Source organism: Sphingobacterium olei, from assembly GCF_005048855.1.
GTDB lineage: Bacteria > Bacteroidota > Bacteroidia > Sphingobacteriales > Sphingobacteriaceae > Sphingobacterium > Sphingobacterium olei.
In genome coordinates this window covers 748,462-804,960 of record NZ_SUME01000001.1, presented here as the reverse complement: position 1 = coordinate 804,960, position 56,499 = coordinate 748,462, and the positions used below count along the sequence as shown (strand labels likewise).

Here is a 56,499-nt window from a genome sequence, read left to right as displayed (position 1 = left end):
GTGTAATTCATATATTATTTCAAAAAAATGTGTCTTATCGCGGGTTCTTTTAACTACTAAAAGAACAGCAAAGCTAATCTACAAAAAAACATAATACCAACCGCACAAACAATGTTTAAGATCATCCGTTTTATTTATAACAGAAAAGAATCATCATGACTACACGAAAAACCAGTAAGATTCAACACGCGGCGCGTATTCTCCTCGGATCATTTATGGTATTCGCTGGCGCTGCACATTTATCATTTTCGCGGTTCGAGTTTCAGGCGCAAGTGCCGAATTGGGTACCTTTAGAAAAGGATCTGGTGGTTATTTTATCGGGAGTAATCGAGCTTGCGTTCGGTTTTGCAGTTATCATTCTAGGTCATAAAAAGAAGTGGGTGCCGTGGTTGCTTGCCTTATTTTTTGTGGCTGTATTCCCTGGGAACTGGGCTCAATACATCAATCAGGTTGATGCTTTTGGGTTAGATACAGACCAAGCCCGCTTGGGGAGGCTTTTTTTTCAGCCCGTCTTGATTGTATGGGCATTATGGAGTATGGGAGCAATATCGACTCGAGGTTTTAACCCTGAGTCAATATGACTGCGGTTATTACTTCGCAAACTTCTTTGTACATGCCACACAACCGATTACGGCAACTGTGACAGCCAACATGCCAAAGCTCACTTTCTCGTGGAGCAGTGAACTCGCAACCGCCAAACCCAAAAATGGCTGTAACAGCTGTAATTGACCTACCGTTGCGATACCTCCCTGCGCCAGGCCCCGGTACCAAAAAATAAAGGCAATAAACATACTGAACAGCGAAACATATCCCAGGCCAAGCCAAGCCCCTGTGCTGATATCTTCAAAGGATGGCGGCATATAGATCAATGTAAGCGGCAACATTACCGGCAGGGAAAGGATCAGTGCCCAGGAGATCACCTGCCAACCGCCCAATGTTCGGGTAAGTTTAGCCCCTTCCGCATAACCCAGTCCGCAAAAAACGATTGCCGCAAGCATTAATATGTCGCCGATAGGTGAAGCCGCAAAGCCCTGTGCAACAGCATAACCCATTACCAACAAGCTGCCAATAACAGAGAAAAGCCAAAAGACAGGCCGTGGGCGTTCACCTCCGCGAACGACGCCAAAGACTGCCGTTGCAACAGGTAGCATGCCCAAAAAGACAATAGAATGTGCCGAAGTAACATATTGTAACGCCAGGGCACTTAATAGTGGAAAGCCTACTACCACACCAAGCGCAACGATAGCTAGTGGTAAAAGCTGTTTTGGGGCAGGGCGTTTTTCCTTAAAAACCAATACCGCTATCAGGGCCAGTATCCCCGCGATTGACGCCCGCGCGGCAGTCAGGAATATGGGGTCTAGTTCCAAAACGGCAACCCGTGTCGCAGGTAGCGAACCACTAAATAGCACCACCCCCATAATGCCGTTTAGCCAACCTTGCGTAGTATCCTCTTTTACTTTGTTTATACTTATTTCTGTCATTAGCTACTATTTTGGTGTAAAATTCGGCAAATGAAAAGAACAAACACAGTCACAGTTTTTGTTATTTGAATAGACACAGTTAAATTTGTAGAGTGAAGAAAAACTTTATATACCATGAGATAGCTGGTAATATTGCCAACAAAATCAAAACAGGTGTGTTGAAAGAGGGCGAACGTCTGCCGTCGGTACGCATGTTGAGCAAAGAACACGGAATAAGTGTAAATACAGCCAAGCGGGTATTTCTTGAGCTGGAAGCGCAATCGCTCGCACAGTCCAAACCCCAGTCGGGGTATTTTGTCAGCCCGTTAAGTTATCTAAAACTTCCGCTGCCCGAAGCCAGTAAGCCCCTACCTATAACCAACAACAAGGAGCCGAATGATTTGATCAATGGTGTTTATTCCACGATGGGCCGTCATGACTTAACGTTATTTTCTATCGGTGTGCCCTCGGGTAATATTTTACCATTGGCAAAGCTGAAAAAAGAAATTGTGCTAGCTACGAGATCGTTAAAAGAAGGCGGTACGGAATACGAACCCTTACAAGGGAATATAAAGCTGCGAAGAATGGTGGCTGTTCGTTCGTTGGCCTGGGAAGGATGGTTAAAAGAAGACGATGTAATCACGACGAATGGCTGTATGAATGCGTTGGCGCTATGCCTTATCGCCGTAACCAAGCCCGGCGATACCATCGCATTGGAGAGCCCCTGTTATCCCGGTATTTTGCAGCTCGCGGTCAGTATGGGGCTGCATGTACTTGAAGTTGCAACACACCCCGTGAGCGGGATAGACATTGATGCACTCAAAAAATTGCTCCCTAAAATAAACGTCTGTCTTTTAGTACCCAACTTCAATACACCATTAGGGTATTGTATGCCAGATAAGAATAAAAAAGAAATCGTATCCCTTTTAGCCGAGTATGATATTCCACTCATTGAAGATGATACCTATGGGGATATCCATTTTGATCCTGAGCGTCCAAAATGCTGTAAATCTTTTGATACAGATGGAAATGTTCTGTGGTGCGGTTCGGTATCAAAAACACTTGCGCCGGGTTACCGTGTGGGTTGGATCGCCCCCGGCAAATACAAAGAACAAATATTAAAATTAAAACTGATCCACGCGATATCATCTACCTCCATTATCCACGAAGCTGTTGGAAATTTCCTGATGAGCGGTAGATACGACAATCACCTCCGTCATTTTCGGAAAACACTTCAGGAAAATTATCAACGCTATGCGCTTGCCATATCGTTGTATTTTCCTGAAGGCACTAAAATAAGCCGGCCGCAGGGCGGGCTTGCATTATGGGTTGAGTTTCCGAAACACATTGACACGGCAGAGTTGTACAATTATGCTTTAAAAAAACAAATAAGTATCGCCCCCGGCAGGATGTTTACCCTACAAAATCAATTTCAGCATTGCATGCGCCTTTGTATTGGCCTACCCTGGACAGAGGATCTGGGATTAAAACTAAAACAGCTTGGAACGCTGGCAAAAATGCTGGGGTAAATGTGAATATAAAATATATATCTAATTTTCGAGTGAGTTTAGGAATGCATTCAATTGATTTTTGCCAAATGGCAAATGCCCAACAAACGACAATCTCTAACTTTGCAAAATGGATAAATTTTATTGTAGAATCATAGGCGAACGTTATCCTACGCAAATACGGGACATAGCAGATCGAAAATAAAAGATATTTGCCTGAAACTAAGCTTCAAATAACATAAAACATACCGCTATTTAGATTTAATTTAAATAACTCTTATATTTGTGGCCTAGATCGTCAAGAATGAATAAAATTTTATTAACCCTAGCCGTCTTGTGGACGCTATCATTACCGAGTCTTTCATATGTTAAAGCAAACCAAAATTTCCAGCAATTATCACAACAAGGTCAAATCCGTGGAAACGTTCAAAATGCTAAAAAACCGGTAGTAGGGGCCACAATTACGTTGCTCGAACTACAGCTTGTAACCACAAGCGATAGCGATGGTCAGTTTACGTTTGAAAAACTACCACCGGGAACCTACACGTTAAAAATCTCCTATACGGGTATGCAATCCACTGAAGTAAAAGCAGAAGTTGGTCAACGTACCACTGTCGAGTTAAAAGAAAATTCGATCGCCATTGCAGATGTGCAGGTCGTGGGACAGGTATCCAATGTAAAAGGAGCTACTTCCACCTTTATCTCCAGACAAGCTATCGAACATCTACAGGCCACCAATCTTGGTGAAGTACTGCAACTATTGCCCGGGCAACTTATTTCCAATCCCTCCTTTTCAGAAGTCAATGCGCCCAGTATACGTCAATTAAGTGATTCTCAAACAAAGAACACGGCATCACTCGGTACTTCGATCATTATTAACGGAGCTCAATTGTCAAATAATGCCAATATGCAAGCGTCTAATACCGCAAGCGCGGGTGTACTATCCTCTTTCTCTACGTCCGCAGGTATGGGTACAGATTTACGTCAAATTTCTGCAGACAATATTGAATCCGTGGAAGTCATCCGTGGAATCCCCTCCGTTGCATATGGCGACTTGACCTCAGGTGTTATCGATGTCAAGACAAAAGCATCCGTAGAACCCCTGCAGACAAAATTCAGGCTCAATCCTACGCTAAAACAAGTATGGGCGGGAAAAGGGTTCGATATGGGCGCACATAAAGGGGCACTATTCGTCGATGCAGATTATACTTATGCCGCCAATAAGCCAATACAGACGAGCGAATCCTACCAACGTTTTAACACCTCCTTACAATATACCAATACATTTGGCAATAGGAACCAATTGTATACCAACAGCACACTTGCAGTTGGAGGTTACTACGACGACAGTAAGACAGACCCCGATCTCGCCGTTAATCAAACCATCAATCAAGCCGAGAATTACGACTTACGTTTCTCTACCAACGGACGATGGAACGTTAACAGGCGATTTGCCAGAAACATACAGTATGTTTTTGCTGCGCAGCTCGGTTTCCAAAACGGGATGCAGCAGCGTTTGAATACCGGCGATGTGAGCGCTGTGTCAAATGCACTTACCGATATAACCCAGGAAGTGGGTTATTTACCATCAAACTATTTGCAACGCATCCGCATAGAAGGCAAGCCACTGAGCCTACAGGCCAAACTATCGGACAACTTTTATTTTTCGACCGGACGCGTGCAACACGGTATTTTGGCCGGAGTGCAGTATGCTTTCGACAAAAACTACGGTGCGGGAAAATATTTCGATCAAACCTTACCCCCGAAAGCTACCAGTGGACTTGGCTTCAGGGGTAGGTCATTCGACGATATACCCGGTCTACACCAACTATCGGGATTTATCGAAGATCAAATTTCGGCCCGGATAGCAGATCGGGAATTAAGTATAGTAGCCGGGCTACGTTACGACCACATCCAACCTTTCCAAGACGATAACAAGTTCGCCTTTTCGCCACGGATAAACGCTTCCTATACCGTGTGGGACAATCTAAAAATACGTGCGGGATACGGTTTAAGTGCGAAACTTCCCACCCTTATATATCTATATCCCGAAAATGCCTACGCCGATATATTCAGTTTAAACTATTATAAAGAAAACCCCAACGAAAGTTTAGCCCTGATGACCACCCGAGTTTTTAACACGGTGAATAAAAAATTAGAAATTGCAACCTCTAAGAAAGCGGAAATAGGTCTGGATTATAAATGGAACAACAATAAACGACTTTCGCTAACCTATTATCAAGACAATACCGCGAATGCGTACGATATGACACAATATTACAACTTTACTACCGTGCCGCGATATACGGTAGTATCACAAGAAGCTAACGAAAAGCCTGTACTGAGTGATGTTGTAAAAGACTCTTTATTTGTGGTAGATTACAATACACCAACGAATAATGTACATGTTAGAAACAAAGGTTTTGAATTTGAGCTAGACCTGGGGCGGTTTGCATCGATCCGGACTGCTTTTACACTCACTGGTGCTTACAGCTATACTAAACGAGAAGGCAACCTACCCTATGTGTATGGACATCAAGTGGCTAACCAACCTTTTGATAAGCTTGGCGTATTTAATGCCCGTGGACAAGAGCATGAACTATTTATTTCTACTTTACGCGGCATCCATCATATCCCTGAGATCCGTCTCATCATAAGCCTTACCGCCCAGACTATTTGGATAGACAAAAACCGTTACTTTAACTACACAAGTCGTCCTTATGCCATAATTAATATTACGAAAAATGGAAATAGGGAGGTTATTCCATTATCAGAGGCCGAGATCGCTGCTATTCCGGAGACTTCAGGCCTTTATATCAGCGTAGCCGATACATATCACCGAGAGGAATCCTGGAAACCGCTGTGGTTGTTTAATATGAAAGTGACCAAAGAGTTTGGGAAAAATTACGGTTTCTCTTTTTATGTCAATAATATCACCAACAACAGGCCTTTACAAGCGAGCACAAGATCTCCGACAGAATACGAAAAGCGAAATATACCCATCTTCTTCGGTAGTGAGTTAACTTTTAAGTTTTAAACCCTATACATAAAGCTATTTGCTATTACAGAATGAACAATTATATCAATATGAAATATATCAAGGCGGTACTCCTTATCTGCTCGATCAGCCTTTTGGCTAGCTGTCGAAAAGATTTCACCGAAATAGAATCGGTTGCGGTCGTATTCCAATTACGTTTTCCAGACAATTTCAGCGAAGGATCTATTCCTCACGATATCGGCATACAGATCCGTAACAATATTACGGGCGAATTAAAAATGGTTTCGTCCGATCAAGAAGGGAAGATAGCCCTAGATCTTATACCCGGCACATATTCCTTCACCGCGTCCCATACCTATACCGCGGAAGAATCTGACAACCTCATTGGGCATGCTGAAGAATCATTTGTCAACGCAAGTCTGACACCTATCGTCATTACAGAAGCCACCCAAATCGAAGTCAAACTAAATGGAAGTCGAGCAGGCGGTTTGGTGATCCGCGAATTTTATTATTCCGGTGTGCCTACCTCCTATTTCTACGACTGTTTCGTCGAAATCTACAATAATTCGAATGCAACAATCTATATGGATAGCCTCTATATGGGCAATACCAAGTCAGCAAGTTCAGCCGCATATGGTTTTATAAACGAGGTCGATTCGGTATATTTAGCCCAAGTATGGATGATTCCCGGATCAGGCCAGGAGCGATCGTTAGCTCCGGGTCAATCCCTTATTATTGCCATGGACGGTATCAACCACAAAACCGATCCAAATGGAAATCCAAATTCACCCGTAAATCTGGGGCCGGGTATTGCCGATTTTGAAACGTATTGGCCATATACCAATCGAGATACCGATGCACCAGATGTACCGAATCTAATCCATGCCTACGCCAGTACAACCGCCGGATTCGACTGGTTGCCAGGTGTTGGAGGAACAGGACTGGTACTATTTAAATTGAATGGTTTTGATGACCTCCCTGTAAGTAAGGAGCCCGGCACCAGTTCAACTACCCAATATAAAGCAGTGCCCACTTCGGCCGTGATAGACGCCTTAGATGTCGTTTCCAATAGCAATATTACTGCAGACAAAAAGCGGCTCCCGGTTACGGTCGATGCCGGTATGACTACCGTTGGCGCTTCTTATAGTGGAAAATCCGTCCGCCGTAAAATTAAGAATGTGATCAATGGGCAGACTATCTTCCAAGACACCAACAATTCATCCGCAGACTTTGAAATCAACGATACTCCCTCACCCCGAAAATGGAATTAACCATGCATACTAAAATTTTATATACCGTCGCCCTGCTGGCTATCTCTTCCATTTCCAGCGCGCAGCATATTCAACAAGATCTCGAAAAGTTCAGACAGCAAGAGGTTGTGCTGAACAGCGATAATGCAGCATTTCTGCAACAAACCAAATTCAGCAATATCGGAAATACATCCCTAAAATACGATCTCACCAAAGGTGATTTCAAACATCCACTTATGGCCCAGGAGCAACAGTACGTTGGGTTTGCATCCGAGCGGTACCAACAGCTAGAAGACTGGAAGTTTTATGGTAAGTTCAATCTCGACGTAGGAAATGAAAAAGAAGTCGCCTACACTACACAACTTAATCCCCTTCGAATTAACCCCTATACCGTGGTCGATTCGTTGGGTGGCAATTGGAATAAGCAACGTTACGGTTTACAGGCAAAAATAGCATCTCCACTTGTCAACGACAGAATAGGATTTGGGCTGGGGCTCCAATACAAGGTCAGTACCGGTGCACGACAACGCGATCCAAGACCCGAAAACACCAACAATTATTTGGAATTAACACCGTCTTTAACATATGTTCTCGATCCTAAAAGCACGCTTGGCATCAACGGTAACTACAGCTATTTTGTAGAAGATCTTGCCGTATCCAACATCAATACACAGACCGTGCATAATATGTACAAATTGATCGGCCTGGGCGAATATGTTGGAAGTAGCCCGCTGTTTATTTCATCCAGTCCGATTACGCGGAAGTATACCGGAAATAAATTTGGAGGAAGCCTACAGTATCTCTATCAATCCGAAAACATTAAATTACTTGTAGATGGCTTCCTAAACACCTATTCTGAACATGCTACCGATGGTGTGGTATTTCCGCAGCAGGCAGGTAAACATCAATATCTCCAGTACGGTACCCATATCGTATCGAATATAATCCGTGAATCGGCCTTGCATACATTCCGTATTAACTGGGATCAAAAAGACGTCGACAATACCGAATATCATCAGTACCAAGATCCAACGACACGCGAATACATCACCTTATTTTCAGATGTCTTTAACACCAATCTCGTCACTGAGGCTTCTATAGGCTATCAGATGGGTAGCCTGAAGGACAATATCCTACAATGGCAAACGGGTATTTCGGTAACATACGATGGTTTGGACAACCGCTACGCCAGCAACCAGAGCCAACAAACCGTAGATCGACTAACCTACCGGGCCGACTTTAAACGGTACTTTGTTTCTGAAGATGCATCGGGTATACATGTCCAGGTAGGATTTATCTATAGCGATGCCGTGAACGCGGATTTCGCCTATGATGAAAAATCGTATAGTACGAATTTTATCGCCCATCATATCCTCTACCCTGCCAATCAGTTTTTATCCATCAACTATTGGGGAGCCGACGCAGCTTTACAATATAACTTTAAAAGAACCGAAAATAGAAATAACCAGTTTTACGTCAGGTTATCCGGCAACTACCTGCAGCCTACCTCAAACGAGACCTATTTCAACAAAGATATGTCAAGAATCCAGGGGCAGCTAAGTATTGGATTATATTCTTTGTAATATTGCACATCATCGCTAAAAACGTATACTTTATGTTAAAAAATAAAATCATTGCCTGCTTGCTTGCCTTATCCAGCTTCGGTCTGGCACATGGACAGCAGATCGAAAAACCTGGGATTAAATCCAGTACGACCTTTGCTATCGTCATCGATAGCGAAACTTACCGGGTTGCTCGAGAGGAGGTCATCGCCTATAAAAATACCATCGAGCAAGACGGTCTAGGCACCTATATTCTGGTAGACGAATGGAAAAACCCCGAAGCGATACGCACTGAGCTCCTAAAGCTCCATCAGCAAAAATCTTCACCTTTGGAGGGTGTCGTATTGGTGGGCGCCATTCCGATTCCAATGATACGAGATGCGCAATATCTTACTTCGGCTTTCAAGATGAACCAAAAAATTCGTTGGGATAAATCGTCTGTTCCCTCAGATAGGTATTATGATGATTTTGATCTACAGTTCGATTTCTTACGTCAGGATACCACCAAAGGCCGCGAGCACTACTTTTATTATAGCCTGAAACCAGCGTCTACACAATTTATCGAGATGGACATTTATTCTGCGCGGATCAAGCCACCGATAGAAGCGGGCGAAGATCCCAAACCCAAGATAAAGGAATATCTACAAAAGGTAGTTAGGCTCCGTAAAGAGGATAACCGCTTGAGCGATATGATTGTTTCCACTGGTCACGGATACAATTCAAATTCCATCAATGCCGTATCAGGAGAAGCCCTAGCGTTGAAATCCCAGTTCCCAGATCTTTTTAAACCCGGAAATTCAATCAAATTTTTGAATTACAGAAATGCCGAGTTTATTAAATTCAACCTATTAAGCGAACTAAAGCGCCCCGGATTAGACTTTGCCTATATGACCGGTCATGGCACCGCCACGCTGCAATTGTTAAACGGATACCCCGAGGCCTCCGCTCCACAGCCATCTATGGCCAATGTTGCGCGTTATCTCCGTTCGAAAATGCGGAATGCGAAAGAAGATGGCAGGGATACTGCACAAGTCAAAGAAGGATTTAAAACATCTTTGGGGGTAAATGAAAAATGGTTTACGGATGCCTTTGATCCCTCGTCCATTGCTGAAGACTCTATTTACAATGAGCACATGGATATGCAGATACATGATATCCGTGATGCAGGTGTACAGGCACGTCTTGTCTATTTAAACTCCTGCTTAACCGGATCATTTCACCTCGACAATTATTTGGCGGGGTACTATCCGTTCTCTAAAAATGAAAATATTACAGCCTTAGCAAACTCTATAGGTGTATTACAGGATCTATGGCCCGCCGAGCTCATGGGTACATTACAGCATGGTGTACGCGTAGGCCATTGGCTTAAGCATATTGCTTACCTAGAGACCCATCTTCTGGGCGATCCTACATTTTCTTTTACCGCTTCAACCGGTAATTCGCTTAACGAGGCTTTAGTCAGCAAAACAAACGATAAAAAATACTGGCAAACGTTGCTGACAAAAAATGATGCCGATCTGCAAGCGCTCTCACTCGTATATCTAAGCCGTATCTTACCACAAGAAGATGCTTCTCCATTACTACGTAAGTACTATTTCGAATCCCCTTTTGAAACCGTCCGTATGGAAGCCTTTCAGTTACTGCGTAATTTTGAAGATTCCCATTATTTTGATGTGCTACATGCCGCAAAAACAGATTCATACGAATTTATCCGCCGACGGGCAATATATGACCTAGCTGATTTTGGTGGAGATGATTTTGTGAAAGACCAGTTGGAATTTTACGCATCCGACCCGCATTCCGAGCGTATCGCCTACCGTACGAGATGGAATTTACAGTTCTTGAACCCTACGTTAGCCCATCGGTATATTGATGAAGTGATCCGAAAAAATCCCGCATTAGTTCAGGCTAGTACACTAGCCGACAAGCTAGATAAAGACATCGCCTATCATGCAGAAAAATTGGAAAAAAGTAAAGCTACGCTAACCGATACAACAAAGGCAGATAAAGATCGTATCAGTGAAATGAATAGTTTAAGACTATATCGGCAACATGCATTGATTCCAACGTTGATCAGTATAGCACAAGATCAGGAAGAGTCTGCCGAGCTGCGAAAAACAGCCTTAGATGTGATGGGCTGGTATGTCATTTCGGTGCACAGACCAAAAATTCAAGAAGCATGCGACCTGATTTTAAACCAGGAAAAGGCTCCTAAAGAAGTAAAAGACGAAGCCTTAAAAACGAAGAATAGATTGCGTGCAAAAATGCATGGATAATAGAAAAGGGCATTGCAAAATGTGCAATGCCCTTTTCTATTTATTTTCCATGATTATGTTCCATCGGTGGAGTGATCATAATATGTGCCTTATAACCTCCTTCATCCATCAACCAAGGTGTACCCAGGTTATTATGCTTACTCGATAAGCCAATATCTTCGGCTTTCGCAAACGGCATGTAAATGACATATCGTCTTTGTGCATCTTTAATTTCCCCAGTTTCTTTGATTACATCAGAAGCCTTTCCCCAATAGCCATATAAAATGGTCGGTGTCTGCGGGATAACTAATTTCCCGTCTTTAAACTCTTGCTCACGTATCGCATCCCGCTCTTTTCGTTTACCTTCTGCGATTAATTGGCGACCACGTTCCATAAAAGGATCCAAGGATTGTGGGTAAGCATATGCATAATACGTAGACATTTTGAAATCAGGCGCTAAACAAACCATTTTACTGTTATTAAACGCTTCTTGGAGCACAATAAATTTACCTGTTTCATCGTATCCGTATACCTTAGCACCTTCTCTTAAATCGGCAGGAGCTGCCTGCAGGGCAATCTTTATTTGTGTTTCTTTAGGAAGTGGCTTACGCTCGTCTTGCTGGGCAATCGCTAAGGATGATAATCCCAGACAGAAGAGCAAAAATATATTTTTTTTCATCTGTGTTTTTTTCCAAATTTAACTAAAATGCTTTGTATTCACGAATAGAACATAATACGTCCAAACTTATATAGTAAAGCTTGAAAGTGCAAGCATTTTTTATTCGCCAAACTTATAATGTGCTCTGACTTTACTTACTTTCCCTTCCTCATTCAATTCCATATATTCTGCCGAAAAGGAATTATTCACGCTTCGGTAAAACAGTACCGTTGAATGTGCTCCTTTGAGTTCGTGATAGAATTCAAAATGCAGGTCGGGATATTTTCGCAGGGCTTTTGAAAAGTATTCCCTTAAATCACTTTTAATAGAAATTTTGCCTTCTGCGTTTATTCCCATTTGCTGAATAATGGGCGAAACAAAATCTATGCTTTCGCTGTAATGTTCCATTATCTTGTCTAAATCATGGCTGTTCCATGCATCGAGCCACTCGTGGACAAAATTGGTATTCATATCCGTTTATTTTGATTAACTGTTTTAAATAATTTCCTCTTAACTCAGCCCAAACATGGGCGATGTTTCTATATCCAATAGATTGCGTTAAGTTTACTAACTGTAGGCGGTTGAGCCACGGGCAACGCTGGTCATATTTTTGTTTATACTAATATAACACTTTTCAAATAACTTTTCACTAAGTTTACTATACTTTTTCCACATCAAGAATGAATGCGGTGAGGGTCAATAAACTGGGTAATATGGATCAACTATTGGAAGGTATAAAGAAAATTGAACACGGCTTTAAGCACATTGTCGAAGCTGGTGGTCTTATCCTAAAAGATAAATCGTACAATCCTTTTGACCTAGCTGTAAGCTTCTCAACCGATGAATATTATCAGGTAAGGATGTTGGCGACCTATTTGTTCGGGCAGCTTTCTGCAGACGATCCTCGCGCACTTGAAATGCTGGAAACACGGATTGCACATGACACCAATTGGAGAGTGCAGGAAATGCTGGCAAAAGCATTTGATCATTACTGCCAGATCATTGGCTATGAAAAAAGTTTACCAACCATACAAAAGTGGCTGTCAGACAAAAACGCAAATATAAGAAGAGCTGTTATTGAAGGATTACGTATCTGGACAAGTCGTCCTTATTTTAAAGATAATCCTACCTTAGCCATACAGCTCATCAGTTTACACAAATCTGATGATAGTGAATACTTACGTAAATCCGTTGGCAATGCACTTCGGGATATCAGTAAACATCATCCCGAGAAAGTATTAGCTGAAACCTCAACCTGGGACTTGACTGATAAGAAAACAACATTTACTTATAAGCTTACCAAAACGAAATAAAAAGCAAAACTGTACATCAGTAAAAGATAAAAAAGCTAGAGCCCTTATCACAAAAGGCTCCAGGCTTTTACTTATGCTCTACCTAGGCCCTTTATTAACCTTGGTGAACTATTTTGAAATAAGAATTTTTGCAGCAACTTATCAAATAAATATTTACCTTCATGCAAAAGTTGATCTACCTTAAGATGAATTATGAAAGAGAATGAAATTAAAGCGCTAAGCGACCAAGAGCTGTTAGACAAGCTTCAGAAAACAAAATCCAACAAAATAGTAAGTGCAGGATTTATTGGCTTATTAATAGGTATATCCCTGTATAGCATATGGAAAAATGGGGTAACCTTTTTTTCCTTTTGTCCGTTGGTGTTTGCAGGGATATTGGTCAATAGGCATAATAAAGTCGGCAAAGCAATAGAAGATGAATTGCATCATCGAAATTTAAGTTAAAGGCTAGTTAATAGCTTTACTAAAACAACCTACGTAAATATTCTTCACTCAAACCGATATAACGGGCAATATCCCGCCGTGACATGTAGTTGATTACATCGCCATGCATTGATTTAAAATATTCCACCCGCAGCACCTTAGTCATTTCCAGTAGATCCGTCCGATCCTGGCTTTGCTCATGCCATAGATCCAATAGACCATCATAGATATATAATACCCTAGGGTATGCCACCACTATATCGTACAGACTAGATCTTCCCAATACAAGCAATCGACAGTCTTTCAAAGCATAGAAACGCTTATTGTGCGGGTGTAAAGGCACGAAGACAAGCTGTTGTGATTTAATAATTCGACATACCTTTTCATCTTTATATTTGAGGATCACGCCTTCTGCGAGAAAATAGATATCGCCGGGGCTAACTGGAAGCCGATCATTTGCCTGACAGCAGATCAACGATAAATGTTTCTTAAGCACCTCCCACTCTTCTTCCATTTTATCTGGCGAATAGCCCGCGAGCATGCTTCTTAGCTTTAGAAAATCTATTTTCATCGTTCTTCATATTTGGTTATAGATGCCTGCATAACTATTTAAAAAAGTAGTAAATAAATCATTTTATTTATAAAGAGGTTTATGAACTAGATGAACACCCTCCATAGATAGATTAAATTTTTGAAGTACATTCAAGATGTGCTGATGCCGCTCGCTCAACCATTGGTAAATAGTTACACTCATTTTTGACAAAGTACTGCACCTTCGCTTTTGTGATCACGCTCAATTAATCATCGGAGCAGGGCGCTCCTCCGATGACACTTTTAACATTTAAAAAAAATTAAAATGAAAAGAGACGAATCCATGATCGTAGAGCAAATGACGCTCCGTGCAACTCCGACAATCGCGTTGGGTGAAATTCTTCTATACGAAGATTTACTGGACCGGGAGAAAAAAAACGATCTCGTGTGGCTATAGCGCCGACATTTGATTAATCCACAAGTGAAGATCCGACGTGGATCAACCGCGTCAAGCGATCTTCACTTGTCTATTTATAAACCTAAACATTTAACGTACATGAAAAACCTATTATCTATCGCGGGTAATGCACGGTCTTATCGTCAATTTGCCCATTATTGCCACAACCTTACCCTACTCTTTCCCGACATCACCCTCGAAGAGAGTGCCACTTATTATTCACAAACTATGGCGTTGCAACAGCCTACGCCCTTCAAGCCAGGCGAGATCGACGCTGTACTGCTCTCGCGGATACAAGCCATCACGTCCAACTATCAAAACCGCTGCTGTATCTGGATAGCGTTTCACACCGGTCCTTATCCGCTCTTGGTACATCTGCTACATTATTGCAATGGTACGCCCCTTACGGTTCTGATGAGTGCGCAGGCCTATAACGATTATAAAAGTGCATACGATGATCGGCACCTAAATCTCCCACATATCGATATGATCGACGTACAGCAGCCCAGGGCCATTTGGTCCATACATCGTGCATTACTTACAGGTCGGCAGCTACTTGCTTTTATCGACGGCAATATGGGATCGACTGTAGACAGCAGAAACCGACTTTCTATTTCCTTTGGCAAACACGTCTGGCAGATTCGAACGGTGCTGCCTCACTTGGCCCATCAATACGGCGTACCACTAGTTCCGCTATACCTGGTATATACACCTTGGGATGCATTGACCTGTTTTGGCGGGCGTGCTTACTATCCCACCGGGATGATCCGCACCGATTTTGTAAACCAAAGCTTACAATCCATCTGCGGTGACTTCGTAAAACAATTGCCTAGCGCGACAGCAAATTGGAAAGGCTGGCTGTTTGCCCACCACGATATTATCCGCTCTGGGATCGGCCAGTCCTACCCCACAGCAGATGCTGACCTATTACCCTACCCTACAACAAAAAGACATTATGTGATGAGTCGAATCTCGGGTCAATTTATGGAGGTGGATCTGCCATATTTTCAACATATTAAGGTATTTATTGACAAATTAGTAAATATTTATCAATAGGTAAACTATTTTAATAGTTAAATAAGTTTGGTAATTTCGGTTTGGCAACGGACAAACTAGTCCCTCTATCTACCCAAATACAGTACGATGATTAAACAAAGCTATGAAAGACCGCGGTCTCTTTTTGTCCATATAATTATACTTGTTGGTTACACACTTATGTGGCACAAACTCAACGCACCTTACAATAAAGATCTTTATTGGTGGAATACCTGTGCCATCGCACTTGTGTATAGCAGTTTATATTTTGCCGTGCGGCACCTATTTTGGCGCATCATAGAAAAGAAAATCAGCACGAGAACTTTTATCGTACAAATGCTACTGCTTTATGGTATACTTTATATGGCCGTACTGATGCTGCTCTACCTACTACCGCGTAGCTCGACACATGTAATCTATAAGTCGCATCTGCCCATCCGATTAGACGACCTGCTACTGGGTACCATACCCTTCTTTGTCCGGTACAGTATGTATGCCATCTTTAGCGTTTTGATCGAGCGGCACTCCTATTTACAGTATCTCAAGTGGCGCGCCAAACGGCGCCTTGCGTCGCTCAAAGATGAAATCAGTGCGACGCAGCGCAGCCTGCACAAAAACGAGCTACAGCAGCATATCCGATCAGGCTCGTCACACGGTCTCGGTAATCTTTTGCAGGAGCTCTATGACTGGGCTGATCCGGGCAAAGCAAGTGCGTTGCCCCACATGGAAGTCATTGTACACTACCTTCTGGTGGGTTTTTCTAACTATGAGCAATCCGCCTATATGAGCCTGCAACGCGAAATCGACATGGTTAGCAGTCTGGCAGCCCTCTATGACAACAAGATTCGGGGAAGATTAGGCATTACGGTCGAAGGGAAGGTCGCCGGACGGAAGATTCCCCGCTTCCTATTGCTCTCGCTTGCACATGATATCGTCAAGCACGCCGACTGGTCATCACCCCATTGTCTTGCTGACATGCAGATCAGGGTGACAGATGAAAAATTTGTTCTGCACATCCGCAATACGCGTGCTGCAACAGCAAACTGGCATACCGGACACGACGGTACAGGACTACAGCGCCTGAGAGACAATCTGGACGCCCTGCATCCCGGTCAATATTTACTACATCACCATATAGATGAAAATCTATTCGATCTCCATTTAGAAATCCACTATTAACGCAATTAATCAATTTTAAACATAGACACATGAAACAAAAAAAAATTCGAGTAATGGTCGTCGATGATGAACCCGAAGCCTTGAAAAGCGTCTCCGAGTTTGTCCGTAAAACCAAGATCTTACACCTAGTATCCAGCGAGAAAGACCCCACGGCAGCACTCCATAAAATTTTCCGATTAAATATTGATATCCTCCTCATCGACATGGAGATGCCGGGCCTGTCGGGTCTGGATATTTTCGAGCAGATCAAACACCTTACTCTGCCATCGCCGGGGCGTCGGCCACTCCGTGTTATAGCATCCTCGGCCCATCGCGAATATGCAGCAGAAACCTACCGGCTCCGTTTTACGGACTACCTCGTAAAGCCGTATAGCTACAGTACCTTTATGGACAGTATTAATAAGGTGCTCGAAAGCTGGGATACCTCATACGTTCGTCCGCCACAGATAGACGAACTGTTTTTCGTACGCGAAGCGGGAAGCCTGGTCCAACAGCGCATCGATTTCAGCGAAATCGTTTACCTACAAGCAGATGCCATGGAAACCTGGATCTGGCTGGACAACGATACTAAAAAAATCATAAGGCTGGGTCTCGGCCAAATTGAAGCGAGTTTACCGGTTGAGACCTTCAAGCGATGCCACAAATCCTTCATAGTCAATGTCGATTATGTCCGCAAAGTTGTTGGCGATAGCATCGCGCTTCATCATATTAAAGAAAGCATACCCTATGGTGCCACCTACAAACAAAAGGACTTTGGTTTATGGGTTATTCATAATTCATTAGTGTAACTATCAGAAAAGAGAAAACGTATGGATGATTACCTACACCGCTTATACTTGACACTCAAGCGCATGCACGAACTGATGGAAAACATCAGCAGTAATACAGACCTGATGGCAGACAAAAAAGACCAGGGGATTTTACTACGCGACGATGTGATCAAGTATCTACGCATTAGCGACCGTACTTATAAGCGCTATGTCAATCAGGGAAAACTGATGCCGCACCGTATAGGCAACATTGATACCTATCGAAAAGAGGACATCGAGCCGCTGTACAACGACCGTAAACGTCGGGGACATATCTAGCACCTTTGCCTTTTTCAGACGGCATCGGCGTCAATCTTGATGCACCAAGACAACAACTTGGTGCATCAAGTTTAGAAGAAGGCTGCAAGAGTTTCCAACTTGATGCATCAAGATCCAGTCCGGCTGCGTCCAAACTGAAACTTGATGCACCAAGTTTCAGACAGGCGTGCACAAGTTTCAAACTTGATGCATCAACATGCAAAGATGATGCGTCCAAAACCAAACTTCCCCCATCAAGTTTTCATCTGGTTAATACCTCCTTCACACTTGATGCCATAAGATTCAAACTTTCCCCATCCTAAGTCATACTTGTGCATGCCTCCTTCACACTTGATGCATCAAAAATGGCCGACTATGCCCCCTCACCGCGCTTACATTGGCCCCATATAGGCCAATTCGGGTCATTTCGGGGCCAATTCGGGACAACCGCCCGTAACTGGCTTTCTGCATCCCTATGTTTGTTCTACGATCAGCGGGAAGCGCGCTTCGCTGATCCATGGTTTAACAAATTTAAAAAGACACTGTTATGGTGACAACACACAGAGCCCTGAATGGCTTTAAAAGCATGAAAGATGACGAACTCGTCATCACTGTACAGACTATCGTCCGAGCGATGGATGGAAACACACACTTTGCCACGCCCAGTCCGACCCTTGAAGATGTACAGACGCAGCTGGACGATTTTACGGCTAAGCTTGCCGCAGTACGCAAACGCGGTGCGCCGGAAGACACGGCCTTAAAAAATGAAAGCCGTGTGATCCTGGTCGACACGATGGCCAAGCTATCGTATTACGTTAATCTTACCGCCAATGGGGTACTATCGGTATTGCTTAGTTCCGGCTTTCCGACCAATCCACTGCCCGCGGCCGCACAGCCGCCGGTAAAGGTGGTAGGCGTACGTCTATTGGACACCAATCAGTCCGGACAGGTGCGCCTGCAATTTCAGATGCAGAAGAGGGTACGTATTTACGAGTACCAGTATGCGAAAGCCGCTGATCCGGAGAATTGGTCAGAACGTCAAAGTACGACCGATTCGCGGATCACGATTATCGCGCCGCTGGAGCCCGGTATCCGCTATTTTTTCCAGGTGCGGGCCGTTAATCAGCACGGCGCCGGCGACTGGAGCGATAGCGCATCCATTATCGTCAGATAGTTTATGCATTCGAGGTGCCTCGGCACCTCGTTTTTTCACCCTTTAACACGATCAAATATGAACACACTTAAACAAAGCGCTTCCTATACCGCCATGCCGGACGGAAGCCTTACCCTCCTATCGAAGCTGTTGCTTTATCTCATTTGGCTTCTCACTTTCTTTATCATGGCAGACAGCGTCGTCAAATTGGTCGATCCTTCGGCAGCGGTACTCGACATTGGTATTCTTTCGATGCTCCTCTTTGGTATCATCTGTGGCATAGCCGCCATTTTCTGTAGCCTTTGGTTGCAGGAGCTGCTCTGGCAACCGTTTAAGACCATCCGTCAAAACCTAAGTACACATCTAAACAAACTTTCATCATGGCAACACTGTATTCTTTATTTCTCGGTTTTCTTTTTATTACTCTATGCCACGCTCTGGGCCCTGGCAATAGTCATATAAAAGAGTGCGAATCTGCCAATCCGCGAATGCGCATCCACGACATTGCCACTGCCGAACTTGGTGTTCGGGAAGCAACAGGCCACAACGACGGGGAGCGTGTAGAAGCGTACCTACGCTACACCCATTTGGGCAAAGGATACGAGTGGTGTGCCGCATTTGTGAGTTGGTGCTATGGGCAAGCAGGTCTACGCCAACCCCGCAACCCCTGGAGTCCAGCCTTGTTTCCGAAAGCCCGTACATACTGGAAACAGGGCAAATTTATAGATCGGCAAATCCACGGATTTGCAGTGGCAGATATATTCGGGATCTATAGCGCTACGGCCAAGCGGATCAACCACGTTGGCCTGGTCAAGCAGCAGCAGGGCGATTATATTGTAAGCATTGAAGGCAATAGCCATAACCGGGTCGAATCCCGACGCCGGCATCTACGTACCATCTATGCCCTATCAAACTGGGTAGATGGACCGTCGGCAAATATTCATCCCTAACGAAAGAAAACATGCTAAAAATATTATTTCTCATCCCCCTGCTCTTCTACAGTTGTAATCTGTATCGAGAACGGCAGACGACTATGCAGCAGGACCAATCCCGTCGAGAAGAGCAGGCGCTGCACTATGAAGGTTATCGCACCGCTATGCGCGACAGTAGCGAGCGTCATTGGTCCTTTTGGACCGATGGCTGGCTGTATTATCATCCCGATTCGGGGCTTTTGGCCCAGGGAGGGCAGCTAGAGCTTCGTGAGTCTGGTATCCGGCAATGGCAATCCGAAGACGATATGCTTCAGCACGTGCAGAACAGTCAAGAAACGACTACACTCCAACAAGACGAACAAGTCGAATTAAAGCACAAAAACAGCTTCAGCTTTTGGCTTTATGTGATTCTTGCTTTCGTTGTTATTTTAGGGTTCAGCAGCTATAGGCGCTGAACCCAACTATTACCAACATTACCCCAACTTTAACCAACGTTTTCCCAACTTTCACCAGCATTTTGCCAACTTTAACCGGTTTTTGGATTGGTTTTCCCTGTACCTTTAATCTATGTACAAAATAGATTTCGTCAACATATTTAAATACCATAAAATCATCCATTATGAAGAAAAGTTTCCATTTACAACTCCACGAATATTTTAATTCCGTAGAAAGCCTCAGCGAGCTACAACTCGAACCTACCCTCCTGATGCAGCATGCGGAAGCCAGCTACTGGAAGACCGGTAACGACGAGGCCATCCTACAGGAATTTGACGGGCAGCGGGGTTTCCTCTATCATCTTGATGTTACCCTCGAAGCGGCTCGCATGATTCCACTTGAAATCGACCGGAGCGATCTGCATATCCTGTACGTATTATCCAGTGATGGATCCCTCTTTCTATACGATGCAACTGCCGATCCCCTTACCGACATCGCTTACGAGCGGGCGCGTTACCTTTATTTGCCACCTGATGATTACGCGATAGAACTGCCTAAGGGCCGTTCGCAGATCTTCGGGCTTTATTTTAGCGGGCGGATATTCCGACAGGGCAACGAGCGACCCTACGATTTTCTTAAGCCACTCATTGCCGCCTACCGCGATAAAGCAGCGGAACCACAATGCAGTATCGATTTTAGGGTCGGTCCGCAGACGAAGCTACAGATCGAAATCATCTGTAGGGAACTACGCGCCAAGCAGCTCAATAACGAAGCTTTTATCTACGCCAAGCTGATCCAACTGATCGAACTCTCCTTGGAAAAAGTTGGGCAGGAACAGACGAAAGAGCAGCATGATAAGCGCATTGCGGTCAATGCGCGAAACCTACTGGCGCTGTATATTGAAGACGAAGGACAGTCTGCCAGCTTGAAAAGATTAGAAACAGATTTAAAGCTCGATTCGGATACCATAAGCCGGTCTTACAAACGCTATTTTGGAACGACCTTAAGCGACCTACGAGAAGAATTGCTATTGGAAAAAGCAAAAGAATATCTCCGCGCGGGGCATACCGCTACCCAAACTGCTTATGCACTTAATTATAGTTCGCCCGAAGCGTTCTTCCATTTCTTTAAAAAACATGCCGGAATGACTCCCACCATTTACATACGAAGGTTACGAACGGTAGAAGAGTAATTTGATGGAAGATAATCGGTAGCTATTTTAAAAAAACTTTTAAATTTCTTTTAAAATACATAAATTCAAGAACTTATTAATTAAGGGAGATAATTTAAGGGAGATAATTTACTGCAATGAACTTATGAAAAGAATTCTGTTTCTATTTCTTACGCTTTCTACATTATATTCTCACGCCCAGCAAAACGATAAATTCAATTTAGGTTTTGAAGAAAAAAAAACAAATGCCGCCCTAGCTACAGGTTGGTTTAAATGGGGCACTTATAATCTTACAATAGATTCACTAAGCCATTCGGGCAATCTCGCTGCAAAGATCACGTCTGATGAAGCGAGCGGTAGCTTCGGAAGTATTGCGTACAGTATTCCAGCCAATTACAGTGGCAAAACGATCAAGCTCGAAGGATACATGAAAATAAGGGACGTTGAAGGCTTTGCCGGGTTGTTGCTGCGTATTGATGGCGATGGAAAATCACTCGTTTTTGATAACATGCAGAATCAACGGGTAAAAGGCACCAAAGATTGGCAAAAATACAGCGTCACGCTCGATTATCCGGAAGATGGAGAACTTATCCTTGTAGCGGGTATGCTATCCGGCAAAGGGGAAGCTTGGTTTGACGACTTTGTGGTCACGATTGATGGTCAGGACGTGCAGATGCTAAAAGAGAAGCAATTACCAAAGCCCCAAACAGACAAGGAGTTTGATAATGGTTCATTGGTCGAACTCCAGGAACTGAGCGCACAACAATTAGACGATCTTGAATTGTTGGGAAAGATTTGGGGATTCTTAAAATACCACCATCCGGAGATAGCCAAAGGCAATTATAATTGGGATTACGAACTGTTTCGGTTTGTTCCCTCCTATATTGCGAACAAAGGAAAGGTAGAGCGGGACGAACTGCTTGTTCGCTGGATCGGCTCACTAGGTGAAGTCAAAACCTGTCAAAATTGCGCAACCTCAAACGACAATGCTTTTTTAAAGACCGACTTAGGCTGGATCGATAAGCAAGACGAAAGCTTAAGAAATGCTTTGCAACATATCTATAAAAATCGCGGTCTGGGCAAGAATTATTACGTCGCTATGAATCGCGGTGTCGGAAACCCCGATTTTAAAAATGAAAATCCCTATACAGCGACATCTTATCCCGATGACGGATTCAGATTGCTATCATTGTTCAGATATTGGAACATTATAAACTATTTCTTTCCTTATCGACACCTCACAGACAAGAACTGGGACACGACATTACGCGAATACCTGCCTCTTTTTGTACAGGCTAAAGATGAATTAGCTTACGAACTTGCTGTACTCCAAATCATAGCCGAGGTCAACGATACCCACGCTGGTCTTGGCCAAGGGGCCGATAAAATTGCGACATGGAAAGGCACTTATTATCCCACATTCCAGACCCGCTTTATTGAAGATAAACTTACGGTAACCGACTTTTACTATCCCGAACTGCAGGAAAGTACTGGACTTGCCGTCGGTGATGTAATCCATAGTATCGACGGAAAAAAAACTGATGATATTATTGCCGAACGAACACCCTATTATCCGGCTTCTAACAAACCCGTACAGTTACGGAATATGACATACGACCTGTTGCGATCCAATAAAGAATCCATAGAAATCGAATTTACGTCTGCTAGTGGCTTAAAACAAACGAAGACCTTGGCGCTTTATTCGAGTGAGAGCCTCAGGACATTCAACTGGATTAACCCAAAGCCGCCTGAATCTTTCAAAATGCTCGATGATAATATCGGTTACATTACTTTACAAACGATCAAAGACGATGACATACCGCTAATCAAGGAAAACTTTAAAGACGCAAAGGGCATTATCATTGACATACGTAATTATCCGTCTGCAAATGTTCCATTTAGTTTGGGTTCATATTTTGTGTCATCTCCAACTGCATTCGTTAAATTTACAGGATCAAGTGTTAGTAATCCTGGTGAGTTCGTCTTTAGAAAAGGCGTCGACATAACACCTGGGGATAAAAACTATGCAGGGCCTGTTGTCGTTATCGTAAACGAAATCAGCCAAAGTGCGGCTGAATACGCGGCGATGTCTCTCCGTGCGGGACAAAATACGACAGTGATTGGTAGTACTACTGCCGGGGCAGATGGAAATGTTTCTACAATTCATCTTCCGGGCGGCCTGCAAACCAAGATTTCGGGTATAGGTATTTATTATCCTGATGGTAAAGAAACGCAGCGTGTAGGCATTATTCCAGACATCGAGGTTAAACCGACTATTGAGGGCATACGCAGTGGAAAAGACGAATTGCTCGAACAGGCGATCGAATTTATAAAGCGCCAATAATAGCGCTACCTTTGTAGCATGACGGATGAAATACAGATATTACAACAGATCTTATTCGAGCCACTTGGCCTAAACCTTAACGCCCTCGAAGCCGATCAAGAAGTCGACGAATATAGCGGCTTCAACTTTCGGCTAAATGCGTTGTCTGTTAAATACCGTATGGCCAAAATAACACCGAAGAAAGTTGGGCAGTTTGTTACGCTCTGGAAAAGAGGTGCCGATGGACAAACCCAGCCTTTTCAACTTGATGATCCTTTTGATTGCTACATTATAGCTGTTCGGCAGGATGATCAATTGGGTATATTTATTTTCCCAAAGGCGGTACTCGCCGAGAAACAGATCCTCAGCAGTGCACAAAAAGAAGGCAAGCGCGGCTTCCGCCTCTACCCTGCCTGGGATACGCCGACAAATCGTCAAGCGCTAACTAGCCAAAAGTGGCAATGTGAATACTTTTATGATTTGACGAATAGCAAGGAAGTTTCTATGGAAAAGATCAGCGCCCATTTGAAATGGAAAGCACATTAATTATCTTAGCAGCCTATGAAACTTTTATCCTATTGTATAGCTGCACTTTTTATCATTGGCTGCACGTCGAATGAACAACGCATCAATAAACTGAGCTCCGCTCAGCAGCGCGAGGGATGGAAGCTTTTGTTTGATGGGAAAAGCCTAAATGGCTGGCACCTGTACAACTTAGGCGATACCTCATCGAAATGGACCGTTAAAGATGGGGAGCTTATCTGCGACCCTCGAAAACCGGACGGTGTGTTTGCTGATCTGGTTTCCGATAGCAGTTATCGTGATTTTGAATTGTTATTTGACTGGAAGGTGGCAAAGGGTGGCAATAGCGGTGTATTCATCAATGTCGAAGAAGATGCGAAGTATGCCACAACATTTGCAACAGGACTTGAAATGCAACTGTTGGACAATGCGCATGCGGAAGAACGTCACAAAAAAGATTCTACCCATTGGGCGGGTTGCCTCTATGGTGTCGACTGCAAAGGGGCAGACTCTAACCCCGCGCCATATAACAGCTGGAATCGGGGCAGGATAAAACAGCAAGACGGGATCGTGAGCTTTTGGCTCAACGACAAGCTCACCTTTACTTCAGATATCAACAGCGCAACATTTAAACAACACGTTGCAGATAGCCACATGAAAGCCTATCCGGATTTTGCAACCTACAGCAACGGTAAAATTGCCTTGCAAAACCATACCGATTCTATTGCATTCCGTAATATTTTTATAAAGCCGTTGTAAGTAGATCAATCAACAACCGCTGAATCTACTTTTAACCAGCATTACATTCATCCGGTTTTTTCTCAAAACCTATCAGTTCAGCAAATCGCTTCCTATCAGTTCGCGAGATAAGATGTGCCATACCTTTGTTTTAGACAATCGGTACTAATTAAGTAACCGTATCTAGAAACAAAGATATAGCAAAAATGAAAACAAGAGCAGAACATATAATTGGTTACATCAGATCTTCTAAGCAGCTGACAATCTTCACGGTATGCGTTGCGCTTGGCTTAATTTGTTATTACGCTTCGGTATTTTCTGGACTATCATTAGAAGGACACCTCTTGATGACTATAGTGTTATTAGGATTATCGACCCTCGGTTGGTACTTGAGTGGCCCAACCAACCCAATCGATACAGCGGTACGCTATAAAAAATCGATCAAGCTGTTTTGCACCTTCCTATTGTTAGTCTCGATACCGGTCTATCATATTCTTTTGGTTGTTTATAGGCGTTTTCCAAGAAAGTTTGCTCCCTTCCCGGGCAGGCCGGTATGGGAATAAATTATGATACGTGCTGATATACCCCGTAAAAATTATATCCGGGGCTTAATGATCACTCCACCCCGCTAAAGAACGATGGGAGATCAATATCTAACATAAAGTTTTTTGAGGCAACCTTTTTTTGCTATTATAAAAAAGACCATAGGATGAATAAATTCATCAAAAAATCAATCGCAGTAGCAGGCGCGGTAGCACTTGCACTAACAGCAACAGTAGGATTCTCAGCTTTTAAACATGTTGAGGAAGAAAATAAAGTAATTACTAACGAACACTGGGATTTCATCGGGGCGGCCAATCCTGCCGACAATGACCCCACCGACGCTTCCCAGTATGCGTTAGCAACCTCGGTAGAAGCATGCGACGTTGGTACGGAAGCCTGTCAACTTTATGCACCTTCTAATGGATCTCCGACTAATCCACAACCGGATCTTAGTCAGCCAGCTCCAAATTTCAGTTCGCAGACCGTGGCGCAACGCATAGCAAATGCGTTGGATAACAACGGTAACGAGACCTTGACGATGAAAGATTAATTCTTTTCGATGACAAGCGTCTCTATTTCATGATCTAGAATTTTAAAGGTTAGTCCATAAGATTCTAGGTCATGATTTATTTTATCTATATCGTCTAGCTTGGTCAGATCCACATCCAACACCAGCCCGTTATACGCTGTAAAATCTAAATCCTTTTCGATTACAGCCGGCAGATGAAATGGAATCCTGTTTATTGTTCTCAGTAATCCTTTAACTGATACCCCGTTTTCATCCACATTAACTTTCTCTATTTTCGACGCAGACACCCTCGATAGAACCCAACATGGTCTTTTAAGATTTTTCAATTGGACATCCAAACCGAAATATAAATTAAGCTGTTGAACGATCCGTTCATTTATTTTCGATTGCGACATGCTTAATGGGAACACCATTTCATAACAATAGGTATTTTTCGTATTCCATTTAGAGCGAGACCCTAATTTAGGGCTATAAAAGTATTTATCACTACCGGCCGTGTCTACAAGAACCTGCGCATTAAAAAAATCCAGATCGTACGTCCTTGAAAAATTTCGCAGGTACAGCTGTAGGAAATTTAAATTGATCGCAGTGAGCCGAATCTGCTTCTTCACCGGGTCTACCTGCGATTTACCTCCCCACACCAGGCCCTCCATATGATCTGAAACCATTGACGATATAAACCGCTTCGGTGTATTGGTATGGTTAAAATTATCTGGATTAAAGACCAGCATCGCTTTATTTTTGTCATAGGGGAAATCCCATTTTACGGGCCATGACGTGGAGTGCCCCTGCAGATAGGACTTAATATAATCTATACTTAAGTACTCTCTACCTGTAAAAGCTTTCGCTATCCCTTTCTCGTCGATCCATACAATATGAGGTTGGGCGATATGCCTAAACTTCTGATGCAGTATCGTGTCGGCAGCGATGATCGGAATGGTCGATGACTTTCCAACCTCAGAATGCTGTAGGAATTTGTCAACCTTTTCTACCGGCTCATGCATCACCATAAAGAACTCCATGTTTTCGCCAAAGAGCCTTTTTAGCGATTCCATTTTGCCTAGCGATTCAATGCACGGTGGACAATAGGTCGATCCGAAATCGAAAACAATATGTTTTCCTTTTAATTCGCTGAGATCCATACTGCGGTGCTCGCTGTTAAGAATATTTTCAATTGTCAGCGGCGGTAGTTCTTCGCCAATTCCAATAGGTGTTACAAGTGTCTGTGCATATAACATTGATGTCAGTTGCACTAATATAAAAAGAAATCTCATTTCAGATCTATTTGGGGTTTTGTTCTATTCCTGTTTTTACAATCACTTCCTGTGGGATCAGGAAGGTATATCGCTGATCATTTGGGGGCAGAGTATACTGAACAGTTTCCCCACCTACCACTAATTCCCGGCTAATGGATTTTGCAAATCCAGTGTCTTTATTTAAGCGCCTTAGATCAGAAAACCTCAATCCGCGCATCAACAGCTGTTTACGTCTTTCGTCGAGCACGAGCTGCAAAGCTTCATCATCGTTTAGTCCCTGAAACGGAACGAAACCAGATTTATCATAGCGATGCTCCAGTAGAACGTTGAGATCTTCCAACCCTTTCTCGGCCTCTCCCTGCCGAATACGAGACTCCGCACGAATTAAATAAAGCTCGTCTGTCGATAACCCTATAAAATACGAATTACCTATAATACCATGGTATGCCCCCTTAAAACCATAATGTCCACCGCTTTTTTGGCTAAAAAAGACGGTTTTACGTAGATCGTTTTCCGAATACATATCATATAAGCCTTTATCTATATTGGCACGGTTGGGGTGCAGTACCGTCGCACCATAACTATAGGCAAAGAATATCGTCTCATCATTAAACCGCTGAAATGGTATAGGTGCGGATTTATCGATCGTACTATAATCAATGAGCTTCGCCTTGTCCATCAATGCACGGTCAGCATATAGCCCAGCATGGGTATAATCATCTATGGAAAGATATATCCTCGCCAATAATGCCAGTGCAGCAGCTCGGCAAGGTTGTGTGGTTACGTTTACCTGTGTAGGCAAAAGGCTCAGTGCTTCCTGAAGATCCTTTAGTATCTGTCCATAGGTATCAGCTATCGTAGCACGTGTGGTGGGCACACTAAAATCCGACGATACCCGGATTGGAATACCTAGACCATTATTTTGACTATCCTGCACATAGACTCCTGCATATATCTGCGCGAGTTGATAGAAACAGAAAGCCCGAAAAAACAGTGCACCTCCCTTAATTTCGTTCCTTAGCACGCTGTTATTCCCTTCCATATTGGGCAGTTCATCCAATATGGTATTCGCGTACAGTATAACCTTATACGGATTTCGCCAGTGGAAATTGATATCCGCACGTGCGAAATCCGAACTGCTTTCAAATTTGTAAAGACTTTTATAGAATTCAGAAAGGCCGTTAAACACATCCGTCGTTAAATAGTAATCGTCCGTCGTAATCTCGGACAGACCCGGATACGCATTGTAGTTGAGCTCGTTTGCCGCATTCAACAGCAGCTGTAGATCATCCAGGGTTTTTGGCGTGACAATCTGTGGATTTGGCTTTTCGTCCAAAAACTTATCACAGGATGAGGAGACGAAAACAGCTATGACTCCAATAAAGATATTTTTTATAGTTAAGTAGATATTCATAAGTAGCTAGGTTTATAAACTAATATTTAGACCAAATGAATAGAACCGGCTTGGCGGCAATGCACTATAATCCGGATCATAACCGCTCTTGGTCTTTGTCCAGATGAGGCCGACATTATTGATCGAAAAAAATGCCGAAACGACGAATGGTGTATTTGGAAATAGACCTGCCGTAGGAATCTTATAGCCTACCCGCACATCCTGCAACCTGATCAGGTCTCCCCTCTCAATATTTGCTTCCGAGTTGGTAAAGAATGAATCCCTGTTCCCATCAGCAGGATATACCAGCGAAGGGATATCGGTGGAATTCTCGTCTCCGGGTACCTGCCAACGGTGCTCATAGTCCCGATGACCGACCCAAGAATCAAATAGGCCGGTATAGCTTATGGTGCTTTTCCGAAAGAAAAACCCAAGCTTGTACGCTAGCGAGAAAGAAAGATCAAAAGATTTCCAACTGAAACTATTCCTAAAAAAGCCGTAATATGGAGGTAGACCCGAACCATGATAACGTTGGTTCTGCAACGAATCATTCATTATACCCCTGTAATCCGTACTCTCTTCGCCATTTAAAAAACCTATGGGATCGCCGTTATCCGGATCAAGGCCATTAAAACTGTAACTAAATACGGGATATAAAACCCTGTCCTTTAACGGTGTAAATGTTTTACCGCCAGAATTTACATAGGTCGGTGTATTTTGCAGGGTGCCATAAAATTGACTGACCACATCTTTCACGTAGGATAGCGAAGCAGACGATGTCCAATGTACGGCATTTATATTTTTATTGAAATTAAGTACAAGATCAAAACCTTTACTCTGGATTTCGCCGACATTCCGGTCTACAGAGTTCATTCCCGTAGTGGGGTCAATCTCTTCGTACGAAATCAGATCCGATGCCTTCTTCGTAAAATATTCCAAACTTCCCCCTAAAGCACCCTTGAACAGCGAGAAGTCGATTGCGTAATTAACCATCTTCACATCTTCCCATTTCAGATTAGGGTTAGGTGCCGCAACGATCTGTGCGTAGGGTAAGTTGGTGTAGGAGGCGCTGGACATATTAATTATGATCGGTCTGCTGTTTCCACCTTCACCCGCATTTCCGCTATGCCCCAACGTAACCCGGGCTTTGAGAAGCTGTATCCAGTCGGTTCGGGATAAGAACTTCTCATTCGATAGTATCCATGATACACCTGTAGACCAGAGCGGATTCCACCGCCTGTTTGTATTGACTCCAAAAAGGTTTGCGGCGTCCCGTCTTGCGGAGATCGAATAGATGTATCTATTTCCGTAGGTATAAGATCCGTTAAAATATGTGGACACAAAACGGCGTGTAGCGCTCGAAAAATCCTCCCCGTTTGGAATAGGCCTGTTTTGTGACAACCCGTCAAAAATAGGATATGAATTTACATAATCAACATTAGCTCTGGTCAGGACATCATCGTTCCATCCGTAGGTTCGAAATTGGTAAGAAGGAGATCTTCTATGGGATAGTTCTGATCCTATAAAAGCACTGACTTCATGGATGCCGTTCCATTTATTATTAAAATTTAGTTGTCCTCGTACCTTATGGCCTGATAATGTAGAATTACCCGTATTCAAAATATCCCCAACTGGGATTATATTTTTTACAGCGGTACCGTTAATCTGGGTATAACGATTGATCAGGTCCCTTGTAGAAAAGGACGCCAGCGTGCTGTTTGTCGAGTTGTCTGCATGCTGTCGTTCGAACTGATATTGACCTTCGAGATCTAAGAAGCTGAATATCTGATATTTTAGGTTTACAGCAAAAAGATTGTGCTGGAGGTCACGTCGGGATCTGGTATTGTTTATTTCATCAAGTGGACGATATTTCCAATCCAGCAGGCGGCCATCCCCAATCGTATCGATATAATGGTAGTTATAAGCGTATGGGATAGCTAATGGATTCATTTGATCATCTATCAGCGATGCGTAGGGAAACAATGCGTTCTTTCCTCCCCCCGGTATTATTGGATATGCGAGTGCTCCATTCGCTCTTCCTGCTGACTTTGTCATGGAAGCGGTCAACTGCATCTGTAAATTTTTTGTAGGCTTATAGGTATTGGCGAACCTGATGCTTAATCTGTTGTCCTTTTCGCCTGGCGTAACCGTACTGTTGTTATCGTAACCAATAGCTATCCGTGAATTATTCCTGTCTCCACCTCCCGATATAGCTATGGAATATTGTTGAGACAGGGGATTCCTGTACACGTGCTTCAGCAGGCCATCCCTGTAATCTATGTTCCTGTACCTTTCTATCTGTCTAGTCGCCTCCTCCTTTGTTAGCAGCTCTTCACGTTCCCGTAATAATATATCCACTATGGGGGAAGTGACATAAAAGCGTGAAGTTGGGCCTTGTAGGATTGCATCATAATGCCCAGCTTCAAATAGCATTTTTTCGACATCGATGAAGTCGGAACTGTGCATATTTTGATGATAGTAGAGATTTGGTGGTGGCGAGGTCGTCACATTTGCGTTAGCTTCAACCCTGAACCGGTCTCGTGCATTGGATTTCTTCATGGTAATCACAATTACGCCATTCCCTGCACGCGCACCCCATATTGAAGTTGCTGCCGCATCCTTCAATACGGAAACGGATTCTACATCATTTGGGTTGATATTGGCGATATCGCCTTCATAGGGAAAATTATCGACGACAATCAATGGGCCCATTAAAAGTCCGGAAAGTGTATTGATACCCCTTACATTAATTTCGGATCTGCCGCTTCTATTATCAAATTGCAGACCCGGAGCGATGCCATCTAGCTTATCGAGAATACTTGTAGTAACCCTTCGGTTCAACAGTTCTTTATCGATCTGTACAAAACTCCCAGTCGCCCTTTCCTTTGGAATGGTCTGATATCCTGTACTCACCACCTCCACTTCATCGATCTGATTTTCAGACGGGACAAGTTCTATTTCCAATAAAGTAGTTGTTTCATCATAAGCGATACTTTGTGGCTTAAACCCGATATGTTTTATATGTACTGTATCTTTGATGGCTGAGACACTCAAACTAAATGTACCGTTCCGATCAGTACTGGTCTTCTCCCCTTTTTCGGTATATACCGATACCCCTTCTAACATCTGCCCGTCGGCAGCCGAGCGTACTCCCCCTCCGAGAATACGACCCGACTGCGCCTGGGCATCACTAAACAACACATATGAAAAAAATACTACCAATGCCACGAACTTGAATCCGTATCCCACGGCCTGCGGGAATTGCGCTATCCTTGTTTTTTCTGCGTCATCGCGATGAGCACAGCGAAGAAGCGATCTTTTTATATATTTATTAAGGTTATTCGCAAGGTCTCGCCATAGCGCATACCTCTCCCCTTTGCGTAATTTTCGCATTCTTTTAATTGCTTAATGCAAAGGTTGTCAGTAAGCTATCACACTTAAGCCTATCTCCTTCTACCTAACTCCGACCCAACCTTTGCAGATTAAAAAATAAAATTATTTGCTTTTCCGAATGCGTTTATATGCTCTTCATAACAAGGTTTCAACGGTTCTTTGTTACGCCATTCACGGAAATATGGAAAATACCGATCTTCTAATTATTGTAAAACAACAAAATGTTTTTTCAAATCATTTGGACGTAAGGAAAAAATAACCTATTTTTATTTCGATAAAAATTTATAATAGAAAACTGATTCCAAAAACCTCTGCAAACGATTAGTTACAGATAATATAGAAAGATCGGTAAACAGGCAATAGCGGGACTAGGAGAAGCAATATTATGCTGTATTGACTGGTAATACCCCTTGCGTTTGCGGGCATTACGTGCTCCTATCCCCTACTGTCTGTGTTTTTTGCGCAAACCTTTATTCGGGATGTCGGATAATGTTCTTAAAGAGAAGTTTACGGGAAAACCGTGGGCAACGATCGTTGATCGAGGCTGGATGGTTTTGCTTGGATGTTTTTAATCGTTCAATCATAATCAAAAAGTTTATTGAACGATGAACTCTCGATAGCCTTAAAGAAGACCTTAATTGGTATAAACCAATACGGCGAGCTTTGCTGCTTTAATGGCTGAGGGAAACCGGCAGGAAACCCTTGCAGTATAATCTTCACGAGACTTTTCTGCTTTACCTCCAAAAAAGACTGATACAAAGCTCGCCTTATCGGTTATATAGTATCACAAAGATAATAATAATCCGATATAGTGGCGAACTCGCAGTCTTCTCGCAGGTAAAATTTGCCGGTTTTCTCAGACGAGAGACATCGTTACGCAGTGGTTGTACCCCCTGCTTAATAGTCGCTTTAACAATAACTTACACAAATATAGTAATACAGTTAAACAAATGCAAATTATACATTAATTAATTAATAAATATCAGCAATAAAATGGAGAACGACAAGAAAACGGAGAGGATAAAATCTCCTGAATACAGGATATTTATTGGAAAAAATCTAAAAGAGCAGAGGATAAATGAAGGGTATACGCTCAACGATATACGTGAGATGACAGGAATCCCACTCAATACATTGGTGGGGCTCGAAAAAGGAGAAGTAACAAACATTGATTACTACATAGAATATGCCAAAACCGTTAAGTATCCTTTAGCAACGCTAAGACAAGCGAAAATAAAAATGCAACCTCTGAAGAAGCTTTCTAAGGAATCTCTACAACGAATTAAGTTAACGAAAGAAGTTAGAGAGAACATAATCAGAAAGGGTTTTCTTTCAAAAGATAAATCCTCCCAACAAATAATAGATGAGTTGGAAAGGCTAAAAGTTATACCAAAAGATTCTGTTACAACAACAGATATTGCAGGCGTTATGAGAAATATGATCGCTGACGATATTGTTAAAGTAGATAGTAAGACTGGGAATAAAAACACCTACATTATTAAGAAATAGTGACATGCTGAGATTTATTTTGTTCATAATTAGCCTCATCATAACTCACTTAGCTTTAGCTCAGTCGCTTAAAGGTAAAGTTATAAGGGTATCAGATGGCGATACAATAGCACTTCTCGATTCGACAAAAACTCAGGTTAGAATACGCCTTTATGGAATTGACTGTCCGGAAAATGGACAAGACTTTGCAAACGTAGCAAAGCGATTTACTTCAGACTTATGTTTCTCCGAGATTGTGACAGTAGATGTAAAGGATATTGATCGCTATGGAAGGACGGTAGGAATTGTTTGGACTTCAGATTCTATAAATGTAAACCTTGAATTGTTAAGAGAAGGACTTGCTTGGCACTATAAGCATTTTGATAAATCCGAAGAATTTGAACAAGCGGAGCACTTAGCTAGACAGAATAAAAAGGGATTATGGATTCAATCTAATGCGGTAGCACCATGGGATTATAGGAGGATCAAGAAATGAGTAGACCCATAGTTTTTGGTGAAATTTCCGGAATTCCTGAAGGGCACTGGTTTGAGAATAGAAAGGAAATGATGCCTTCAAGTTTTCATAGACAATGGGGCTCCGGGATAGATGGCAACGCAAAAGAAGGAGTATCAGCAATCGTATTATCTGGAGGCTATGAAGATGATGAGGACAATGGTGAAGAAATAATATATACTGGCGCTGGAGGAAATGATCAAAATACGAGAAAGCAGATTGAAGATCAGTCTTGGTCAAATAGAGGAAATGCCGGGTTGTTAAAAAGTCAAAATGAAGGTCTTCCTATTAGAGTAGTTAGAGGATATACACATAAATCTGATTATTCTCCTAAAACGGGCTACACATATGCTGGCTTGTATAGTGTCGTTGACTCGTGGGAGGAAATAGGTAAAAGTGGTTTCAAAATTTGTCGGTTCAAGCTTCTCTATATCGGAGATAATCCTACCAGTAAAACACCCGAGGAAATTGAACTTAAGGTTTCAAGCGAAGCGACTAAAAGAAAAGCTGGGGTAGTAGTAAGAATAATTCGTGACACCAAGATGGCGCACGAAATTAAGAAGCTCTACAACTTTAAATGTCAAGTCTGTCAGTTTGAACTACCTACCAAAATGGGGAGTTATGCTGAGGGGGCGCATATTAAACCATTAGGTAAGCCGCACAACGGCCATGATAGCTCGGACAATTTGCTCTGTCTTTGTCCGAATCATCACGTCATGTTTGATAAAGGAAGTTTTTCGATTAAGGATAATCTGGAATTAATCGGCGCTGTTTCTGGCAGTCTCTTCACAGCTCCTGCTCATAAATTAAATACAGAAAATCTTAAGTACCACAGAGAGTCGCATGGATATTATTAAAGTTGTTTGCGGTATTATATTTAAGGATGATCGCGTTCTTATTTGCAGAAGAAAACCTGAAAAGTCGTTGGGCGGATTTTGGGAGTTCCCGGGAGGAAAAGTAGAAGCAAATGAAACCTACGAGCAATGTTTGATTCGTGAGCTGCGGGAAGAACTAGATTTAAACGTAATCATTGACCGGCATTTCCTAAATATTGTTCATCATTACGAGAGAGGAACAATTGAATTGATCTCATTTATATGTGAAAGTAAAGAATCGGACATAAAATTGGTCGATCATGATAAAATAGAATGGATTCCAGTTGGAGACTTGTTGGATTGGAACTTCGCTCCCGCAGATATACCTATTGCCAGAGAATTAATTGAGACATACACCAACCTGAAATAAATATGTCTACTCGATTTCAAATAAATGATCCTAGTCTTGAGTCGCAATGGCGAGCCATTATTTTATTTGGAAAGAATTCGGCAACTTATAAATTTGCCTACGCAAAAACTTTGATCGAAATACTTAACCTAAAGAAATCTATAATTTCTTTAGAAGACTTAGCCGAACCCTTTTCCAGGTATATCATCGAACATCTAAAAGCTAACGATAAACAAGGAAGCTCGTCTTCCAGTAAATTCTTGAATCAATGCAGAGCCTTCATAAATGGATCGATATCACAAGACGAGTTAATTCATACAACTACAAAGCTTGGTTTTGTTAATGTAATAGACGCCTTCCAAAACGTGAACGGTGATACCATCACACATCCATTCTATCAAAAAAACTATATAGAAGGAAAAAAGGAGATCATCCTTACAGATAACATCTTTAAATTAAAAGATGCATTACAGTTTGATAATTTTGATCAAGAGGTTGATGCGCGATGGAAATTGGTAGAAACAGCTTGGAATCTGAACGTTAATCCAAATTTATTAGAGGTAAAGCACGATGAACTGAAGCAAGAACTATATATCGAGTCTAACTTTATGCGAAGAATAAACATCACTTCTGTTCGTGACTCGTTAAACGGTTATCAAAAGGGAAAATGTTTTTACTCTTATCAGGATATATTTTTAACACGCGAATCACATAGAATATGCGCCGTTGATCATTTCCTTCCGCATTTACACAAAAAGGCGCATGCAAATGAGCAAGTCAATATTAATGGTGTGTGGAATTTGGTATTAGCGGATCCTTTAGTAAATAGCGCAAAAAGTGCACGCGTCCCCCACCACAAATATTTGGAACGCCTCTACAATCGCAATGAGTTTTACATCGAAAGCAAACACCCACTGGCGGAGACAATTATCAATCAAACTGGTAGAACAAAAGACAAAAGACGTAACTTTCTCCAAGCACAGTACAATTTGGCTCTCTCCTATTCTATCCATGAATGGAGTCCAGGGATTGAGCTCCCAGGAAGTTTTTAGCTTTTTACAATTATGAAAAAAAGAATAGTATTTCTCTTTTTGCTTTTTATTAGCGTTGGCTATAGTTACGCACAGCAGAATGATCTAAATTATCCATTAACGAATATGACTAATGCCTCTATAAAGGGGGATTCTGAAACGTTAATTAAATATACTTCACCGCGACTTATCAAAGTTATGGGAGGTAATTCCAATGCGCTTAAACTATTTAAAGAGGTCTACAGTTCGATGTTGCAAACAGGTGTTTCAATTGATTCAATTGTAAACTATACAAAGGGGCCAATTTATAATATTGGACAACTTCGCTATCTACAAATACCTCAGATAATCATAATGAACACCAAAGAAGAAGGTAAAAAATTGATTGGACATGGCTTATTACTTGCATTAAATGAAACAGGAAAAGGACCGTGGACGTTTCTAGATTATGGAAATTTAAATCAGCAACAAGTTGATATTTTACTCCCCGAATTTAAGGGAGTTGTAGATCTAGTAAATAGACCTGAAACTAAACCTATCCTAGTTGATAATACAGAGGTCGATAATTTAGTCAATGAAGTTTTGAAGACGCTGGATAAAATGTTGAATCCTTAAATTTGTATTATACTTTCTGAACTATACAATATGAGTATCAAAACATTTTTCGAGCTGCCAAAAGATAAACATATAGGGGAAACGGAGCATTTCTTCCTGATCCGTGACGGCTTTGCCGTTTCTCCAGGCCATACGCTTATCATCAGTAAGGTACTGCGCGTCGATTATTTTGAGTTAAGCTTAGATGAAAAAGCTGATTTGGATAATGCCATCTTGCTCGCTAAATCGCTCGTTGAAAAAGAGTTTACGCCAGATGGCTATAACATTGGCATGAATTGCGGAGAAGCAGCTGGCCAAACGGTCTTTCACTTCCATTGCCATCTTATCCCCCGTTATGCAGGAGACATGGAGAACCCGCGAGGTGGTGTGCGGCATGTGATACCGAGTAATGGAGCATATTAATTCACTGGTTCACTTTGCCGCTGAATAGTGGTGCATTATGGCGCGGAATATCCAGGATAATATTCTTATCCAATGTTCACACATTATAAACTGAATGCGCAGAACTTCTTTACATCCGTTACAATCTGATCGTTGCTTATCTGCGTGGTTTCGGGGCATTCTTCTCCAACCAAGGCGTTGCATAACTCTCTACTATCAGCGGGCAAAAGATAGAAATATACCGTTTCATTGCCCCCTTCAAAAATAGATTAACTTAATATTATAATTTTGCTTCATGCCAAAAGATGAGGTAAATCAAGAAATTGATAAGATTAAGAGCGATACTTATAATAGATACGCCCATCTTATCCCCAATTACAAAAAATTGACTTTTCTTTTTCACTATTCGTGAACGGAAATATTTCTCTAATAGTTCTTGACAAAGAATTCGATGAGTATCCAGGTAGGGTAAGACGTTGGATCGTGAATGAGATAAAATTAAAGCTACCTTAGTTGGTAGCTATGTTTATTACTATGACAGTTACAAAATGTCTTCCTGCTTTACTTTTACAGAATCATAAATAACATTTATCAGCTTTCCGCCCGCAATCCCTACATCCATATTAAATGCTTTAATGGTAAGGTCGGGTAAATTCCAGTTGTAGCTATCGCCAACCATATGGTATTTTTTGCCATATTTTTTTGCAAGGTTACTTAGGGTCATTTTCCATAGTTTATTGTGGGCATCTTTGTCTTCTTCATTTAATGGTGAAAAACTGTACATACCACCGGTGAGCTTCCCGTTTTCCAACATATATGAAATTTGGACTAATGCGCTATCGATGGTTACGATTTGATCTATTGTTCTAAGACCGCGTTCTAGCGGGTCATAATTATCTAAGTCATCGATTTCATACTCGACCATTCCTTCCGCTTCGATAATTTGCTGCTGCGTCATCCCCCACGTGGTGTTTCTGAACTGGCCGTATGAAAGGAATGATAAGGTAAGTAGTAAAAAGGTAAATAATGGTTTCATAAGACGAATATAATCATTTTAAAAGCATTGAACAACAGTATAATAGATTGAAAATAGTTCATACATTTGTGGTATGGGACAGATGCCAGACTACACAGCGCTATTAAAGCGGCTTATAAAAATACTATGACTTTTAATTATAATTATGCGTTAACAATCTATTAATCCAATTATTAAACCGAGGACATTTTGAACGCATTGTTTCAATAGAAACTTCTGTACAAATTAGTTCGGAATCATTGACCTTGTCGTATGGGAAAATTCTTTTCAACCTATTTGAAGGAGACGTAATAGCTCCCCCATTGATGTCTTCCGGATTAGGATAATCATTTATAATTCTTTGGATTTCATCAATCTTGTCTGTATCGTCCAACAAAAATTCAAAACCTTCAATTGATGAAAAAAGTAATGTCTCAAATTCATATTTTTGGATGTACGGTATATAATTAGGATATGAATCTAAATCTAAATGCATTGCCTGTTCAATATGTTCACAATGAGTTATACTATAGCCAGGAAAATCATTCGGGAGTCTAAAAAAATCTAAAAGTGTAGTAATTACGACATTTCCTTGGCTTTCAATTCGAATTAAATCATTTCTCAGGTACCGATAGGAGACATTCCCTCCCTTTTGTTGCAACTTATTATTCGTTATAATCTTTTGCGCATTTATTGAAATATTAAGTCCGTGTGATACTAAATAAGGGTTTAAGAACTTATTAACAAAAACCAATTCCGAGTCTCCTTCTACTAAAATCACTAATCTTTTCATTTTAAAACGGTTGCCCTCCAAAGATATTTTTCTCCCAAATTTCACCTAAACTATACTCTGAAGTCCAACTAGATAGCTCATCATCCTTAAGTCTCTTAAACACAGTTTCGTATTCATTTCTATCTGCAACAATTATATCCTCTGTGTTAAAATTATTTAACAACGTTACAGATTGTGTAGAAATGATTATTTGCGTTCCCTCTTCAGATTTCTTTCTAAACAAGCCACACAGTTTATTTATAGCTATTGGATGTAACCCTAACTCAGGTTCATCAATTATAATAGTTTTAGGAGGATTAGGTTGTAATAATAGAGTTGCCAGACAAATGAATCTTAACGTCCCATCTGATAAATTGTGAGCATTAAAATAAGAATCATAATTGCCTTTCTCTTGCCATTCCAGTACAATTGTATTAGGATCCAATCGATTAGGTTCTAATTGAAATCTCTCAAAAAAAGGGGCAATAGATTGTACAGTACGCTCGATTCTCAGAAAGTGCTTATTATTCACTAGCTTTAAAAGATATAAAAATGCAGACAAGTTGCTTCCGTCTCTTCTCAAAGAAAAATTATCATGAATATTGGACTGAGATTTTATTGGTGATGAGTCGCCGGTATCATGAAAGTGATAGACTTCAAATTCCTTTAATAAGTTATTTACATAAAAAGCTTGTTTCTTCTTTGAATGTCTAAAGGTTGTTTCCAAAACATTCTGCTCATAATTAGCATCGTGCCAGCGGCTACCTGATTTGAAAGATGTTCCTACGTTTTTGATGAACAATGAATAGTCGCTTTTTTGTAAAGTAAAATGAAACCTATTAATATCATCAAACTGAATTCCAATCACTACCTCCTGCGTCACCTTATCGCCTAAGTGTAGAAACGTATTTGCTCCCCCTTTACGAACTATGTAGTTTTGCAAGCTGCCCTCATATAGATTCCGGATTAAAGAGAATATAGAAATGAAGTTACTTTTACCCACCCCATTTCCACCAATCAAAACATTGAGAGGCTTTAATTCAATTTGTTGATTTTTTATTGACTTATACCCTTGGACAGCAACTAATGATATCATATATTTTAAACTTAATACAAATTAACGAAATATCTTACATTTAGTTTGAAAACTTAGAAATAAGAGCTCTCCGATAGTTTTAACAAGAGGAAATAAGGCATTCCTCGTCGTCCTTCAGCAAAGAATTCCGCCACAATCCAAAGAGGCTCAATAGGATACAATAAAGAGAACCATGGCACCCTACAGAGCCTCTTTGCCCTACGGGTGCTAACGCAGATTGTCATCATCCTTGCAGTTCAGTTCTCCTCATCATAGGCGACTACTCTGTCTCTCACAGCGCATCACATCTGGTTCATTACATTCCGCAAGCGACATTACATTCACCATGTGTTCAGCCCGGTTCCATCCACCGTCGCCTCGAGTTTGGCTAGCCTGCAGATCGCTCGGGCTGCGGTGCCATCGTTCATTTCCCTCAGCAAAAAACAGCGCCAATCCCATAGGCACTATGGTAGAACGCTATTGTAGGAGCAGCCTCATTATTTGATTATAGGGCTATTAAGAGAAAAATCATTGGCTACAGATCACTGGGCACATTAATTTATTGCTATCAGGAATTCGATATACATATCGTCTGCCTTGTTCCAATAACAGACTTGCCCGTTCTTACTGTAAAATGCTGTAATTGGATGATTCCTAGCTCTACATATCGATAAACAATTAAAGTCATACTTGTAAATTTATCAGTCAATTCACGAATCAAGTTCGGAGAAAACTTTTTCTTATAGCAGTTCTCTATAAAGATGTCAGTTGGCATTAAAAGCTCAGCTGCAAAATCACTTGCTTCTTTTTCGTCTGGGCCCTTTCGATAGCCTTTAATGGCGGTATCAATAATATAAGTCGATAAATCAAAATTTTTAAGAAAAATAAAATAGTCAATGGCAAAAAGTATTCTGTTTGGAGCATATTATAGTAGACATAAAAAAGATAAAATCATGAAAAATAGCAAAAATGTATTTGTCGTTAAGCACGGTAACGATTGGGCTACAAGGTCTGCAGGAAATCAACGCGTAACAAAGGTTTTCGATACGCAAAAGGAAGCGATTACAGCAGGTAGACAAATGGCCATTAATAATCAATCGGAACTAACTATCCAAAATAAACAAGGTCGTTTTCGGGAAAAGAATTCTTACGGTAACGATCCTGCCAAAACCAAAGGTTAATATTATGGAAAAAGATAGATTAAAGTTTTCTATAGAGAGGTTTGACCACTATTACGATAGTGTAAACAATAAAAGTGCAGTCTTTTTAGGTCTGAGTACGTTTGTTGTTGGCGGTCTTGTAGCAGCTTACCCATCGTTGTTACAACTCGTTGATTGTGGCATTTTTGTCCATATATTAATGTTATGCACCATAGGTCTGGGATTAGCGATAATGATTGTGGTAATAGTTGCTTCGACACCATTCCTTGCTACTGACGGAAATTCAATACATTTTTTCGGATCAATTTCGAAGATGAGTAGAGAAGAATACTGTGAGCAATCAAGTTTGCCAAATTTGGAAGAAGATGAATTACATGATTTACGAGTACAGGTGTATCAACTTTCTTGTGGTTTGACCGATAAGTTCAACAAACTGAAGCGGGCAGGGAGGCTATTTACCATTCAATTTTTTCTTTTTATTCCATTAATACTTTTAATCATTTTTAATTTAAGATAACGCTATGCATATTTTCGACGACTATTTAAAACCGATTCGGGCAGCTATGGCTGCCGATTCAAAATCAACTAAGCTTAACGAAAATTTATCCTTCTGTGGTGAAAGCTTTCAAAAATCATTTGATGTCAAAGCTTTTAACTTACAAGTTCCAGAGAAAAGATTACTTCCTAGCCTTTCGGACTTCGCCAAGGTACTCGGGCTTGTTCCAAATTTCGAACAACGTTTAGGACTTCATCCTGACTTTGCAAATCTAAAATATTCAGAAAGCTTAGAAGATCATTACATTGTTTCGATGTTTGTGGATATTAAAGGTTCTACGAACCTTTTTAAAAAATATACAACGCGTACTGTTTGGATCATAACCAACACAATCCAACGTGCAGCAATACATACTTGTTTGATTTTCGAAGGATATGTGCATCGTCTTCAAGGAGATGGATTATTCATCTATTTTGGAGGAAAGGACGTGACGCCTGAGGTAGCTGTAAACCGTGCTTTACAATTTTCGAGTGTTTTTACTTATTTTGTTAAGGAGGATTTAAAAAATATTTTTATAGAACAAGGGGTAGAAAACATTTATACTAGGATAGGTGTCGATCTCGGATATGATCGTGATGTAATATGGGGAATTGCTGGAATCGGAGAGATTAGTGAGGTAACCACCTGTAGTCTACACACCAGTTTGGCAAGTAAAATGCAGGGTAAGGCGGTAAGCAATGGCGTAGTCATAGGCGATCATATAAAAAAGGAAAATCCGTTATTAATCGACTACTGTAGCCCGGTATGTATTAGAACTGGCAGTGAAAACGATCGTTATATATTCCGCATTCCGGAAAAAAATTTTTATTATACGCAATATGATTTTGACTGGCTTAAATTTTTAAAAAAACAAGAATTTATCGCTACAGATTTTTACGGCAATCTCCAGTTGAAGAACAAAAATAGTTCTTCTTTTAGTAACAAGAACGTAGCCAATCTTGCACCTATTGCGATATCCAATAAGCCTTATTATAATTTTTAATGGTAACAAATAAAAAATTTGAGGGAGATTTTACCGAAGTTGAAAACAGATTTCCCAAACTCGCTTATTCATGGCGTGCTAAGTTGAAGATGTGGCTAATAACTGGGGAACTTGATATTTGCGATAATAAAGGGATTTATTGGAACACCTTTGATATTGGAATGGCTGTTCCCTACAACTATCCTTATTGCGTTCCCATTGTAATAGAGAAAAGTACCCTCATCCCCAGAGACATAGATTGGCACATTTCTGAGGGAGGTATTTGCTGTTTAGATGTTTACCACAACCTCATTGTGCAATCAAAGGTCGGAATACATATTTGTGATTTTATCTTAGAAAAGGTTTATCCTTTTTTTGCTAATCAATTACATAGACTTGAAGGTGGTCAGTACGCAGGAAAAGAATATGCCCATTATTTTGAAGGTATTATACAATATTATCTTGAGGAACATAAACTGCCCGATGAAGATTCAATTCTTCTCTTGCTATCCCACATTGTGACCAGAAAAAGGACTGAACGTAATAAGGATTGCCCCTGTGGCAGTGGTACAAAAGCTAAGTATTGTCATTTACAGAGTATCGAAATAATAAAAAAATTGGGAGAGGAGCAGATAAATACGGATATTGACAAAATAAAGAAGCGTCTTGAGAATTAATCTGCAAAATTCCTTACAAAAAATCCGAGATGATGGTGGTTGCAAAATCCTATCCGCAGATGATAACTAGATTAGTTTTTGAACCTTTACGGATATTCAATCATCGTCATGTAACAACTATACACAATACCATACTAATGCCATTTCTATTCTTCTGCTATACAAGTAACTTGATATCTATAACCTTGCTCTTTTGTAATAAATTTTATCAGTTCATACAGTTTATACTGCACAAAAAATTTTTTTTGCTATCAACGGAAAAAAAACTAAATTAGTAGCATAAGGTATTGTGGGGTTGGTCAAAATGTTAAGGCAATCAATGGATACAATAAATTGGGATGAACTATATTTGCAGCTTTTTGCGTATACAGATACGCTATTAAAAGCTAATACTTGGTTTCGAAAAGGCAAAATAGATTCTTATTTGGAAGGAAAACAGGTGCACGACTATGTTGCCGCTGCAATTGAAAAGTATTTAAGCGAACCTCATAAATTTGACCCGTCAAAACGGTCGTTGGTGGGGTATTTGAAATTACATATCATACGTACTCTGGTCTGGAATGATGTTAAAAAAGTTGAAAATAAGACCACTACAGATATAGAGTTTTTCTTTGATGAAGATGATATAAATACCTTCAATACTATGGAAGCGATACTGCCCTATGCTAATGCATACTTCGACCAACAAATTGATCATGATATGATTTTAAATGATATTCAGGACGAAATACAAGCAGATGAAATAGTCAAAACGATCTTTGAGGCCCATTGTCAAAATGGTCTTTTAAGAAGAGAGATACTTATTGAATATAACATGGATTCCAAAGTTTTCGACAATGGAATGAAAAGATTAAGAACTGTGCTTAAGAAAACGGCAAAAAAATACCATTTACGGCAACAGATATGAGCAACGAAACAATGTTTAACAGAGAAGATTTTATAAGGTTAATTTTATCGAAAGTGGAACATAATAGCTCTTCAGCTCAAAATGCTAAGGAATATTTATCTGAAGAGGGTTATGATATAAAGGAGGTAGTAAATGAGGGTTTGATGAGGATCAAAGAAATATCCAACAGACTGAAGTTATCGGATGACAAACTTTCCTCAATACAAAAAGTTCCAGCTAAATCATCAAGAAAGAGCTTTCGTAAGAATTGGTCACATGAATCTGTTCGCTTGCTTATCAGTGAATCAAATAATGAAGATCCATATGAGGCAATCAAGGCCCGTGCTCGGGATTTGGTTTTTAGGGCTTTCGAAAATGGATGGGAAGGCCCTCCCTACAGCCCAATTAAGTTGGCAGAAATCATGGGAATTGATGTCACTCCTAATGACTCGGTCATTGATGCTAAGATAGTACCCCAAAAAGGGAACAAATTTCAGATCCTATATAATCCGTTCCAGATACCAACTCGGGTTAATTTCAGTATTGCACATGAAATCGCTCATACTCTATTTTCCGACTGTGCAAAAGCTACGCGGAATCGAGAAGAGAATCCTACAGAAAATAGACAGCTTGAGCAGCTATGCAACGCTGCGGCTTCTGAGATACAATTGCCCTACGCTATATTTTCGAACGATGCAAATAATGCGCAGGCGTCAATGAAAGGTCTTATCGAGTTAGCCAAAAAATATAAAGCTTCTTTGGAATCTGTTTTTATGAGATATACCGAAGTCATTGACCAACCTTGTGCAATTTTAATAGGGATTTTTCAAGACGACGGTAAAATTGTTGTTGACTATTATAAATCCTCGAGATTCTTTTCATTAGATATACCTGAGAGTTTCCAAATTCCTGCAGATTCAAATGCTTACGAATGTACCTCCCCAGGGTGGACAGCTGAAGAAATTGCTGATTGGGAAATTTTCCTTGGAAAGTCATATTTAGTGAGTTCCGTTGGAATTTCTCCCTATAAAAGAGACACCAAACCTCGGGTTGGAATTTTAGTTCTTCCAATTGAATATGCAAGGCATGACCAACATTATGGAAAGATAATACTTGAATTCGGGGATGCTACAAAGCCGAGAGGAAAGGGAAAGAAAATAATAGCCCAAGTTGTAAATACAAGTGCTTCGTTAGGTCGTGGTTTTGGGTATTCCCTAGCTAAAAATTATCCGGTAGTTAAAGATCGTCTTAAGGAATGGAGCTCTGATAAATCGACGTTTGTTTTAGGAAATACAAATGTAGTAGAAGTTGATAAAGATATTTTTGTGTTTCAGATGTTAGCTCAAAAAGGACTTTTTGCCAAAGGCAATGAAATTCCTTTACGGTATAAAGAGTTGAGAAAATGTTTAATTCAACTTAGAGAGTACGCACTTGACAATAACTGTTCGGTGCATATGCCTGCGATTGGAGCTGGTCAAGCTGGAGGCGAATGGGATATTATTATTGGGATGATCCATGATGAACTTGTAAACTACGAAATAAAGGTTAATATCTACTTGTTTCAAAGTAACTCATTTAATCCAAAACGAAAATCCAACCTAACGTTACTTAATGAAAGTTCTACATGGGAGACAAAAAAGTAATTCTGGTACTAACCGGTGAAATTGGTACTGGCAAAAGCACTTTGACTGAAAAATTGGAATCAAGGTTCTGTTTTAAATCTTGTAAAACAAGAGAAGGTCTCAATTATTTTGCTCAAAAGAAGTTAAAAGGAAAACAACCGGATAGAGACTTTTTTCAAAAATTCGGCACAGCTCTGGATGTCCAGGGTGACGGGAAATGGGTTCTAGAATATTTTCAACATCTTTACGGTAGCGAATTTGGTAACCATAATCTATATGTGATCGATTCAGCGAGAATCATCAATCAGATTAAACATGTAAGAGAAGCTTATAGTTATTTTGTTTTTCACATTCATTTGGAAGCTGCTTCTAGAACGCTTGAGCAAAGATTTTTTGAACGAGGAGAAATTAGGGAGATGCCTCAGTCCGATCAAATAGAAAAATATAAAGATTATAAAGCAGATGAGACAGAAAAACAAGTGCCGAAATTGAGAGAAGAAGCGGATCTTGTAATTAATACGGACCGTTGCAATGAAGAGGATGTTTTTGTCCGTGTAGCGAGTTTTTTCAAACTATTACCACCTTTAAAGAATGAATTGGTAGATGTTATAGTAGGTGGACAGTTCGGTTCGGAGGGTAAGGGACAGATTGCAGCCCATATTTCTCCTGATTATGATTGTTTAATGAGGGTAGGCGGACCGAACGCTGGACATACCGTTTTTGAAAGACCTACAAATCATGTTTTTCATCTACTTCCCTCAGGGACACATCGAGCTCCCAACGCAAAATTGCTGATTGGTCCAGGTGCTGTCTTAAACCTTGAAAAAATATTACAGGAAATTAGGACATTTAATGTTGAATACGGTAGACTAATTATTGATGAAAATGCGATAATAATTTCGGAAAAAGACATTGAGGAAGAAAGAAAAATAGCGGAAAAAATTAGTTCAACTGCTCAAGGAGTTGGTTTTGCTACCGCAACAAATATTATATCGCGGTTGCTAGGTGAAGATCAGCATAAAGCAAAAAACTATTTAAAGGAACTAAGGGGTTATCTTGGAAGTACTTCGGAAGAACTGGAACTAATGTATAGAGATGGAAAAAAAATATTACTTGAAGGTACACAAGGCACGGGATTAAGTTTGCATCACGGACTTTATCCTCATGTGACTTCACGGGATACTACTGTCTCAGGCTGCCTATCTGAAGCGGGCATTTCACCCAGGAGGGTGAGAAAGATCATTATGGTAACACGTTCATATCCCATTAGAGTTGGTGGGGCTTCTGGACCATTCGTAAGCAAAGAAATTGATATGCAAACCATTGCGGAACGTTCTGGAAAAGACGCAAATGAATTGATAAAGAAGGAAATAACGACAACGACAAAAAAAAACAGGAGGATTGCTGAATTTAGTTGGTCGCTATTTAGGAAAGCATGTGAACTTAATTCACCAACTGACATAGCACTTACATTTACGGACTACATCTCTAAAGAAAACGAAAATGCGCGAAGATATGAGAGTTTAACAGAAGATACACGGAGATTTGTGGAAGAAATCGAAAGATGTTCCGGAGTTAAAGTGTCTTTAATAGGGACTACATTTGATTATCGTGCTGTAATAGATAGAAGAAATTGGAAATAATATGGATCTAGAAAAATTTATTGAACAAAGGCCTTATCTGTATCATTTAACGAATGTCCAAAATGCAGAAAGCATTGTAGCTGAGAAAAGACTATATAGTGCAAATAAAATTATTGAGCTTTCTGGTAATAATGCTAATGACCTTAATAGGCGTCGTAGAACTGACCACACTGAAATCTTAGTTGGAGATAAGTCTTATTTTCTGAGGGATCAAAGGCCAATATCAGAAAAAGCTTTAGCTAAGTGCTTGACTGGAGGTTGGGAAGTTGCAGACTTTATATATCACTTAAATGATCGCATTTTTATGTGGCCAACTATTGATAGGCTGTGGCGACACTTTAACAGGTATGAACATGAAAATCCAGTAATATTTAGATTTCCAACAAAAGAAATTATCGAAGTCAACCCCCACGTTAAGTTTTGTCGCTTGAACTCCGGAGCTACGAGAGCGAATTCGTATTTAGGTGGTAAGGCTCCTGCGAGAGGAGAAGAAACGTTTCTACCCGCTGACGATTTTAATCATTCAATCAGAGAAGTAGCCGAAGTCACGTTCGAAGGGATATGTAATTTCAATTTCTCTATCTCAACGGGGCTTAGGCCTGATGGCCATTTTGTAGAAATCCCTTTATAGAACTTTGCAACCCTTTTTACTCGCCGATGTCTTAATTTTTTTCGGGCAATAAATGCCAACTTGGGAGTGGAGTTGGCATTAAAATACTTTAAAACTTTATATTCTTTTTACAATAAACTTTTAGACTCTCAAATAATTGGTTTTTTGCTTTTCCTCCATTTTTTTGATCAGTGAATACATCTCTGTATTAAAAAAGTTCTCGCTGTCGTATCCGAGGATACATTCGCGTAAAAATGTGTCAGAATCTATTTCTTTACTGCCTAGTACTTTCTTCAACCCTAGACATATAGCTTCACCAAAGTCATGACCAGAATTAACAATATTATCCTCATATTTTTCTTTAAGAATGTCTCCTAACATTTTTAAGATCTCTTCGTTAGACTTAAGAGCTTCTGAAGTTTTGTTACGACTGAAATCAGATGAACCAATATTATTTTGAAAGAAACCTACAAATTAACTTCATTCTTTAATCGAATAGGAAAAACTTGTTAATACCCACCCACTATCTCTTTTCATAAACCGAGATGATCCTTTGATATTGTAACCAGAGCCTGCTGGTACAAATATCGGATTTGATGTATCATTGGAACGCGCTATATTTCTCATCTCATATTTAATACCATGTGTAGTAGCACGCCACAAACAGTTATAATTAGCTGTAATCCAACCCTCAAAATACATTTCATACACCACAAATCCATTAGCTTGAAATTCTACTCCATCTATCTTTTTAAATTGACTAAAAACACATAACTGCTTTGATAGTGAATCGACTTCATGACTTATCTTTCTATTGAGTTCTTGAGGTCTATTATCAACAAATGAGCAAGAAAACAATAATGACAGTAAATATAATAGTCCAACTTTTCGCATTATCTGTATCATTATAGATTTGGTACTTTATAAATAATTATGTAGTAATATCATTGAAAGGGAAGTCTAAACAAATATATTGAAAGTTGCTCAAAAATTGGAGATTAAATCTAGGAAATATGTATCCGACCTAACAGGTACATATTGTTTAGCTGATATAGAGCAATTAGTTTTGCTGCATGAGTACACAGGAAAAAAGAGACCAGATGCTGTCGATGATAGCAGACTGGCAGCAGAGCGGCATGAGTATAAGCATATATTTAGCTATTAGCTAAGATGGGAAACTCAGTTAACAAAAGAAATGTTAAGTTTTTGTTAATTCCGCCAGGTGCTGTAATATTCTGCCAGCTGCTGCCGTTTATATAGTATTCATAATTTAGGTTAATAATTGGTTAGGTTAGAAATCCTGAAGCTCCCCGCTTCAGGATTTTTTTATGTGATCTTGCGTAAAAACAAAGTGTCCTTCCTACTCAATTATTTATTTAATATTTTGTTGCACACAAATTTGCGTTATGCCACGCTATGATGAGAACGAGGATAAAATAAAGGTTTCGGTGCTTGACCAGATCAAACTGTTCTTGTAGACGAGGATGTTATTTAGTCGTAGTAGCTTTTTACGAACAAAGACTTTAATAACTAATATTTTTAGCATATTTATATTGTAAAAAATACGATATGGAAGTCGAAAAGCTATATACCGAAATACTCGAAGCTGCAGTAACCGAAATACAGACTGCTCGCATAAATATTGCCCGAAAGGTGAATGAGGCCGGAATCGGTATGTATTGGAATCTGGGCAAATTGCTTAGTGAAAAGAAAATCGAAAAAGGCCATGGTGCCGGTGTAGTAAAAAGATTGTCGGCTGATCTTAAGTTAAAGTTCCCAGATATCGGTGTTTCACCCCGTAACCTATGGCACATGAAACGCTTCTATGAGCGCTATTGCCGTGTTGATCCAAAACTGCAACGCTGCGTTGCAGTTTTGCCGTGGAGGCATAACCTACTATTGATAGAGAAAGTCACGGATGATAAGGAAGCGTTGTACTATGCTGAGAAAGCCATTCAGCTTGGCTGGACGAGAGATATACTTCTAAATTACATAAAAGCCGATGCCTTCATTGATCACAGTGGTCTTTGGACAAGATGTAGTCAACAACACCACTAAAACTGTCACGCAATCCGGCGTAGTCACCTCGTGGGATCGTAATAAGTCCATCTTGTGGGCAATACTGCACGGTATATTCGGATGGTTTTATGTGATATACTTTGCGTTTACAAGAGAAAGCTACGACAAGCAGAATAAAGACCAGCAGCAGTCGCATCTATTTAAGATTAATTATGATAAAGATCAAACCGATAAAAATACATAATGAAAGCAAACAAGGTGTTCAGCCAACTATCGAAGGGTAGGTATGTTAAGTTTTCGTTAATTCCGGCAGGTGCTATAATATTCTGCCACATGCTGCCGTTTATATAGTATTCATAATTTAGGTTAATAATTGGTTAGGTTAGAAATCCTGAAGCTCCCGCTTCAGGATTTTTTTATGTGATCATACGTAAAAACAAAGTGTCCTTCCTACTCAATTATTTATTTAATATTTTGTTGCACACAAATTTGCGTTATGCCACGCTATGATGATAACGAGGATAAAATAAAGGTTTCGGTGCTTGACCAGATCAAACTGTTCTTGTAGACGAGGATGTTGTTTAGTAGTAGTTTTTTACAAATAAACACTCGGCATGCTAATATTTTTAGTATATTTATATCGTAAAAAATTTGATATCCATGCATTAAGTTTAAAATGTGTGACCGCTGATAGCGAATTATAAATACGGGGAATTATGAACAAGAATAAAAAAATAAACGTCAAAGGAGTTGATATACTGTTGTATCAAAATAACCATGAAGATTTCATATCACTTACGGACATCGCACGACATAAAGATCCAAACCATACTGACGATCTGGTTAAAAACTGGATGAGAAACCGAAATACAATTGAACTCTTAGGTTTTTGGGAGACAATATATAATCCCAATTTTAAACCCGTCGAATTCGACGGGTTTAGAAAACAAGCTGGATTGAACAGTTTTGTGATGACTCCCAAGCGATGGATTATTCATTGGCAATATAAAATTTTATATACTGCTATCGTAAACTTTAACGAATACACGCGCAACGAAAAATAAAATTATATAGTTACTGCAAGAATCTGAACTGGTTGGTAGGTATGATCATCCACCGAGAGTATAGAAACTCTTGAAGCTCCCCGCTTCAGGAGTTTTTTAGTTTTTGGTTTCTTAACTGTCAGACAATGGCCTTATCCGCAATAGAATTAATTTTAGCTATTTAATCTTCGAACTTTATATTTCGAAAATTAACCATTCCGTTTTCCGAACTGTAGATGTCATTTTCTCCATCGTAGATAACCTGCGTAGATACTACATCATCACCTACCACATTTCGGAAGTAACCTAAGCTTTTTATAAAGTTCTTGGTAAATGCTTTTGCCGATTTGACCTCGTAAGCATACAATTTTGTACCTTTTTCTTCAATGAGATCTACTTCGTGTTGCGATTTATCTCTGTAAAAATAAAGATGAGGTAATTTACCTTGATTGTACCTGTTCTTGAAAAACTCTAATACCACCATATTTTCAAAGATGGCTCCCCGCAGGGGATGCGTTGCTAATTGTTGCTCATTTTCAATACCCAAAAGAAAACAAGCTAAGCCCGTATCGTAAAAATACAGTTTCGGAGATTTAACCAACCTTTTTCCTATATTTCGAAAGAAAGGTGGTAATCTGAATATAACATAAGAGGCTTCCAAAACACTGAGCCACTCCTGAATGGTGGGCACCGAAACACCAAGTTCATTAGATAAAGCGGATGCATTGAATTCAGTACCGATCCGCCCGGCACAAAGTTTTATAAATGTTTGAAATCGGGTAATATCTTTTACATTCAAAAGCTGACGTATATCCCGTTCTATATAAGTATTATAATAGTTTTGAGCAACATCTTGTACGGGAATACCTTTTGTCCATACAACAGGATATCCTCCATTTAAAAGTATCGTATCTGTGCCTTTTTCTTGTACGCGGATTCCTAACTCTGACAAAGATAATGGCAGTAGAGTAAGGATTGCTGCTCTGCCTGCTAACGATTGGGTAATACCTTGCATTAAAGAGAAATTACTACTCCCTGTAAGTACGAAGTTACTATCTTCGTTTTCATCAACTATTACCTGAATGTAAGAGAATAATTCTGGAAGATGCTGCGCTTCGTCTACTATTAACCCATCAGCGTGTTGTTCTAAAAAAGCTTTAGGTGCTGTAAGCACTTGCTCTCTGGTACTGGGATTTTCAAGGTTGATGTAATGGTAAGTCGAAAAATGATTTCTGCATAGGGTCGTCTTTCCAGACTGTCTTGGTCCGGTAACTACAATAACTGCGTACAAACTAGACAATCGTTGTATTTCACTTTTTAATTCTCGTTGTAAAAACTCTGATTTAGCCATTTTTAAAGTTCAACTTTAGATTTGTCCAAAAATACGTTATTTTTTACATATTTTAGCTTACCTCCGTATTAAATTATGACACCAAAGTAGATACTGACTTCAAGGATCGCTTTAATGAATTTATAGCTGATACTTTTGCCATCTTACAATAATGCTAAATCTTGTAACTTTCTGCCAAATGCATCATCTGCAGCTAACCTGGAAAAATCATCTTGCAGCCCCAGCACACGTAAAACATTAAAATAGGCTCCCATTGCTACACCTGCATCTCCCTTTTCAACCAAATATAAGGTAGAACGAGCTATACCAGCCCGCTCCGCCACCTGTACAGCGGTGAGTTTTCTACGCTTACGAGCGAGTTTGATATTCTCTCCCATTTTTTCTAAGAGAATACCATATTTTGGCAAAATAACTTGTTTCTTCATTTCTAAATGTTTGATATTTCGATCAAAAACAAACAATACGATTGAAATATCAAACAAAAAATCAATCTCGTCTCAAGCTAAGTCAAACTTAGCTTCCATTGCTCTATGAGACGTGAAAGGTCTGGAAAGTTCTTATGTTCGTACAAATAGCTAGTTGACATAAGCTTCCGATTTCATCTGATCTAGTACTGGCTCTATTAACTTTTTATCACAGTAAACGGTGTCGTTTATAGGGTAGTAAATTTCATCATTTGGGGTTAATAGTTGGTTAGTTGGTGAAATCCTGAAGCTCCCTCGCTTCAGGATTTTTTGTTAAAGATTGCCTGCCAAAGTTTTGAATAGTGCACTATTATTCCTAAATTGAAATTTTAACATTAGATTAATTATTGCATAAACCTCAGCTTGATAAAAATGAAAGAATCCTTATTAGCCGAAAAAGTAAAACTATTCGAGGACAGTTTTAAAAAACAGTTAAACGTATTTGAAGAAAGAGAGCAAATCAGAATAAATAAAAAACGGGAGAAAAAACAACGGAAAAAAGCGTTCAGGAAGGAATTTGAATCATCTATATTGGCAGACATACAAAAACTGCATAAAGAGATTGAGCAGCAGACAGAATCTCCCTATTTAAAGACGGTATTAGAATCACATAAAAATTTAAGGAATTTCTGTTTAAATGAAGATTTAGAAGATGACATATCGGCCTATATTTTTTATGCCATAGACGGTAAGCAGAAGGACGATGAAATATTTTTATATAGCGAGTTTCTTTTCTTTGCAGGAGATATGGAGAAACATTCCGTTTTAATTTATAAATGTAATCAACAGAGAGAAAGGTACACAGACAACGCAGATCTCCATCGGGATAAAATTTTACTCGCTGAGTATAAACTGGAAAATTATGACCTGAGTACAATCAGATCATTGGTCTACGACTATCTAATAGCCGAATTAGCGTATAAAGAAAAGAATTACAAGGTCTCGGATCCTTATGACAATGATGACTTGGATTAAAATCATTTGATAAAGTTCGTATATCTGCTCATTTTGTCCTATATGCTGTATTGATATAAACGTGGGGCCAGCACTGAATATGGTGGAGTACCATTATCCGGAATTCGTAATCTCCCTCTACCCTTTTGAATGTAAATTGGTGGGTGGCGAATTGCATCTCAATGAACACGCGCCAGCCATATGGGTGGATAAAACAGAGCTACTGAATTACGACTGGGCGGCAGCTGATCTGCCTATCGTGCACGCAATGATGCAGCGATAGAATGTTAAGCTTTTGTTAATTCCACCAAGTGCTGTAATATTCTGGCCGCTGATGCCGTTTATATAGTATTCATAATTTAGGTTAATAATTGGTTAGGTTAGAAATCCTGAAGCTCCCGCTTCAGGATTTTTTTATACCAGTGCAGCTTTTTCATACTGATGTAGAAACGCGCAGGCTCAAAGAGCAAGCAAGTTAGAAGGAATATCATCCGATTTCCCGAACATTTTATGTTCGAGTTAACGAAAGAAGAATATGATGTAATTAAGATCGCAAAATGCGACCTTAGAACAGGGGCGTTACTCAAAGTATCTACCTTTTGCTTTTACCGAACACGGTGTACTGATGCTTCCAAATGTATTAAAGAGTCAAAAAGCTATCACGATGAGCATCCGCATTATTGATTTATTTGTGAAACTGAGGGACATACTGCATATCAATACAGAAATGAAACTGGGAATCGCCGAGATGAAATATACCGTAGAACAGATCGCTAAGAAACAAAAAGGCCACGATCAGAACATCGAACTGCTCTTCGAATACATCGACCGGTTGCAGGATAAACAGGAAAATATTGTATCAAAGCCGAATTCGAAAGGCGAGATAGGATTCAAAATTGGAGAAAAAAAATAGATATGAAAAGGCTAGTAACAACCCTATTTTTCTTGTCATTGATCACAGCAGTCTTTGGACAAGATGTAGTCAACAACACCACTAAAACCGTCACGCAATCCGGCGTAGGTCTCGGATCATACTGTCTAGAAAAATCCCGAAGTTTTCTTTGTCATTAGGGAATTGCTGTCCTGAATAGAACTGAATATCAGGATCTATCAACCGTTGTTCTTTTGTTTTCAACCAATTTTTATCGTACTCAAAACTAAAAGCTTTTCTACCCTTTGCTTGATGCGCGGATAATACACCCAGTAATTCTGGTTGTGACATCCCCGCCCAGTGGGCGTAAACATATATATCGAAGCGGAAGGTAATGTTGGATCGCGACTTAGCTCATCTATACGGTGTAGAGACACGTGTGCTCAAACAAGCCGTCCGAAGAAACATGGATAGATTCCCAGAGGACTTTATGTTTGAACTAACCAACGACGAAGTGGAAAATATGGTATCACAATTTGTGATACCTGACAAAAAGCTTTTCGGAGGTGCTCTTCAGTGTCGCAGTTTTGCCGTGGAGGCATATCTTATGGACGTGGCATAACTAAATTTTAATATCAGGACAATGGAAACAGAGAACACCTATATACAGTTACTTACCGAACTAAAACAGAAAATTCGGCAGGCGCAACAGCGCGTTGCATTATCTGTAAATACAGAGATGCTAGTTCTCTACTGGTCTATTGGAATAGATATTTCTATCAAGATTAAAGAAGCAAGTTGGGGTGCAAAGATTATTGACCAAATTTCCAAAGACCTAAGAAATGAGTTTCCAGATAGTAAGGGTTTTTCTGTTCGTAACCTAAAGTATATGCGGGCATTCGCAGATGCCTATCCTGATTTTTTGCATGAAGACGTTTCTAAATCTGAAAAAGCAATTGTGCAACCGCCGGTTGCACAATTGCAAAGCACAGATAATCAACAGCATAAATTTGCGCAAGGTGCACTTGCACAAGTTAATCATCCAATTTTGCAACCATTGGTTGCACTAATAGCGTGGACACATCATACCATCATACTGGACAAGATCAAATCTGCTGACGATAGATTATTTTACATACGTAAGACCGCAGAAAATGGCTGGACTAAAAGTGTGTTGACTTTTCAAATAGAAAGCCGCGGCTGGAAAAAGTGGCGGAATTTACTGTGCAACATAATGCATCTGTACATATGCCTCGTATAGGATGTGGTCTTGCTGGTGGTACCTGGGACCAGATCGAGCCGTTAATACAATCCTGTCTAAGCGAAAAGGATATCGCGGTGATTGTTTACGATTTTTGAAGTCGCAAATTGTATTTTAGATTTGAAATTATTAACTTGTCGATTAACCGAGTTATTACTTTCTATTATGGAAAAAATTATCGATACGCTTAAACAATTGGCACAGCAGTTATTTGGCGATGAA

Annotated in this window: 64 protein-coding genes (2 of these 64 cut by a window edge); 46 read left to right on the top strand and 18 right to left on the bottom strand. The window is 40.5% G+C overall.

The annotated features are described in order from the left end of the window. Window positions 1–11, bottom strand: partial view of an L-glyceraldehyde 3-phosphate reductase gene (gene mgrA, locus FAZ15_RS03445; protein ID WP_136899890.1) — the 5' end (the start) only. It extends 1,021 nt beyond the left edge of the window; the window shows 11 of its 1,032 coding nt (coding positions 1–11); its start codon is at window positions 9–11; the stop codon falls past the left edge of the window. A gap of 144 nt (window positions 12–155) precedes the next feature. Here mgrA and FAZ15_RS03440 point away from each other — a divergent pair, with 144 nt between their 5' ends. Beyond that, window positions 156–581: a DoxX family protein gene (locus FAZ15_RS03440; protein ID WP_136899889.1), complete on the top strand. Its 426-nt coding sequence runs from the start codon at window positions 156–158 to the stop codon at window positions 579–581. 9 nt (window positions 582–590) lie between these two features. On the opposite strand, the gene FAZ15_RS03435 is transcribed toward FAZ15_RS03440, so the two are convergent. Continuing rightward, window positions 591–1,481, bottom strand: a complete 891-nt coding sequence (locus FAZ15_RS03435) for a DMT family transporter (RefSeq protein ID WP_136899888.1) — start codon at window positions 1,479–1,481, stop codon at window positions 591–593. Between the two features lie 92 nt (window positions 1,482–1,573). Between FAZ15_RS03435 and FAZ15_RS03430 the strand changes: the two genes are divergently transcribed. The 5 genes from FAZ15_RS03430 (at window position 1,574) to FAZ15_RS03410 (ending at window position 11,054) form a co-directional block, all read left to right on the top strand. Continuing rightward, entirely contained in the window at window positions 1,574–2,989 is a 1,416-nt protein-coding gene (locus tag FAZ15_RS03430) for an aminotransferase-like domain-containing protein (protein WP_136899887.1), read from the top strand. A 283-nt stretch (window positions 2,990–3,272) separates the two neighbouring features. Further along, entirely contained in the window at window positions 3,273–6,005 is a 2,733-nt protein-coding gene (locus FAZ15_RS03425) for a TonB-dependent receptor (RefSeq protein WP_136899886.1), read from the top strand. 50 nt (window positions 6,006–6,055) lie between these two features. Next, the gene (locus FAZ15_RS03420) at window positions 6,056–7,237 is read left to right on the top strand and encodes a DUF4876 domain-containing protein (RefSeq protein ID WP_162304862.1); all 1,182 of its coding nucleotides are present in this window, start codon (window positions 6,056–6,058) and stop codon (window positions 7,235–7,237) included. A 2-nt stretch (window positions 7,238–7,239) separates the two neighbouring features. Further along, the gene (locus FAZ15_RS03415; RefSeq protein ID WP_136899884.1) at window positions 7,240–8,799 is read left to right on the top strand and encodes a DUF6850 family outer membrane beta-barrel protein; all 1,560 of its coding nucleotides are present in this window, start codon (window positions 7,240–7,242) and stop codon (window positions 8,797–8,799) included. A gap of 32 nt (window positions 8,800–8,831) precedes the next feature. Further along, a complete protein-coding gene (locus tag FAZ15_RS03410; protein WP_136899883.1) occupies window positions 8,832–11,054 on the top strand; it encodes a HEAT repeat domain-containing protein in 2,223 nt (740 codons plus the stop codon). Between the two features lie 40 nt (window positions 11,055–11,094). On the opposite strand, the gene FAZ15_RS03405 is transcribed toward FAZ15_RS03410, so the two are convergent. Together FAZ15_RS03405 and FAZ15_RS03400 are read right to left on the bottom strand one after the other, a co-directional pair. Then, the gene (locus tag FAZ15_RS03405) at window positions 11,095–11,712 is read right to left on the bottom strand and encodes a hypothetical protein (protein WP_136899882.1); all 618 of its coding nucleotides are present in this window, start codon (window positions 11,710–11,712) and stop codon (window positions 11,095–11,097) included. Between the two features lie 99 nt (window positions 11,713–11,811). Continuing rightward, a complete protein-coding gene (locus tag FAZ15_RS03400) occupies window positions 11,812–12,162 on the bottom strand; it encodes a nuclear transport factor 2 family protein (protein WP_136899881.1) in 351 nt (116 codons plus the stop codon). A gap of 242 nt (window positions 12,163–12,404) precedes the next feature. On the opposite strand from FAZ15_RS03400, the gene FAZ15_RS03395 reads away from it, so the two are divergent. Beyond that, window positions 12,405–13,004, top strand: coding sequence for a DNA alkylation repair protein (locus FAZ15_RS03395; protein ID WP_136899880.1), 600 nt, complete (start codon window positions 12,405–12,407; stop codon window positions 13,002–13,004). Between the two features lie 192 nt (window positions 13,005–13,196). Continuing rightward, window positions 13,197–13,448, top strand: coding sequence for a hypothetical protein (locus FAZ15_RS03390; RefSeq protein ID WP_136899879.1), 252 nt, complete (start codon window positions 13,197–13,199; stop codon window positions 13,446–13,448). A gap of 19 nt (window positions 13,449–13,467) precedes the next feature. Here the strand turns inward: FAZ15_RS03390 and FAZ15_RS03385 are convergent, their stop codons facing one another. Continuing rightward, the gene (locus FAZ15_RS03385) at window positions 13,468–13,998 is read right to left on the bottom strand and encodes a cyclic nucleotide-binding domain-containing protein (protein ID WP_136899878.1); all 531 of its coding nucleotides are present in this window, start codon (window positions 13,996–13,998) and stop codon (window positions 13,468–13,470) included. Between the two features lie 285 nt (window positions 13,999–14,283). Between FAZ15_RS03385 and FAZ15_RS22965 the strand changes: the two genes are divergently transcribed. The 5 genes from FAZ15_RS22965 (at window position 14,284) to FAZ15_RS03365 (ending at window position 17,717) form a co-directional block, all read left to right on the top strand. Then, entirely contained in the window at window positions 14,284–14,415 is a 132-nt protein-coding gene (locus tag FAZ15_RS22965) for a hypothetical protein (protein ID WP_262709280.1), read from the top strand. Between the two features lie 99 nt (window positions 14,416–14,514). After that, window positions 14,515–15,471, top strand: coding sequence for a hypothetical protein (locus FAZ15_RS03380; protein ID WP_136899877.1), 957 nt, complete (start codon window positions 14,515–14,517; stop codon window positions 15,469–15,471). A 159-nt stretch (window positions 15,472–15,630) separates the two neighbouring features. Then, window positions 15,631–16,629, top strand: coding sequence for a hypothetical protein (locus FAZ15_RS03375; protein WP_136899876.1), 999 nt, complete (start codon window positions 15,631–15,633; stop codon window positions 16,627–16,629). 29 nt (window positions 16,630–16,658) lie between these two features. Then, window positions 16,659–17,417: a LytR/AlgR family response regulator transcription factor gene (locus tag FAZ15_RS03370; RefSeq protein WP_136899875.1), complete on the top strand. Its 759-nt coding sequence runs from the start codon at window positions 16,659–16,661 to the stop codon at window positions 17,415–17,417. A 21-nt stretch (window positions 17,418–17,438) separates the two neighbouring features. Next, window positions 17,439–17,717, top strand: a complete 279-nt coding sequence (locus FAZ15_RS03365) for a helix-turn-helix domain-containing protein (RefSeq protein ID WP_136899874.1) — start codon at window positions 17,439–17,441, stop codon at window positions 17,715–17,717. 324 nt (window positions 17,718–18,041) lie between these two features. Here FAZ15_RS03365 and FAZ15_RS22430 read toward each other — a convergent pair whose 3' ends face one another. Further along, window positions 18,042–18,215 carry a hypothetical protein gene (locus tag FAZ15_RS22430; RefSeq protein WP_162304861.1) on the bottom strand — a complete coding sequence of 58 codons (174 nt, stop codon included), beginning with the start codon at window positions 18,213–18,215 and terminating at the stop codon, window positions 18,042–18,044. Window positions 18,216–18,243: 28 nt separating this feature from the next. Here FAZ15_RS22430 and FAZ15_RS03360 point away from each other — a divergent pair, with 28 nt between their 5' ends. Continuing rightward, window positions 18,244–18,870 carry a fibronectin type III domain-containing protein gene (locus FAZ15_RS03360; RefSeq protein ID WP_136899873.1) on the top strand — a complete coding sequence of 209 codons (627 nt, stop codon included), beginning with the start codon at window positions 18,244–18,246 and terminating at the stop codon, window positions 18,868–18,870. Window positions 18,871–18,987: 117 nt separating this feature from the next. Here FAZ15_RS03360 and FAZ15_RS03355 read toward each other — a convergent pair whose 3' ends face one another. Then, on the bottom strand, window positions 18,988–19,176 hold the full coding sequence (locus FAZ15_RS03355; protein WP_136899872.1) for a hypothetical protein: 189 nt from the start codon (window positions 19,174–19,176) through the stop codon (window positions 18,988–18,990). Window positions 19,177–19,229: 53 nt separating this feature from the next. Between FAZ15_RS03355 and FAZ15_RS03350 the strand changes: the two genes are divergently transcribed. The 7 genes from FAZ15_RS03350 (at window position 19,230) to FAZ15_RS03320 (ending at window position 26,063) form a co-directional block, all read left to right on the top strand. Continuing rightward, window positions 19,230–19,799, top strand: a complete 570-nt coding sequence (locus FAZ15_RS03350) for a CHAP domain-containing protein (protein WP_238387139.1) — start codon at window positions 19,230–19,232, stop codon at window positions 19,797–19,799. A gap of 146 nt (window positions 19,800–19,945) precedes the next feature. Further along, entirely contained in the window at window positions 19,946–20,236 is a 291-nt protein-coding gene (locus tag FAZ15_RS03345; RefSeq protein WP_136899871.1) for a hypothetical protein, read from the top strand. Between the two features lie 164 nt (window positions 20,237–20,400). Further along, window positions 20,401–21,408, top strand: a complete 1,008-nt coding sequence (locus tag FAZ15_RS03340; RefSeq protein WP_136899870.1) for a helix-turn-helix domain-containing protein — start codon at window positions 20,401–20,403, stop codon at window positions 21,406–21,408. Between the two features lie 124 nt (window positions 21,409–21,532). Further along, window positions 21,533–23,731, top strand: a complete 2,199-nt coding sequence (locus FAZ15_RS03335) for a S41 family peptidase (protein WP_136899869.1) — start codon at window positions 21,533–21,535, stop codon at window positions 23,729–23,731. Window positions 23,732–23,749: 18 nt separating this feature from the next. Next, window positions 23,750–24,256, top strand: a complete 507-nt coding sequence (locus FAZ15_RS03330; RefSeq protein ID WP_136899868.1) for a MepB family protein — start codon at window positions 23,750–23,752, stop codon at window positions 24,254–24,256. A gap of 15 nt (window positions 24,257–24,271) precedes the next feature. After that, entirely contained in the window at window positions 24,272–24,991 is a 720-nt protein-coding gene (locus FAZ15_RS03325) for a 3-keto-disaccharide hydrolase (RefSeq protein ID WP_136899867.1), read from the top strand. Between the two features lie 688 nt (window positions 24,992–25,679). After that, window positions 25,680–26,063, top strand: a complete 384-nt coding sequence (locus tag FAZ15_RS03320) for a hypothetical protein (protein WP_136899866.1) — start codon at window positions 25,680–25,682, stop codon at window positions 26,061–26,063. Here the strand turns inward: FAZ15_RS03320 and FAZ15_RS03315 are convergent. Genes FAZ15_RS03315 through FAZ15_RS03305 form a run of 3 tightly spaced genes read right to left on the bottom strand, consistent with a single transcriptional unit; the run spans window position 26,060 to window position 32,084 of the window. Further along, a complete protein-coding gene (locus FAZ15_RS03315; RefSeq protein ID WP_136899865.1) occupies window positions 26,060–27,316 on the bottom strand; it encodes a TlpA family protein disulfide reductase in 1,257 nt (418 codons plus the stop codon). The two genes, FAZ15_RS03320 and FAZ15_RS03315, sit on opposite strands and share 4 nt — an antisense overlap. Window positions 27,317–27,323: 7 nt before the next feature. After that, a complete protein-coding gene (locus FAZ15_RS03310) occupies window positions 27,324–28,712 on the bottom strand; it encodes a RagB/SusD family nutrient uptake outer membrane protein (protein WP_136899864.1) in 1,389 nt (462 codons plus the stop codon). A 12-nt stretch (window positions 28,713–28,724) separates the two neighbouring features. Then, on the bottom strand, window positions 28,725–32,084 hold the full coding sequence (locus FAZ15_RS03305) for a SusC/RagA family TonB-linked outer membrane protein (protein ID WP_136899863.1): 3,360 nt from the start codon (window positions 32,082–32,084) through the stop codon (window positions 28,725–28,727). 993 nt (window positions 32,085–33,077) lie between these two features. Here FAZ15_RS03305 and FAZ15_RS03300 point away from each other — a divergent pair. From FAZ15_RS03300 to FAZ15_RS03270, 7 genes are read left to right on the top strand one after another with little or no spacing between them, the layout of a single operon-like run. Continuing rightward, window positions 33,078–33,593 carry a helix-turn-helix domain-containing protein gene (locus FAZ15_RS03300; RefSeq protein ID WP_136899862.1) on the top strand — a complete coding sequence of 172 codons (516 nt, stop codon included), beginning with the start codon at window positions 33,078–33,080 and terminating at the stop codon, window positions 33,591–33,593. Window positions 33,594–33,597: 4 nt separating this feature from the next. Next, window positions 33,598–34,068, top strand: a complete 471-nt coding sequence (locus FAZ15_RS03295; RefSeq protein ID WP_136899861.1) for a thermonuclease family protein — start codon at window positions 33,598–33,600, stop codon at window positions 34,066–34,068. Next, window positions 34,065–34,943, top strand: coding sequence for a YDG/SRA domain-containing protein (locus FAZ15_RS03290; RefSeq protein WP_136899860.1), 879 nt, complete (start codon window positions 34,065–34,067; stop codon window positions 34,941–34,943). The genes FAZ15_RS03295 and FAZ15_RS03290 overlap by 4 nt, the downstream gene beginning before the upstream one ends. Further along, complete coding sequence (locus FAZ15_RS03285) at window positions 34,930–35,331, top strand: (deoxy)nucleoside triphosphate pyrophosphohydrolase (RefSeq protein WP_136899859.1); 402 nt, start codon at window positions 34,930–34,932, stop codon at window positions 35,329–35,331. Before FAZ15_RS03290 ends, FAZ15_RS03285 begins: the two co-directional genes overlap by 14 nt. A gap of 2 nt (window positions 35,332–35,333) precedes the next feature. Beyond that, on the top strand, window positions 35,334–36,362 hold the full coding sequence (locus FAZ15_RS03280) for an HNH endonuclease domain-containing protein (protein WP_136899858.1): 1,029 nt from the start codon (window positions 35,334–35,336) through the stop codon (window positions 36,360–36,362). Window positions 36,363–36,374: 12 nt separating this feature from the next. Continuing rightward, window positions 36,375–36,956, top strand: coding sequence for a hypothetical protein (locus FAZ15_RS03275; protein WP_136899857.1), 582 nt, complete (start codon window positions 36,375–36,377; stop codon window positions 36,954–36,956). Between the two features lie 30 nt (window positions 36,957–36,986). After that, window positions 36,987–37,358, top strand: a complete 372-nt coding sequence (locus FAZ15_RS03270) for an HIT family protein (protein WP_202912305.1) — start codon at window positions 36,987–36,989, stop codon at window positions 37,356–37,358. A gap of 520 nt (window positions 37,359–37,878) precedes the next feature. Here FAZ15_RS03270 and FAZ15_RS03265 read toward each other — a convergent pair. The 3 genes from FAZ15_RS03265 to FAZ15_RS03255 form a co-directional block, all read right to left on the bottom strand. Further along, window positions 37,879–38,373 carry a hypothetical protein gene (locus FAZ15_RS03265; RefSeq protein WP_136899856.1) on the bottom strand — a complete coding sequence of 165 codons (495 nt, stop codon included), beginning with the start codon at window positions 38,371–38,373 and terminating at the stop codon, window positions 37,879–37,881. A 133-nt stretch (window positions 38,374–38,506) separates the two neighbouring features. Beyond that, a complete protein-coding gene (locus FAZ15_RS03260) occupies window positions 38,507–39,145 on the bottom strand; it encodes a DUF4276 family protein (RefSeq protein ID WP_136899855.1) in 639 nt (212 codons plus the stop codon). Window position 39,146: 1 nt separating this feature from the next. Then, window positions 39,147–40,220, bottom strand: coding sequence for an AAA family ATPase (locus tag FAZ15_RS03255; RefSeq protein ID WP_136899854.1), 1,074 nt, complete (start codon window positions 40,218–40,220; stop codon window positions 39,147–39,149). Window positions 40,221–41,152: 932 nt separating this feature from the next. Between FAZ15_RS03255 and FAZ15_RS03250 the strand changes: the two genes are divergently transcribed. From FAZ15_RS03250 to FAZ15_RS03215, 8 genes are all read left to right on the top strand, one after another. Continuing rightward, complete coding sequence (locus FAZ15_RS03250) at window positions 41,153–41,380, top strand: DUF2188 domain-containing protein (protein WP_136899853.1); 228 nt, start codon at window positions 41,153–41,155, stop codon at window positions 41,378–41,380. Between the two features lie 4 nt (window positions 41,381–41,384). Next, the gene (locus FAZ15_RS03245) at window positions 41,385–41,876 is read left to right on the top strand and encodes a Pycsar system effector family protein (RefSeq protein WP_136899852.1); all 492 of its coding nucleotides are present in this window, start codon (window positions 41,385–41,387) and stop codon (window positions 41,874–41,876) included. A gap of 4 nt (window positions 41,877–41,880) precedes the next feature. Next, window positions 41,881–42,897, top strand: coding sequence for a hypothetical protein (locus FAZ15_RS03240; protein ID WP_136899851.1), 1,017 nt, complete (start codon window positions 41,881–41,883; stop codon window positions 42,895–42,897). Continuing rightward, window positions 42,897–43,553, top strand: coding sequence for an SEC-C metal-binding domain-containing protein (locus FAZ15_RS03235; protein ID WP_136899850.1), 657 nt, complete (start codon window positions 42,897–42,899; stop codon window positions 43,551–43,553). The genes FAZ15_RS03240 and FAZ15_RS03235 overlap by 1 nt, the downstream gene beginning before the upstream one ends. Window positions 43,554–43,872: 319 nt before the next feature. Beyond that, on the top strand, window positions 43,873–44,460 hold the full coding sequence (locus FAZ15_RS03230) for a hypothetical protein (RefSeq protein ID WP_136899849.1): 588 nt from the start codon (window positions 43,873–43,875) through the stop codon (window positions 44,458–44,460). Further along, on the top strand, window positions 44,457–46,082 hold the full coding sequence (locus FAZ15_RS03225; RefSeq protein WP_136899848.1) for an ImmA/IrrE family metallo-endopeptidase: 1,626 nt from the start codon (window positions 44,457–44,459) through the stop codon (window positions 46,080–46,082). The genes FAZ15_RS03230 and FAZ15_RS03225 overlap by 4 nt, the downstream gene beginning before the upstream one ends. Continuing rightward, window positions 46,064–47,704 carry an adenylosuccinate synthetase gene (locus FAZ15_RS03220; RefSeq protein WP_136899847.1) on the top strand — a complete coding sequence of 547 codons (1,641 nt, stop codon included), beginning with the start codon at window positions 46,064–46,066 and terminating at the stop codon, window positions 47,702–47,704. The genes FAZ15_RS03225 and FAZ15_RS03220 overlap by 19 nt, the downstream gene beginning before the upstream one ends. Before the next feature lies 1 nt (window position 47,705). Further along, window positions 47,706–48,335, top strand: a complete 630-nt coding sequence (locus tag FAZ15_RS03215) for a DUF7002 family protein (RefSeq protein WP_136899846.1) — start codon at window positions 47,706–47,708, stop codon at window positions 48,333–48,335. Window positions 48,336–48,455: 120 nt separating this feature from the next. Here the strand turns inward: FAZ15_RS03215 and FAZ15_RS03210 are convergent, their stop codons facing one another. Both FAZ15_RS03210 and FAZ15_RS03205 read right to left on the bottom strand, forming a co-directional pair. Next, window positions 48,456–48,695: a hypothetical protein gene (locus FAZ15_RS03210; RefSeq protein ID WP_136899845.1), complete on the bottom strand. Its 240-nt coding sequence runs from the start codon at window positions 48,693–48,695 to the stop codon at window positions 48,456–48,458. A 99-nt stretch (window positions 48,696–48,794) separates the two neighbouring features. Next, complete coding sequence (locus FAZ15_RS03205) at window positions 48,795–49,208, bottom strand: hypothetical protein (protein WP_136899844.1); 414 nt, start codon at window positions 49,206–49,208, stop codon at window positions 48,795–48,797. Window positions 49,209–49,883: 675 nt separating this feature from the next. Between FAZ15_RS03205 and FAZ15_RS03200 the strand changes: the two genes are divergently transcribed. The 3 genes from FAZ15_RS03200 to FAZ15_RS03190 all read left to right on the top strand — a co-directional run bounded on the left by FAZ15_RS03200 (window position 49,884) and on the right by FAZ15_RS03190 (window position 51,397). Then, complete coding sequence (locus FAZ15_RS03200) at window positions 49,884–50,372, top strand: DUF1016 N-terminal domain-containing protein (RefSeq protein ID WP_136899843.1); 489 nt, start codon at window positions 49,884–49,886, stop codon at window positions 50,370–50,372. Next, on the top strand, window positions 50,317–50,577 hold the full coding sequence (locus FAZ15_RS03195) for a hypothetical protein (RefSeq protein ID WP_202912304.1): 261 nt from the start codon (window positions 50,317–50,319) through the stop codon (window positions 50,575–50,577). The genes FAZ15_RS03200 and FAZ15_RS03195 overlap by 56 nt, the downstream gene beginning before the upstream one ends. A 472-nt stretch (window positions 50,578–51,049) precedes the next feature. After that, the gene (locus tag FAZ15_RS03190; RefSeq protein ID WP_136899842.1) at window positions 51,050–51,397 is read left to right on the top strand and encodes a KilA-N domain-containing protein; all 348 of its coding nucleotides are present in this window, start codon (window positions 51,050–51,052) and stop codon (window positions 51,395–51,397) included. Window positions 51,398–51,557: 160 nt separating this feature from the next. On the opposite strand, the gene FAZ15_RS03185 is transcribed toward FAZ15_RS03190, so the two are convergent. Both FAZ15_RS03185 and FAZ15_RS03180 read right to left on the bottom strand, forming a co-directional pair. Then, window positions 51,558–52,727, bottom strand: a complete 1,170-nt coding sequence (locus tag FAZ15_RS03185; RefSeq protein WP_136899841.1) for an ATP-binding protein — start codon at window positions 52,725–52,727, stop codon at window positions 51,558–51,560. A 143-nt stretch (window positions 52,728–52,870) separates the two neighbouring features. Next, the gene (locus FAZ15_RS03180) at window positions 52,871–53,152 is read right to left on the bottom strand and encodes a helix-turn-helix transcriptional regulator (RefSeq protein ID WP_136899840.1); all 282 of its coding nucleotides are present in this window, start codon (window positions 53,150–53,152) and stop codon (window positions 52,871–52,873) included. 411 nt (window positions 53,153–53,563) lie between these two features. Between FAZ15_RS03180 and FAZ15_RS03175 the strand changes: the two genes are divergently transcribed. The 4 genes from FAZ15_RS03175 to FAZ15_RS22810 all read left to right on the top strand — a co-directional run bounded on the left by FAZ15_RS03175 (window position 53,564) and on the right by FAZ15_RS22810 (window position 55,058). Continuing rightward, entirely contained in the window at window positions 53,564–54,166 is a 603-nt protein-coding gene (locus FAZ15_RS03175; RefSeq protein WP_136899839.1) for a hypothetical protein, read from the top strand. A gap of 61 nt (window positions 54,167–54,227) precedes the next feature. Further along, window positions 54,228–54,428 (top strand): NUDIX hydrolase, encoded by a 201-nt coding sequence (locus tag FAZ15_RS03170; protein ID WP_136899838.1) that lies wholly within the window; start codon window positions 54,228–54,230, stop codon window positions 54,426–54,428. A gap of 203 nt (window positions 54,429–54,631) precedes the next feature. Beyond that, window positions 54,632–54,829: an ORF6N domain-containing protein gene (locus tag FAZ15_RS22815; protein WP_394343806.1), complete on the top strand. Its 198-nt coding sequence runs from the start codon at window positions 54,632–54,634 to the stop codon at window positions 54,827–54,829. After that, window positions 54,810–55,058 carry a hypothetical protein gene (locus FAZ15_RS22810; RefSeq protein ID WP_238387137.1) on the top strand — a complete coding sequence of 83 codons (249 nt, stop codon included), beginning with the start codon at window positions 54,810–54,812 and terminating at the stop codon, window positions 55,056–55,058. Before FAZ15_RS22815 ends, FAZ15_RS22810 begins: the two co-directional genes overlap by 20 nt. A gap of 90 nt (window positions 55,059–55,148) precedes the next feature. Here FAZ15_RS22810 and FAZ15_RS03160 read toward each other — a convergent pair whose 3' ends face one another. Continuing rightward, the gene (locus FAZ15_RS03160) at window positions 55,149–55,367 is read right to left on the bottom strand and encodes a hypothetical protein (protein ID WP_238387136.1); all 219 of its coding nucleotides are present in this window, start codon (window positions 55,365–55,367) and stop codon (window positions 55,149–55,151) included. Between the two features lie 43 nt (window positions 55,368–55,410). Between FAZ15_RS03160 and FAZ15_RS22805 the strand changes: the two genes are divergently transcribed. From FAZ15_RS22805 to FAZ15_RS03145, 3 genes are all read left to right on the top strand, one after another. Next, window positions 55,411–55,638, top strand: a complete 228-nt coding sequence (locus FAZ15_RS22805) for an ORF6N domain-containing protein (RefSeq protein ID WP_136899837.1) — start codon at window positions 55,411–55,413, stop codon at window positions 55,636–55,638. A gap of 21 nt (window positions 55,639–55,659) precedes the next feature. Then, window positions 55,660–56,277, top strand: coding sequence for a DUF1016 N-terminal domain-containing protein (locus FAZ15_RS03150; RefSeq protein ID WP_136899836.1), 618 nt, complete (start codon window positions 55,660–55,662; stop codon window positions 56,275–56,277). A gap of 165 nt (window positions 56,278–56,442) precedes the next feature. Continuing rightward, window positions 56,443–56,499, top strand: the start of a protein-coding gene (locus FAZ15_RS03145; RefSeq protein ID WP_136899835.1) for a hypothetical protein. It continues 594 nt past the right edge of the window; only the first 57 of its 651 coding nucleotides appear in the window; its start codon is at window positions 56,443–56,445; the stop codon falls past the right edge of the window.

Excerpts from the sequence above, each read along its gene's own strand:
- FAZ15_RS22430 (WP_162304861.1), bottom strand. The coding sequence starts at position 18,215 with ATGGATCAGCGAAGCGCGCTTCCCGCTGATCGTAGAACAAACATAGGG.
- FAZ15_RS03260 (WP_136899855.1), bottom strand. The coding sequence starts at position 39,145 with ATGAAAAGATTAGTGATTTTAGTAGAAGGAGACTCGGAATTGGTTTTT.
- FAZ15_RS03200 (WP_136899843.1), top strand. The coding sequence starts at position 49,884 with ATGGAAGTCGAAAAGCTATATACCGAAATACTCGAAGCTGCAGTAACC.
- FAZ15_RS03340 (WP_136899870.1), top strand. The coding sequence starts at position 20,401 with ATGAAGAAAAGTTTCCATTTACAACTCCACGAATATTTTAATTCCGTA.
- FAZ15_RS03375 (WP_136899876.1), top strand. The coding sequence starts at position 15,631 with ATGTGGCACAAACTCAACGCACCTTACAATAAAGATCTTTATTGGTGG.
- FAZ15_RS03390 (WP_136899879.1), top strand. The coding sequence starts at position 13,197 with ATGAAAGAGAATGAAATTAAAGCGCTAAGCGACCAAGAGCTGTTAGAC.
- FAZ15_RS03160 (WP_238387136.1), bottom strand. The coding sequence starts at position 55,367 with ATGTCACAACCAGAATTACTGGGTGTATTATCCGCGCATCAAGCAAAG.
- FAZ15_RS03245 (WP_136899852.1), top strand. The coding sequence starts at position 41,385 with ATGGAAAAAGATAGATTAAAGTTTTCTATAGAGAGGTTTGACCACTAT.
- FAZ15_RS03215 (WP_136899846.1), top strand. The coding sequence starts at position 47,706 with ATGGATCTAGAAAAATTTATTGAACAAAGGCCTTATCTGTATCATTTA.
- FAZ15_RS22810 (WP_238387137.1), top strand. The coding sequence starts at position 54,810 with ATGAGCATCCGCATTATTGATTTATTTGTGAAACTGAGGGACATACTG.
- FAZ15_RS03300 (WP_136899862.1), top strand. The coding sequence starts at position 33,078 with ATGGAGAACGACAAGAAAACGGAGAGGATAAAATCTCCTGAATACAGG.
- FAZ15_RS22805 (WP_136899837.1), top strand. The coding sequence starts at position 55,411 with ATGTTGGATCGCGACTTAGCTCATCTATACGGTGTAGAGACACGTGTG.
- FAZ15_RS03325 (WP_136899867.1), top strand. The coding sequence starts at position 24,272 with ATGAAACTTTTATCCTATTGTATAGCTGCACTTTTTATCATTGGCTGC.
- FAZ15_RS03255 (WP_136899854.1), bottom strand. The coding sequence starts at position 40,220 with ATGATATCATTAGTTGCTGTCCAAGGGTATAAGTCAATAAAAAATCAA.
- FAZ15_RS03150 (WP_136899836.1), top strand. The coding sequence starts at position 55,660 with ATGGAAACAGAGAACACCTATATACAGTTACTTACCGAACTAAAACAG.
- FAZ15_RS03270 (WP_202912305.1), top strand. The coding sequence starts at position 36,987 with ATGAGTATCAAAACATTTTTCGAGCTGCCAAAAGATAAACATATAGGG.
- FAZ15_RS03410 (WP_136899883.1), top strand. The coding sequence starts at position 8,832 with ATGTTAAAAAATAAAATCATTGCCTGCTTGCTTGCCTTATCCAGCTTC.
- FAZ15_RS03345 (WP_136899871.1), top strand. The coding sequence starts at position 19,946 with ATGCGCGACAGTAGCGAGCGTCATTGGTCCTTTTGGACCGATGGCTGG.
- FAZ15_RS03320 (WP_136899866.1), top strand. The coding sequence starts at position 25,680 with ATGAATAAATTCATCAAAAAATCAATCGCAGTAGCAGGCGCGGTAGCA.
- FAZ15_RS03310 (WP_136899864.1), bottom strand. The coding sequence starts at position 28,712 with ATGAATATCTACTTAACTATAAAAAATATCTTTATTGGAGTCATAGCT.
- FAZ15_RS03230 (WP_136899849.1), top strand. The coding sequence starts at position 43,873 with ATGGATACAATAAATTGGGATGAACTATATTTGCAGCTTTTTGCGTAT.
- FAZ15_RS03225 (WP_136899848.1), top strand. The coding sequence starts at position 44,457 with ATGAGCAACGAAACAATGTTTAACAGAGAAGATTTTATAAGGTTAATT.
- FAZ15_RS03210 (WP_136899845.1), bottom strand. The coding sequence starts at position 48,695 with ATGTTAGGAGACATTCTTAAAGAAAAATATGAGGATAATATTGTTAAT.
- FAZ15_RS03280 (WP_136899858.1), top strand. The coding sequence starts at position 35,334 with ATGTCTACTCGATTTCAAATAAATGATCCTAGTCTTGAGTCGCAATGG.
- FAZ15_RS03295 (WP_136899861.1), top strand. The coding sequence starts at position 33,598 with ATGCTGAGATTTATTTTGTTCATAATTAGCCTCATCATAACTCACTTA.
- FAZ15_RS03305 (WP_136899863.1), bottom strand. The coding sequence starts at position 32,084 with ATGCGAAAATTACGCAAAGGGGAGAGGTATGCGCTATGGCGAGACCTT.
- FAZ15_RS03335 (WP_136899869.1), top strand. The coding sequence starts at position 21,533 with ATGAAAAGAATTCTGTTTCTATTTCTTACGCTTTCTACATTATATTCT.
- FAZ15_RS03220 (WP_136899847.1), top strand. The coding sequence starts at position 46,064 with ATGGGAGACAAAAAAGTAATTCTGGTACTAACCGGTGAAATTGGTACT.
- FAZ15_RS03250 (WP_136899853.1), top strand. The coding sequence starts at position 41,153 with ATGAAAAATAGCAAAAATGTATTTGTCGTTAAGCACGGTAACGATTGG.
- FAZ15_RS03330 (WP_136899868.1), top strand. The coding sequence starts at position 23,750 with ATGACGGATGAAATACAGATATTACAACAGATCTTATTCGAGCCACTT.
- FAZ15_RS03275 (WP_136899857.1), top strand. The coding sequence starts at position 36,375 with ATGAAAAAAAGAATAGTATTTCTCTTTTTGCTTTTTATTAGCGTTGGC.
- FAZ15_RS03420 (WP_162304862.1), top strand. The coding sequence starts at position 6,056 with ATGAAATATATCAAGGCGGTACTCCTTATCTGCTCGATCAGCCTTTTG.
- FAZ15_RS03205 (WP_136899844.1), bottom strand. The coding sequence starts at position 49,208 with ATGCGAAAAGTTGGACTATTATATTTACTGTCATTATTGTTTTCTTGC.
- FAZ15_RS03380 (WP_136899877.1), top strand. The coding sequence starts at position 14,515 with ATGAAAAACCTATTATCTATCGCGGGTAATGCACGGTCTTATCGTCAA.
- FAZ15_RS03370 (WP_136899875.1), top strand. The coding sequence starts at position 16,659 with ATGAAACAAAAAAAAATTCGAGTAATGGTCGTCGATGATGAACCCGAA.
- FAZ15_RS03415 (WP_136899884.1), top strand. The coding sequence starts at position 7,240 with ATGCATACTAAAATTTTATATACCGTCGCCCTGCTGGCTATCTCTTCC.
- FAZ15_RS03180 (WP_136899840.1), bottom strand. The coding sequence starts at position 53,152 with ATGAAGAAACAAGTTATTTTGCCAAAATATGGTATTCTCTTAGAAAAA.
- FAZ15_RS22965 (WP_262709280.1), top strand. The coding sequence starts at position 14,284 with ATGAAAAGAGACGAATCCATGATCGTAGAGCAAATGACGCTCCGTGCA.
- FAZ15_RS03290 (WP_136899860.1), top strand. The coding sequence starts at position 34,065 with ATGAGTAGACCCATAGTTTTTGGTGAAATTTCCGGAATTCCTGAAGGG.
- FAZ15_RS03285 (WP_136899859.1), top strand. The coding sequence starts at position 34,930 with ATGGATATTATTAAAGTTGTTTGCGGTATTATATTTAAGGATGATCGC.
- FAZ15_RS03235 (WP_136899850.1), top strand. The coding sequence starts at position 42,897 with ATGGTAACAAATAAAAAATTTGAGGGAGATTTTACCGAAGTTGAAAAC.
- FAZ15_RS03195 (WP_202912304.1), top strand. The coding sequence starts at position 50,317 with ATGCCTTCATTGATCACAGTGGTCTTTGGACAAGATGTAGTCAACAAC.
- FAZ15_RS03190 (WP_136899842.1), top strand. The coding sequence starts at position 51,050 with ATGAACAAGAATAAAAAAATAAACGTCAAAGGAGTTGATATACTGTTG.
- FAZ15_RS03240 (WP_136899851.1), top strand. The coding sequence starts at position 41,881 with ATGCATATTTTCGACGACTATTTAAAACCGATTCGGGCAGCTATGGCT.
- FAZ15_RS03440 (WP_136899889.1), top strand. The coding sequence starts at position 156 with ATGACTACACGAAAAACCAGTAAGATTCAACACGCGGCGCGTATTCTC.
- FAZ15_RS03265 (WP_136899856.1), bottom strand. The coding sequence starts at position 38,373 with ATGAAACCATTATTTACCTTTTTACTACTTACCTTATCATTCCTTTCA.
- FAZ15_RS03395 (WP_136899880.1), top strand. The coding sequence starts at position 12,405 with ATGGATCAACTATTGGAAGGTATAAAGAAAATTGAACACGGCTTTAAG.
- FAZ15_RS03365 (WP_136899874.1), top strand. The coding sequence starts at position 17,439 with ATGGATGATTACCTACACCGCTTATACTTGACACTCAAGCGCATGCAC.
- FAZ15_RS03350 (WP_238387139.1), top strand. The coding sequence starts at position 19,230 with ATGGCAACACTGTATTCTTTATTTCTCGGTTTTCTTTTTATTACTCTA.
- FAZ15_RS03385 (WP_136899878.1), bottom strand. The coding sequence starts at position 13,998 with ATGAAAATAGATTTTCTAAAGCTAAGAAGCATGCTCGCGGGCTATTCG.
- FAZ15_RS03405 (WP_136899882.1), bottom strand. The coding sequence starts at position 11,712 with ATGAAAAAAAATATATTTTTGCTCTTCTGTCTGGGATTATCATCCTTA.
- FAZ15_RS03400 (WP_136899881.1), bottom strand. The coding sequence starts at position 12,162 with ATGAATACCAATTTTGTCCACGAGTGGCTCGATGCATGGAACAGCCAT.
- FAZ15_RS03435 (WP_136899888.1), bottom strand. The coding sequence starts at position 1,481 with ATGACAGAAATAAGTATAAACAAAGTAAAAGAGGATACTACGCAAGGT.
- FAZ15_RS03315 (WP_136899865.1), bottom strand. The coding sequence starts at position 27,316 with ATGAGATTTCTTTTTATATTAGTGCAACTGACATCAATGTTATATGCA.
- FAZ15_RS03360 (WP_136899873.1), top strand. The coding sequence starts at position 18,244 with ATGGTGACAACACACAGAGCCCTGAATGGCTTTAAAAGCATGAAAGAT.
- FAZ15_RS03175 (WP_136899839.1), top strand. The coding sequence starts at position 53,564 with ATGAAAGAATCCTTATTAGCCGAAAAAGTAAAACTATTCGAGGACAGT.
- FAZ15_RS03185 (WP_136899841.1), bottom strand. The coding sequence starts at position 52,727 with ATGGCTAAATCAGAGTTTTTACAACGAGAATTAAAAAGTGAAATACAA.
- FAZ15_RS03425 (WP_136899886.1), top strand. The coding sequence starts at position 3,273 with ATGAATAAAATTTTATTAACCCTAGCCGTCTTGTGGACGCTATCATTA.